The 57,671-nt window shown below is 40.3% G+C and carries 53 protein-coding genes (1 of these 53 running past the window's edge); 40 read left to right on the forward strand and 13 right to left on the reverse strand.

Annotated features, from left to right (window positions below; all coding sequences use genetic code 11):
- Positions 1-345: 345 nt before the first annotated feature.
- Complete coding sequence (locus AAEZ22_RS11995; protein WP_011329069.1) at positions 346-795, reverse strand: RrF2 family transcriptional regulator; 450 nt, start codon at positions 793-795, stop codon at positions 346-348.
- A 302-nt stretch (positions 796-1,097) separates the two neighbouring features.
- Between AAEZ22_RS11995 and AAEZ22_RS12000 the strand changes: the two genes are divergently transcribed.
- The 8 genes from AAEZ22_RS12000 (at position 1,098) to AAEZ22_RS12035 (ending at position 9,674) form a co-directional block, all read left to right on the forward strand.
- On the forward strand, positions 1,098-3,356 hold the full coding sequence (locus AAEZ22_RS12000; protein WP_192531630.1) for a nitric-oxide reductase large subunit: 2,259 nt from the start codon (positions 1,098-1,100) through the stop codon (positions 3,354-3,356).
- Positions 3,357-3,607: 251 nt separating this feature from the next.
- Complete coding sequence (locus tag AAEZ22_RS12005) at positions 3,608-4,909, forward strand: M20 family metallopeptidase (protein ID WP_011329066.1); 1,302 nt, start codon at positions 3,608-3,610, stop codon at positions 4,907-4,909.
- Positions 4,910-5,103: 194 nt separating this feature from the next.
- Positions 5,104-6,105 carry a fatty acid desaturase gene (locus AAEZ22_RS12010; RefSeq protein WP_011329065.1) on the forward strand — a complete coding sequence of 334 codons (1,002 nt, stop codon included), beginning with the start codon at positions 5,104-5,106 and terminating at the stop codon, positions 6,103-6,105.
- A gap of 32 nt (positions 6,106-6,137) precedes the next feature.
- Positions 6,138-6,932, forward strand: coding sequence for a LuxR C-terminal-related transcriptional regulator (locus tag AAEZ22_RS12015; RefSeq protein WP_011329064.1), 795 nt, complete (start codon positions 6,138-6,140; stop codon positions 6,930-6,932).
- Positions 6,933-7,112: 180 nt separating this feature from the next.
- On the forward strand, positions 7,113-8,375 hold the full coding sequence (tyrS, locus tag AAEZ22_RS12020) for a tyrosine--tRNA ligase (protein WP_011329063.1): 1,263 nt from the start codon (positions 7,113-7,115) through the stop codon (positions 8,373-8,375).
- A gap of 95 nt (positions 8,376-8,470) precedes the next feature.
- Positions 8,471-8,683: a hypothetical protein gene (locus tag AAEZ22_RS12025; RefSeq protein ID WP_011329062.1), complete on the forward strand. Its 213-nt coding sequence runs from the start codon at positions 8,471-8,473 to the stop codon at positions 8,681-8,683.
- Between the two features lie 132 nt (positions 8,684-8,815).
- Positions 8,816-9,229 (forward strand): GFA family protein, encoded by a 414-nt coding sequence (locus tag AAEZ22_RS12030; protein WP_011329061.1) that lies wholly within the window; start codon positions 8,816-8,818, stop codon positions 9,227-9,229.
- A 4-nt stretch (positions 9,230-9,233) separates the two neighbouring features.
- Entirely contained in the window at positions 9,234-9,674 is a 441-nt protein-coding gene (locus AAEZ22_RS12035) for a Rid family detoxifying hydrolase (protein WP_352297349.1), read from the forward strand.
- An 80-nt stretch (positions 9,675-9,754) separates the two neighbouring features.
- Here AAEZ22_RS12035 and AAEZ22_RS12040 read toward each other — a convergent pair whose 3' ends face one another.
- Positions 9,755-10,948, reverse strand: a complete 1,194-nt coding sequence (locus tag AAEZ22_RS12040; RefSeq protein WP_011329059.1) for an MFS transporter — start codon at positions 10,946-10,948, stop codon at positions 9,755-9,757.
- A gap of 114 nt (positions 10,949-11,062) precedes the next feature.
- Here AAEZ22_RS12040 and AAEZ22_RS12045 point away from each other — a divergent pair, with 114 nt between their 5' ends.
- A complete protein-coding gene (locus tag AAEZ22_RS12045) occupies positions 11,063-11,857 on the forward strand; it encodes an AraC family transcriptional regulator (protein WP_011329058.1) in 795 nt (264 codons plus the stop codon).
- Here the strand turns inward: AAEZ22_RS12045 and AAEZ22_RS12050 are convergent.
- Both AAEZ22_RS12050 and AAEZ22_RS12055 read right to left on the reverse strand, forming a co-directional pair.
- Entirely contained in the window at positions 11,845-13,911 is a 2,067-nt protein-coding gene (locus AAEZ22_RS12050; protein ID WP_352297352.1) for a TonB-dependent receptor, read from the reverse strand. The two genes, AAEZ22_RS12045 and AAEZ22_RS12050, sit on opposite strands and share 13 nt — an antisense overlap.
- A gap of 73 nt (positions 13,912-13,984) precedes the next feature.
- Positions 13,985-14,644 (reverse strand): YoaK family protein, encoded by a 660-nt coding sequence (locus AAEZ22_RS12055; RefSeq protein ID WP_011329056.1) that lies wholly within the window; start codon positions 14,642-14,644, stop codon positions 13,985-13,987.
- Between the two features lie 181 nt (positions 14,645-14,825).
- Here AAEZ22_RS12055 and AAEZ22_RS12060 point away from each other — a divergent pair, with 181 nt between their 5' ends.
- From AAEZ22_RS12060 to AAEZ22_RS12070, 3 genes are all read left to right on the forward strand, one after another.
- Positions 14,826-15,074, forward strand: coding sequence for a TIGR03643 family protein (locus AAEZ22_RS12060; RefSeq protein WP_011329055.1), 249 nt, complete (start codon positions 14,826-14,828; stop codon positions 15,072-15,074).
- A 79-nt stretch (positions 15,075-15,153) separates the two neighbouring features.
- Positions 15,154-15,603, forward strand: a complete 450-nt coding sequence (locus AAEZ22_RS12065; RefSeq protein ID WP_011329054.1) for a hypothetical protein — start codon at positions 15,154-15,156, stop codon at positions 15,601-15,603.
- Positions 15,604-15,622: 19 nt separating this feature from the next.
- Positions 15,623-16,699, forward strand: coding sequence for an endonuclease/exonuclease/phosphatase family protein (locus tag AAEZ22_RS12070; protein WP_011329053.1), 1,077 nt, complete (start codon positions 15,623-15,625; stop codon positions 16,697-16,699).
- 202 nt (positions 16,700-16,901) lie between these two features.
- Here AAEZ22_RS12070 and AAEZ22_RS12075 read toward each other — a convergent pair whose 3' ends face one another.
- Complete coding sequence (locus AAEZ22_RS12075) at positions 16,902-18,281, reverse strand: NAD-dependent succinate-semialdehyde dehydrogenase (RefSeq protein ID WP_011329052.1); 1,380 nt, start codon at positions 18,279-18,281, stop codon at positions 16,902-16,904.
- A 286-nt stretch (positions 18,282-18,567) separates the two neighbouring features.
- Here AAEZ22_RS12075 and AAEZ22_RS12080 point away from each other — a divergent pair, with 286 nt between their 5' ends.
- A complete protein-coding gene (locus AAEZ22_RS12080; protein ID WP_182678290.1) occupies positions 18,568-19,134 on the forward strand; it encodes a Crp/Fnr family transcriptional regulator in 567 nt (188 codons plus the stop codon).
- 48 nt (positions 19,135-19,182) lie between these two features.
- Positions 19,183-19,680, forward strand: a complete 498-nt coding sequence (locus tag AAEZ22_RS12085) for a YgjV family protein (RefSeq protein WP_011329050.1) — start codon at positions 19,183-19,185, stop codon at positions 19,678-19,680.
- Between the two features lie 34 nt (positions 19,681-19,714).
- Here AAEZ22_RS12085 and AAEZ22_RS12090 read toward each other — a convergent pair whose 3' ends face one another.
- On the reverse strand, positions 19,715-20,227 hold the full coding sequence (locus tag AAEZ22_RS12090) for an NUDIX hydrolase (protein ID WP_011329049.1): 513 nt from the start codon (positions 20,225-20,227) through the stop codon (positions 19,715-19,717).
- A 229-nt stretch (positions 20,228-20,456) separates the two neighbouring features.
- Between AAEZ22_RS12090 and AAEZ22_RS12095 the strand changes: the two genes are divergently transcribed.
- Genes AAEZ22_RS12095 through AAEZ22_RS12120 form a run of 6 tightly spaced genes read left to right on the forward strand, consistent with a single transcriptional unit; the run spans position 20,457 to position 26,610 of the window.
- On the forward strand, positions 20,457-21,797 hold the full coding sequence (locus AAEZ22_RS12095) for a sigma-54-dependent transcriptional regulator (protein ID WP_179807508.1): 1,341 nt from the start codon (positions 20,457-20,459) through the stop codon (positions 21,795-21,797).
- Between the two features lie 15 nt (positions 21,798-21,812).
- The gene (locus tag AAEZ22_RS12100; protein WP_011329047.1) at positions 21,813-22,019 is read left to right on the forward strand and encodes a hypothetical protein; all 207 of its coding nucleotides are present in this window, start codon (positions 21,813-21,815) and stop codon (positions 22,017-22,019) included.
- 26 nt (positions 22,020-22,045) lie between these two features.
- A complete protein-coding gene (locus AAEZ22_RS12105; protein ID WP_089368688.1) occupies positions 22,046-23,530 on the forward strand; it encodes a sensor histidine kinase in 1,485 nt (494 codons plus the stop codon).
- Positions 23,531-23,992, forward strand: a complete 462-nt coding sequence (locus AAEZ22_RS12110; RefSeq protein ID WP_011329045.1) for a response regulator — start codon at positions 23,531-23,533, stop codon at positions 23,990-23,992.
- A 26-nt stretch (positions 23,993-24,018) separates the two neighbouring features.
- Complete coding sequence (locus AAEZ22_RS12115; RefSeq protein ID WP_352297357.1) at positions 24,019-25,974, forward strand: response regulator; 1,956 nt, start codon at positions 24,019-24,021, stop codon at positions 25,972-25,974.
- A 21-nt stretch (positions 25,975-25,995) separates the two neighbouring features.
- Positions 25,996-26,610 carry a fumarylacetoacetate hydrolase family protein gene (locus tag AAEZ22_RS12120; protein ID WP_352297360.1) on the forward strand — a complete coding sequence of 205 codons (615 nt, stop codon included), beginning with the start codon at positions 25,996-25,998 and terminating at the stop codon, positions 26,608-26,610.
- Positions 26,611-26,702: 92 nt separating this feature from the next.
- On the opposite strand, the gene AAEZ22_RS12125 is transcribed toward AAEZ22_RS12120, so the two are convergent.
- Positions 26,703-27,755 (reverse strand): aldo/keto reductase, encoded by a 1,053-nt coding sequence (locus AAEZ22_RS12125; protein WP_179807512.1) that lies wholly within the window; start codon positions 27,753-27,755, stop codon positions 26,703-26,705.
- A gap of 21 nt (positions 27,756-27,776) precedes the next feature.
- Complete coding sequence (locus AAEZ22_RS12130) at positions 27,777-28,205, reverse strand: acyl-CoA thioesterase (RefSeq protein WP_086993205.1); 429 nt, start codon at positions 28,203-28,205, stop codon at positions 27,777-27,779.
- Between the two features lie 140 nt (positions 28,206-28,345).
- Here AAEZ22_RS12130 and AAEZ22_RS12135 point away from each other — a divergent pair, with 140 nt between their 5' ends.
- The 3 genes from AAEZ22_RS12135 to AAEZ22_RS12145 all read left to right on the forward strand — a co-directional run bounded on the left by AAEZ22_RS12135 (position 28,346) and on the right by AAEZ22_RS12145 (position 31,309).
- A complete protein-coding gene (locus AAEZ22_RS12135; protein WP_011329040.1) occupies positions 28,346-28,522 on the forward strand; it encodes a hypothetical protein in 177 nt (58 codons plus the stop codon).
- A gap of 73 nt (positions 28,523-28,595) precedes the next feature.
- A complete protein-coding gene (dinB, locus tag AAEZ22_RS12140) occupies positions 28,596-29,651 on the forward strand; it encodes a DNA polymerase IV (protein ID WP_011329039.1) in 1,056 nt (351 codons plus the stop codon).
- 122 nt (positions 29,652-29,773) lie between these two features.
- On the forward strand, positions 29,774-31,309 hold the full coding sequence (locus AAEZ22_RS12145) for a M17 family metallopeptidase (RefSeq protein WP_352297363.1): 1,536 nt from the start codon (positions 29,774-29,776) through the stop codon (positions 31,307-31,309).
- A gap of 52 nt (positions 31,310-31,361) precedes the next feature.
- Here the strand turns inward: AAEZ22_RS12145 and AAEZ22_RS12150 are convergent, their stop codons facing one another.
- Together AAEZ22_RS12150 and AAEZ22_RS12155 are read right to left on the reverse strand one after the other, a co-directional pair.
- Positions 31,362-32,999: a methyl-accepting chemotaxis protein gene (locus AAEZ22_RS12150; protein ID WP_197108722.1), complete on the reverse strand. Its 1,638-nt coding sequence runs from the start codon at positions 32,997-32,999 to the stop codon at positions 31,362-31,364.
- 136 nt (positions 33,000-33,135) lie between these two features.
- Entirely contained in the window at positions 33,136-35,361 is a 2,226-nt protein-coding gene (locus tag AAEZ22_RS12155; RefSeq protein ID WP_089368684.1) for a S9 family peptidase, read from the reverse strand.
- 111 nt (positions 35,362-35,472) lie between these two features.
- Here AAEZ22_RS12155 and AAEZ22_RS12160 point away from each other — a divergent pair, with 111 nt between their 5' ends.
- A complete protein-coding gene (locus AAEZ22_RS12160; RefSeq protein WP_041454540.1) occupies positions 35,473-35,871 on the forward strand; it encodes an HIT domain-containing protein in 399 nt (132 codons plus the stop codon).
- Positions 35,872-35,896: 25 nt separating this feature from the next.
- Positions 35,897-36,430: a protein tyrosine phosphatase family protein gene (locus AAEZ22_RS12165; protein WP_089368683.1), complete on the forward strand. Its 534-nt coding sequence runs from the start codon at positions 35,897-35,899 to the stop codon at positions 36,428-36,430.
- 141 nt (positions 36,431-36,571) lie between these two features.
- Here AAEZ22_RS12165 and AAEZ22_RS12170 read toward each other — a convergent pair whose 3' ends face one another.
- Positions 36,572-38,266: a DUF8614 domain-containing protein gene (locus AAEZ22_RS12170; protein ID WP_011329033.1), complete on the reverse strand. Its 1,695-nt coding sequence runs from the start codon at positions 38,264-38,266 to the stop codon at positions 36,572-36,574.
- A 283-nt stretch (positions 38,267-38,549) separates the two neighbouring features.
- Between AAEZ22_RS12170 and AAEZ22_RS12175 the strand changes: the two genes are divergently transcribed.
- Entirely contained in the window at positions 38,550-39,389 is an 840-nt protein-coding gene (locus AAEZ22_RS12175) for an HDOD domain-containing protein (protein ID WP_011329032.1), read from the forward strand.
- A 77-nt stretch (positions 39,390-39,466) separates the two neighbouring features.
- On the opposite strand, the gene rdgC is transcribed toward AAEZ22_RS12175, so the two are convergent.
- Entirely contained in the window at positions 39,467-40,378 is a 912-nt protein-coding gene (rdgC, locus tag AAEZ22_RS12180) for a recombination-associated protein RdgC (protein WP_352297366.1), read from the reverse strand.
- A gap of 472 nt (positions 40,379-40,850) precedes the next feature.
- Between rdgC and AAEZ22_RS12185 the strand changes: the two genes are divergently transcribed.
- The 14 genes from AAEZ22_RS12185 (at position 40,851) to AAEZ22_RS12250 (ending at position 56,793) form a co-directional block, all read left to right on the forward strand.
- Positions 40,851-41,219 carry a response regulator gene (locus tag AAEZ22_RS12185; protein WP_086993178.1) on the forward strand — a complete coding sequence of 123 codons (369 nt, stop codon included), beginning with the start codon at positions 40,851-40,853 and terminating at the stop codon, positions 41,217-41,219.
- A 229-nt stretch (positions 41,220-41,448) separates the two neighbouring features.
- Positions 41,449-43,866 carry a bifunctional aspartate kinase/homoserine dehydrogenase I gene (thrA, locus tag AAEZ22_RS12190; RefSeq protein WP_011329029.1) on the forward strand — a complete coding sequence of 806 codons (2,418 nt, stop codon included), beginning with the start codon at positions 41,449-41,451 and terminating at the stop codon, positions 43,864-43,866.
- A 9-nt stretch (positions 43,867-43,875) separates the two neighbouring features.
- The gene (gene thrB / locus AAEZ22_RS12195; protein WP_352297369.1) at positions 43,876-44,811 is read left to right on the forward strand and encodes a homoserine kinase; all 936 of its coding nucleotides are present in this window, start codon (positions 43,876-43,878) and stop codon (positions 44,809-44,811) included.
- 10 nt (positions 44,812-44,821) lie between these two features.
- Positions 44,822-46,105 carry a threonine synthase gene (gene thrC / locus AAEZ22_RS12200; RefSeq protein WP_352297372.1) on the forward strand — a complete coding sequence of 428 codons (1,284 nt, stop codon included), beginning with the start codon at positions 44,822-44,824 and terminating at the stop codon, positions 46,103-46,105.
- A gap of 270 nt (positions 46,106-46,375) precedes the next feature.
- Positions 46,376-47,632 (forward strand): serine hydroxymethyltransferase, encoded by a 1,257-nt coding sequence (glyA, locus tag AAEZ22_RS12205; RefSeq protein WP_011329026.1) that lies wholly within the window; start codon positions 46,376-46,378, stop codon positions 47,630-47,632.
- Between the two features lie 104 nt (positions 47,633-47,736).
- Positions 47,737-48,186: a transcriptional regulator NrdR gene (nrdR, locus tag AAEZ22_RS12210; protein WP_011329025.1), complete on the forward strand. Its 450-nt coding sequence runs from the start codon at positions 47,737-47,739 to the stop codon at positions 48,184-48,186.
- 2 nt (positions 48,187-48,188) lie between these two features.
- The gene (gene ribD / locus AAEZ22_RS12215; protein ID WP_352297375.1) at positions 48,189-49,337 is read left to right on the forward strand and encodes a bifunctional diaminohydroxyphosphoribosylaminopyrimidine deaminase/5-amino-6-(5-phosphoribosylamino)uracil reductase RibD; all 1,149 of its coding nucleotides are present in this window, start codon (positions 48,189-48,191) and stop codon (positions 49,335-49,337) included.
- Between the two features lie 4 nt (positions 49,338-49,341).
- The gene (locus AAEZ22_RS12220; protein WP_086993175.1) at positions 49,342-49,995 is read left to right on the forward strand and encodes a riboflavin synthase; all 654 of its coding nucleotides are present in this window, start codon (positions 49,342-49,344) and stop codon (positions 49,993-49,995) included.
- A 28-nt stretch (positions 49,996-50,023) separates the two neighbouring features.
- The gene (gene ribBA / locus AAEZ22_RS12225; protein ID WP_011329022.1) at positions 50,024-51,136 is read left to right on the forward strand and encodes a bifunctional 3,4-dihydroxy-2-butanone-4-phosphate synthase/GTP cyclohydrolase II; all 1,113 of its coding nucleotides are present in this window, start codon (positions 50,024-50,026) and stop codon (positions 51,134-51,136) included.
- A 93-nt stretch (positions 51,137-51,229) separates the two neighbouring features.
- Positions 51,230-51,694 (forward strand): 6,7-dimethyl-8-ribityllumazine synthase, encoded by a 465-nt coding sequence (ribH, locus tag AAEZ22_RS12230; protein WP_011329021.1) that lies wholly within the window; start codon positions 51,230-51,232, stop codon positions 51,692-51,694.
- Between the two features lie 15 nt (positions 51,695-51,709).
- On the forward strand, positions 51,710-52,120 hold the full coding sequence (nusB, locus tag AAEZ22_RS12235; RefSeq protein ID WP_011329020.1) for a transcription antitermination factor NusB: 411 nt from the start codon (positions 51,710-51,712) through the stop codon (positions 52,118-52,120).
- A gap of 94 nt (positions 52,121-52,214) precedes the next feature.
- Positions 52,215-53,189 (forward strand): thiamine-phosphate kinase, encoded by a 975-nt coding sequence (gene thiL / locus AAEZ22_RS12240; protein WP_041454538.1) that lies wholly within the window; start codon positions 52,215-52,217, stop codon positions 53,187-53,189.
- Positions 53,186-53,671, forward strand: coding sequence for a phosphatidylglycerophosphatase A family protein (locus tag AAEZ22_RS12245; RefSeq protein WP_011329018.1), 486 nt, complete (start codon positions 53,186-53,188; stop codon positions 53,669-53,671). Before thiL ends, AAEZ22_RS12245 begins: the two co-directional genes overlap by 4 nt.
- Before the next feature lie 35 nt (positions 53,672-53,706).
- Positions 53,707-56,793 (forward strand): ligand-binding sensor domain-containing diguanylate cyclase, encoded by a 3,087-nt coding sequence (locus tag AAEZ22_RS12250; protein ID WP_011329017.1) that lies wholly within the window; start codon positions 53,707-53,709, stop codon positions 56,791-56,793.
- Between the two features lie 70 nt (positions 56,794-56,863).
- On the opposite strand, the gene dxs is transcribed toward AAEZ22_RS12250, so the two are convergent.
- A protein-coding gene (dxs, locus tag AAEZ22_RS12255) for a 1-deoxy-D-xylulose-5-phosphate synthase (RefSeq protein ID WP_086993171.1) crosses the window boundary here: on the reverse strand, positions 56,864-57,671 show its end. The gene runs 1,055 nt beyond the window's last position; the window shows 808 of its 1,863 coding nt (coding positions 1,056-1,863); its start codon lies off the right edge, out of view; the stop codon is at positions 56,864-56,866.

Raw genomic sequence — 57,671 nt, forward strand, 5'->3', positions numbered from 1 at the left:
ATGCCTACAGAAAAGTGTAAACGGACACAACCCGCCGGACTCGAGCGGCACGCGGGAGTGCCGCTGTTATAAGTTAAGGTCCGGCCGCTGGTACCACTTTTTATAGCCCCGATCAAATTGGTCGGGGTTTTTTTATGCCTACAGAAAAGTGTAAACGGACACAACCCGCCGGACTCGAGCGGCACGCGGGAGTGCCGCTGTTATAAGTTAAAGTCCGGCCGCAGATGCCACTTTTTATAGCCCCTGTTAGATTTAGCAGGGGTTTTTTATGTCTACAGAAAATAATAAAGGCAAGCAGCACAGAAGTTGTCTTGTAATGACTACTTTATTTAAAGCATGATTACTCTAATAATCTGATGTGATCAGTATTTTACTTAATACCGCTTTATTTGGGCCGTTTATTAAATCGGCCAAGGTGTACTGATCTAAGCAATTAAAAAAGCTTTCTATTGCGTGTGAAAGTACTTTTTTGAGTTGGCATGCTGGTGTAATAATACAAAAGTTATTTTCACCAAAGCACTCTACTAATGCAGACTTCCCCTCAAAAGATCTAACTAATTGGCCTATGTTTATTTGTTCTGCAGCGTGATTTAGTTTGATCCCACCATTTTTTCCTCGGGTACTATTTATATAGCCTTGTGCACTTAATTGTTGCACCACCTTCATTAAGTGGTTTTTAGATACGCCATAGCATTCAGCTATCTCTTTTATTGTTTTAATTTCGTTAGTATTTTTATTTATAGCGAGGTAAATAAGTACGCGTAATGAGTAGTCGGTAAAACGAGAAATATTCATCTGTTGGCCTTTTGCTAATAAATTAAATTATATATTTAATTTATTAGCTCTACAGTACTTTTTTATTAATTACAGGCTGGTTATTAATTAACGTTACTTTTATTGATCTAAACATGCATTTTGTTTGCATGTTTAGGTGTATGTTAACTATGAGCCAATAATAACTGGTAATAATGCTAATTTTAGTCGTGGTTTGGTTACTTACGAAATAAAAAAGCAATTTTGTAAAAATAAACATTTATTTCAACATAATAAAGTACCTATGGAGAGTAGCGATATGCGTAATCGTCAGGGGGATAGCAATGAGAGAATATAAAAGGTTATGGTGGGCCCTTTTAGGGGTCGTCGCAGTCACCTTTTCATTATTAGGTTACTACGGCACAGAAATTTACCGTGAAGCACCGCCAATACCAGCCGCGTTTGTATCAGAAAGTGGCAAAGTGTTAACCACAGAAGAGCAAATACTTGACGGGCAAACTGCGTGGCAATCTGTTGGTGGCATGCAATTAGGTTCGGTTTGGGGGCATGGAGCTTATCAAGCGCCAGATTGGACAGCTGACTGGTTGCATCGCGAGTTAGTGAGTTGGTTAAATTTAGCTGCAGAAGATCAATTTGGCACAGCATACGATGAACTCAATGAGCAGCAACAGCATATGCTGCGCTATGATCTTAAAAAAGATTATAGAACAAATACTTATAATACAAAAACCAACACTGTGAGCTTATCGCCGCGACGTATGCAGGCAATAGCGCAAACCAGTGATTATTATAATGCGTTGTTTGGTGGTGCAGCTGAGCTGCAGCAAACCCGTGCTAACTATGCAATGAAAGAAGTTACTTTGCCCAGTGCTGAGCGCAGGGCACGTTTAAACGAGTTCTTCTTTTGGACGGCTTGGGCGGCATCTACTGAGCGTTTAGATGGGAATGCAACCTATACCAATAACTGGCCGCATGAGCCGTTAATTGATAATAAACCCACTACCGAAAACATAGTATGGTCGCTGGTCAGTATTGTGTTACTGGTTGCAGGAATTGGAGCATTAGTGTGGGCGTGGGCATTTTTACGCAGGCAGGATGACGAAGAGCCAATCGTGCCAAAAACAGATCCTATTTTATCTTTTAACTTAACGCCTTCGCAAAAATCTTTAGGTAAATACTTATTTTTAATTGTAGCTTTGTTTACCTTTCAAATATTTGTAGGGGCATTTACCGCTCATTATACCGTTGAAGGGCAGGGCTTTTATGGCGTGCAAACCTCTGAATGGTTCCCCTATAGTTTAGTGCGAACTTGGCATATTCAGTCGGCGTTATTTTGGATTGCAACAGGCTTTTTAGCGGCTGGTTTATTTTTAGCCCCAATTATTAATGGTGGCGAAGATCCTAAGTTTCAAAAGCTGGGTGTTGATGTATTGTTTTGGGCGTTAGTATTGGTAGTAGTTGGCTCGTTTATTGGTCAGTACTTAGCAATTGCGCAAATAATGCCGCCAGAACTAAACTTTTGGTTAGGCCATCAGGGCTATGAATACATTGATTTAGGACGACTATGGCAAATTGGTAAATTTGTTGGAATATTGCTGTGGTTAGTATTAATGATGCGTTGTATTACACCCACTTTAAATAAAGAGGGTGATAAAAACTTACTGGTTTTATTTATGCTGTCGGTAATTGCGATTGGCTTATTTTATGGTGCGGGTTTTTTCTACGGCGAGCGTACGCATATTTCAGTAATGGAATATTGGCGCTGGTGGATTGTGCATTTATGGGTAGAAGGTTTCTTTGAAGTATTTGCCACAACAGCACTGGCCTTTATATTTTTTAATATGGGTTTAGTGTCTAAACGTATGGCTACAGTGGCTTCGTTAGCGTCGGCTTCGTTGTTTATGTTAGGCGGTGTTCCGGGGACTTTCCATCACTTGTACTTTTCGGGTACAACTACACCCGTTATGGCTGTAGGTGCAACTTTTAGTGCGCTTGAAGTAGTGCCACTTATAGTGCTTGGTCATGAAGCATGGGAGCATTATAAATTAAAAACGCGTGCGCCTTGGATGGAAAATGTTAAATGGCCAATAATGTATTTTGTAGCCGTTGCATTTTGGAATATGTTAGGTGCAGGTGTGCTGGGCTTTATGATCAACCCACCAATTGCTTTGTATTATATTCAAGGACTTAATACCACAGCAACACATGCTCATGCAGCTTTGTTTGGCGTTTATGGCTTTTTAGCGCTGGGCTTTACACTACTCATATTAAGATACATTCGCCCGCATTTAAAATTTGATGAAGGCTTAATGAAAACCTCTTTTTGGTGGATGAATATAGGGCTAGCGTTAATGCTATTCACTAGCTTATTACCGGTTGGTATTATTCAATTTATTGCCAGCGCATCAGAGGGACTTTGGTATGCACGTAGCGAAGCATTAATGCAAAGCGATACTTTGGTAACGCTACGCTGGGTGCGCACCATTGGTGATGTAGTATTTATGGTGGGCGCATTAGCGGTTACTTGGCAAGTTGTTAAAGGTGTATTTAGCTCGCCAGAAAAAGCAGTTAAAACGCCCTAGTTATATTGTAAATATATAAAATAAAGTTAAACAAAAATGACGCTAAACAGCGTCATTTTTTATTGGTGTTTTTACTCTAGTGAGTTTTAGTTACTATGTAGTTTATTAAATGTTTTGCATAATAACTCAAAATAGCCGGGTAATTATTTGCATTGCTCAGTGCATTGCGCATTATCTACTTACTCACGTCAAAATTTTCTATAACAGCACTGCACAGTGTTGCTAAAGGCAGATAATAAAAAGGAACACAGATGAAACGCTCATTAATCTCATTAGCTATTGGCTTAGCAAGCCTAGGGGCATTTAATGCCAGTGCCAATATTAATATCGATAAACAGATAAATCAGGTTGAAGATAAGGTGATTGAATGGCGTCGCGATTTTCATCAGCACCCTGAGTTAAGTAACCGCGAAACACGTACCGCTGCGATTGTAGCACGCCATTTAAAAGCCTTAGGGATGCAGGTTGAAACTGACATTGCTTACACAGGTGTAGTGGGGATTTTAAAAGGCGGTAAGTCGGGGCCAACAGTAATGCTGCGTGCCGATATGGATGCACTGCCAGTAACCGAAAAAGCTGATGTGCCTTTTAAATCACTGGTAACTACCAAGTATAATGGGGTTGATGTTGGGGTTATGCATGCCTGTGGGCACGACACGCATGTGGCTATGCTAATGGGTGCAGCTGAAGTATTAGCCGCTGTAAAAAATGAATTACACGGCGATATTATGTTTGTGTTTCAGCCAGCAGAAGAAGGCGCGCCACAAGGCGAAGAGGGCGGAGCTGAGTTAATGTTAAAAGAGGGGATATTTAAAAAGTATCAACCCGATGTGGCGTTTGGCATTCATGTTATGGCGGGATTAAACAGCGGCCAAATTGGTTATCGTAGTGGCCCAATTATGGCCAGTGCCGATCGCTTCGAAATAACGGTAAAAGGTAAGCAAACGCATGGTTCATCGCCTTGGGGTGGGGTCGATCCTATTTCAGTTGCTGCACAAATTGTCTCAGGGGTTAATCATATTGTTAGTCGTCAAATAGATATAACTAAAGAGCCTGCCATTATCTCGTTTGGTAAAATAGCCGGCGGCGTACGTAACAATATTATTCCCGATAGTGTAGAAATGGTAGGCACTATTCGTAATTTTGATATGGATAACCGCCAACAAATTTTTGAAAAATTAACCACTACAGCTACGCATATTGCTAAAGCGTCGGGAGCCGAAGCACAGGTAAATATTTTTAAAGGTTACCCAGTAACGGTGAATAACCCAGAGCTTACCGCGCAAATGTTGCCAACACTTAAAAATATAGTAGGTAAAGATAACCTGTTTGATGTGCCAAAAGTAACCGGCGCAGAAGACTTTGCTTTTTATGCGCAGCAAGTACCGGGTTTATTTTTGTTTTTAGGCGGCACGCCAACAGGGCAAGATGTAAAAACAGCACCAACCAACCATTCGCCGTATTTTTATGTTGACGAGTCAACGCTTAAAGTGGGCACTAAAGCAATGAGCCAGCTGGCGATTGACTATTTAGCTGCACAGCAAAAAAACTAACATAAACTTAGCTCACGCTAGGATTAAATAAATTACGGGCGCTAATAGAAGAGGCGCCCGTGTTGTTTTTGCAGTAATTAGCGTGTAAAAGCATTAGCAACTAGTATCAAAGAGCATAAGAAAGTACTCTCAAAGGTGTTTTTTTTACCAGTTCGGGTATTATCCGCCCCAACATAATTGATCGGTTGTAATTTATGACTCATTTAAGTGCAAAAGAAAATATTCAAGCCATTGTTAAAGCTATTAAGGCTGAAGAGGCGAAGCTACGCGCTAAGCATCCATTATTAACGCATCAAAATACCTTGGGATTGGTTATTTTACTGTTATCTCTTGGGGCATTAGTTGGGGTTGGCTTTTTATATTATTTAGCCATTATTCCTGCGTGGTTATGTATTATTTTAGCTGCTATGGCTGCATCTATTTCGCATGAGTTAGAGCATGATTTAATTCATAAACAGTATTTTAGTAATCAGCCATTTATGCATAATTTTATGATGCTAACCGTGTGGTTAATGCGCCCTAATACTATCAGCCCTTGGTATCGTCGTAAGTTACATTTACACCATCATAAAACTTCAGGCACACAACAAGACCTAGAAGAGCGCTTAGTGGGTAACGGTATTAAAAATCCTTTGTTACGCGCGTTGGTTATTGTGGATGGCTTATTAGGCTTATTAATTAACGCCAAACGTTTTTCTAAAGAAATTAAAGGCTTTCACTTTTTTAAGATATTTAATGCCGGTTTTCCTATTACCACCGCTTACTTTATTGTTTTATACAGCGTAATTATATTTCATGGCGTTAATTTATTTACTGGGCTTGCACAAAGCTCGCCGGCTTGGTTATTAAGCACTATGTCGCTATTTGAGTTTTTAATGGTGGTGTTAATTGTACCTAATATTGTGCGCTCGAGCTCGCTAAATTTTGTTACCTCGTGCATGCATTACTATGGCGGTGTAACCAATATGCTGGAGCAAACCCATGTGTTAACCAGTCGGGTATTTATGCCGTTTCACTTGTTTTGTTTTAACTTTGGTAAAACCCATAGTATTCATCACTTTGTGCCAAATCAGCCATTTTATTTACGCCAAATGCTAAGTAAAAAAGTGCTAAATGTAATGCGCGAACATGGCGTGCGTTTTAATGATTTTGCCAGTATTAAACAGGCAAATTTTTATAATGCTAACGCCAATTAAACTTTTAATTTAACTAAAACACCGTGGCAGTAATGATTGCAAAACCCACTGAAAATGAGCTAATTGCGCAATGTGTTGAAGCAATCAATTCAACTGGTTTTGCACAAAAAATAGTTAATTACATTGCTCATTTAGTGCAATTTGACTGCGCGGTGATTTTAGGCTGTAGAGCCCATAAACACCCCATTTATTTATACGACTCGATAGATACTCGACGCGAGTTATTGTTTCAGCGCTATTTAACCAATTCGTTTATTAACGATCCCTTTTATATTGAACTGTCAAAAAGTGGCCATGAAGGTGTGTATCGGTTAGTCGATATCAGCGCAAATAAAGACTTAGCAGCTTATACCCAATACCAGCAACAGTTTTATAACGAAACCGGTTGGGTAGATGAACTAAGTATAAGTGTGCGCACAGATGAGAGCCGCTGGATTGTTATTTATTTAGGCTTTTTAGAAAGCAAACAACGCTTTAGCGCCGCACAAAAAAGCACCTTAATAGCTCATTTTAGCCTTATAAAAGCATTATGCCGCCAACATTGGGGCAATAACTTATTATTGCTTGGGCCTTTAACTACCACAGCTACAGGGCAATTAATTGAGCGTGGCTTAGCTACCTTTGCCAACGAGCAACTTACCACCCGCGAGCGACAAATAGCTATGCTATTAGTGCAAGGCTGCGACTCTAACGATATTGCTAAGCAATTAAATATCACCTTAGGTACAGTTAAAAACCACCGTAAACGTATTTACGCACAATTAAAAGTGTCTTCGTTGAGTGAGTTTTTTCAGCTGTTTTTAAACCACTTAATCACTAGTGAGTAAGATTAGTTAGCATAAATATTTGCCTTGCCTTAATACTACTTTCGCACCGTTAAACAGCGCTTCTACTTAAATTGATTAATATAAAGTACTTTCTATCCCTTTAGGGATATATGGTTGTGTAGCAGCTTTAATTAGTATTTTTACCCTAACTAATTAACACATGTGTGTGGGATAAATACAATGACAACACAATTACTGGAAGATATTACACATCGCGGCCTGGTTTCTCAGGTTAGCGATTTAGCGCAGCTTGAGCAGTTATTAGCAACTTCACAAGTTGTGTATTGTGGTTTTGATCCTACCGCGGGCAGTTTACATATTGGCCACTTAGTACCTTTGCTAATGCTAAAGCGTTTTAATGATGCCGGTCATAAAGCGGTGGCATTAATTGGTGGCGCAACCGGGTTAATTGGCGATCCAAGCTTTAAAGCCACCGAGCGCAGCTTAAACAGTAAAGAAACCGTACAAGGTTGGGTAGCAGATTTAAGCTCACAAGTAGAGAGCGTAATGAACCCGCATTTAAGCGAGCCAATTCAATTAAAAAATAATGCCGACTGGTTTAGCGGTATTGAAGTGTTGGATTTTTTTCGCGATGTAGGTAAGCACTTTTCAATTAATAATATGATCAACCGCGAGTCGGTAAAGCAACGTTTGCAACGCCCTGATCAAGGTTTATCGTTTACTGAATTTAGTTACACTTTATTGCAGTCGTACGACTTTGCTAAATTAAATAGCGAACTGGGTTGTAGTGTGCAAATTGGCGGCAACGATCAGTGGGGGAATATAGTAAGTGGGATTGATTTAACCCGCCGCTTAAATAAGCAAACTGTGTATGGATTAACTTTGCCACTTATTACTAAATCAGACGGTACTAAGTTTGGTAAAACGGAAGGCGGCGCAATTTGGCTTGATCCGAAAAAAACCTCACCGTATCGCTTTTACCAATTTTGGTTAAATTGTGACGATGCCGATGTATACAACTTTTTGCGTTTTTACACCTTTTTATCGGTAAAAGAAATTGAAGCCATTGAAGCGAATGACATTACCAGCCAACAAAAGCCTCAAGCGCAAGGTATTTTAGCCGAGCAATTAACCCGCTTTGTACATGGCGAACAAGGCTTAGCAAGCGCGCAGCGCATTACGCAATTATTGTTTAACGGCCAAGTACAAACACTCACCTTGGCAGAGCTTGAGCAATTAGAGCAAGATGGGCTCGCCGTACACGCTATTAGCGACGCGAAAATTAATATTGCTGAGTTACTGGTTAAAAGTGAACTGGCCAGCTCAAAGCGTACTGCACGTGAGTTAATAAACGCGAATGCGATTAAAATTAATGGCGAGGCCATTACAGATGAGCACGCACAGTTAGATTTTCCGCTGTTTGATCGTTTTTGGGTAATGCAGCGTGGTAAAAAGCAATTTAGGCTTATTAAGTTAGCTTAAAGTGTTACAGGCGTGTTGAATTGAACATCCTATGAAATAAAAAACGCACATAGCCTGTCTACTAATTAGGTTAATAGCCTTTTTGAGGTAGTACTATGTGTAGTTCAATGAAACGTAGCCGTGAGGTAAAAAAGTTACAGCTTAACTTTGAAGACGATCTTAGTAATGAGCAACGCTTGCGCTTTGCTGCTAAAGCAAATATAGCGCAAGCGCGCCGTGATGCGCTTAATAAAAACAGTGCTGATAAGCATATTGCTAAATCACGCTTTTTTAATTTATTTCGTTGGTTTAAACAGTATTTACCATAAATTTAGAGGCACTAAATAGTTGCTTTAGGCTGTGGTGTTTTATTGCTATGCAGGTACACTTTTAGTATAAAACTCGTGTAATACCGAAGCACCCTTAAGGGTGGAGCTCGTTAAAAATAATGGATATATAAAATGAACATAACTGGAAGCTGTTACTGCGGCGACATAAAATACCAAGCGAAAACACAAAGTAACACGCTATTAGTGTGCCACTGTAGTGATTGCCAACGCATGTCGAGTGGGCCATTTAGAGCGGTAATAATGAGTGAGCCTAACGGCGTTACTTTTACGCAAGGTAAGCCTAAAGAATATATAAAAACGGCGCAAAGTGGTAATAAACGTGCGCAAGGGTTTTGTGGTAATTGTGGCACCTCACTTTATGCTACCAACGAAGCGACAGAAAACCGTGTATATGGCCTTAGAATAGGGGCGGTTGATCAACGCGATGAGTTTACGCCAGTAGCGCAAATTTGGTGTCAGTCTAGCGTTAGTTGGTTGAACGATTTAGTGCAAGTGCCTGCATTTGCCACCACCCCAAAAAATTAGGTTTATGATGAAAAAAATAACATTAATTACCTTATTCACCAGTGTATTGAGCAGTGGTTTTGCTAATGCAAAAAACAGTGATATTGAGCACTTAAATGCGGCCTCAGCAAGTTTACCTTTTTCGCAAATTGTAAGGGTCGATAATACCTTGTATATGTCGGGTCAAATTGGGCTTACAAGCAGTGGTAAACTAGCACAAGGTGGTTTTGCAGCAGAGACTAAGCAAACGCTCGAAAATATAAAAAGCACCCTAGAGCAGCATAATTACAGTATGAAAAACATAGTAAAGTGTACGGTTATGCTAACCGACATAAATAACTTTAAAATGTTTAATAAAATATATGCTGAATACTTTACCCCGCCATATCCTGCGCGCAGTGCGTTTGCAGTAAAAGCGTTAGCACTAAATTCAGTTGTAGAGGTTGAATGTATTGGCGCTGTTTAAGCTAAATATATAAAAAGTACTAAACTATAATTAGTTATAAAAGTGGGCAAATGATTACACCGCCCACTTTTAATTAACGCTTACGCTTTGTTGCGCATAGTAATATTACGCCCGCCTAAATAACCAAACACCGCACATAGCGCGCTCGCACCTGCGCAAAACCATAAAGTAGATGCCCAGTTACCAAAATAACTATGCAGCGCACCTGCAATAATAGGTCCAGTAGCGGCAAGTAAATAACCAATACACTGCGCCATACCAGAAAGTGCCGCAGCTTGATGTGAGTCGTGAGTACGTAAACTAATAAACGACAAGCCCAATATAAAGCATGCACCCGAGCAAAACCCCATAGTGATTGACCACACAGACGCATAGTCTGGCATATACAACAGTCCAATCGACGACAGGCTTGCCAACACTCCTAAAACAAAGGTGAGTACGCGCTGATCTTTTAGTTTTGCTAATAAGGGAATTAAGATAATACCGGGTAAAGCCGAAGCTACCTGAAATGAGCCTTGCAGCGCACCCGCTTGTTGTGCGCTGTGGCCACTGTCTATTAAAATGCTTGGTAACCAGCCAATAATTATATAAGTAAATAACGAGTTACAGCCAAGTAGCAAAGTAATTTGCCACGCAAGGGCTTGGCGCCACACTTTTACGTCACCGGTGTTTTCAACCAGATCTTTAGTCGGTTTGGTGCGTAGCTTTAATTGCGGTAGCCAAATAAATAAACTTATTAAAGTAATTAACGCGTAACTGGCTAAAGCAATTTGCCAGCCCATTTGTTTATATTCGGCAAGGGGAATAATTAACGCTGAGTAACTACCGCCAAAAATACCCATAGCAAGCACATACGCCGAGGTCATTACAGCCACTTTGTGTGCAAAGTCGCGCTTAATTAAACTCGGTAACAGCACATTACCTATCGCAATGCCGACCCCAATGACGGCGGTGCCTAAATAAAGTACCGGCACAGAATCTATCATGCGCGATGCTAAGCCTAAGCCAATTAAAATAAGGGCAATAAAAAGCGACACTTCTAAGCCTTGCCTTTTAGCTAAACTAGTGGCTAATGGGCTTGCTAAAGCAAATGCAATTAACGGTAAGGTGGTAAGCATACCGGCTTGTGATGCGCTTAAATTAAAACTAAGAATTATTTGGTCCAGCACGGGGGCTAAACCAGTCACTGGCGCACGTAAGTTACTGGCAATAAGTAAAATTCCCAGTACTAATAATGCGTAAGATAAGCGAGATTGAGATTGTTGAGTTAACAAGGTAAACGTCCTAGCAGGTTGGTTATTTAGCAAGAAGCAATAGAGACTAGTATAAAGGCTAAGTCATCACTATAATTTAGTAAAAGAGACATTAAATAACTAAAAACAGACAAAATGCAGCTTCCCCAAGATTGGAATGAAATAAAAAACTTTGAAATCATGCCGCAACCGGTTATTGCTAAAATAGAATATGCCCAGCTTAGCCGTGAAATTCCGCTGCATACTCATCCAAAAGGGCAGTTAATTTTAGCCCTGCACGGTTATGTTACCTGTGAAGTGGCAACAAAAATGTGGATGGTGCCTACTCATAGCGCCATTTGGATCCCGGCAAATGTAGAGCACAGTAATAGAGCATCTGATAATGCGCATTTATGCCACTTATTTATTGATGCAAACTTACAAGGTATGCCAAGTACAGCCTGTACATTAACCATTAGCCCATTAATAAAAGAGTTAATGCTTAGTTTGGCAAGTAATCAGCAAAACTATAGCTTAACGGGTAAAACCGCACGGCTTGCACAGGTATTATTTGATCAGCTGGTGGATATGCCAATTCAACCTTTAGACTTTGTACTATCAAAAAACAGTGTTATTAAAAACATGAGCAATCAACTTATTAGCCAGCCTTATAGCCGTAAAACATTGCCACAATGGGCACAGCAATTTGCTTTAACTGAACGTACTTTAGCGCGGTTAATAAAAAAAGAAACCGGTATGACCTTTGGTAAATGGCGCACTCAATTGCATATTATAATTGCACTGCAGGCGTTATCTAATCAGCAAAGTGTGCAGCAGGTATCGGAGCTATTAGGTTATGAGTCGGTGAGTGCGTTTATTACTATGTTTAAAAAAGTAATGAAAAAATCGCCCATGCGTTACATGAGCGATCTGGATGTTTACCAGCTATAAGTTGCTGAGATCATGGCGTTACGTGGCCGCCCTGGAAAGTAGCGGTCGCCGGTAAAGCTAGTGTAATCGGCGCGCTCGGCATAAGCGGTATCGGTTAAGTTAATAATACGCGCTGCAAGCGCTAAGTTATTTGTTATTTGCCACTGTACTCGTAAACTTAAAATGTCATGCCCGTTATAACTGTGTAAGTTTTCAGGATCGGTATAGTAACGACCAACATGATGCCATTGCAGTGCCACATTGGCGTTATTAAACGCCTGCCAGGTTAAATCTAAATTGGCAATTTTACGCGGGGCGGTATCAACATCATTATCTTTAATATTGATATTATTGAGTATTTGTTCATTAGTATAACTATGCTTGGCATAACTGGCGGCAAAGTTAACTGACCAAGCTGAGGTGAGAGCATGCTCAAGTTCAAGCTCAATCCCGCGGTGGCGCGAGCTGCCATTATTCACGGTAAAAAAGTCGCTGTCGCGGTAAATAGTATGGTGCTTACTCATAGCATAAACCGATAAATTATAACGACTATTTTGATAAACGCCTTTTAAGCCAAACTCAGCATTATTAGCTATTTCGGCACTTAAATTAGTGGTGTTTTGCTGGCGTTGTAACTGATATAACTCGGCGGCTTGTGGCGCTCGGTAGCCACGCGAAAAGTTAGCATAAAGCAGGTTATTAACAGTGTACTGATAGCTAACCCCAAGTTTTGGCGATAAGTTACTAAAATTATTTTTTGTACTTGCAGGGCGGCTATATCGGCAACCACCAAATCCGCACTCTGTACCGTCTTCTTTCGTGCGCCCCGCTAACATGTTGTTAGTGTAGTCGTATTGCATGTGCTCATAACGAGCGCCAAGAGTCACTAACCAATCGTTTAGTTGCAGATCAACACTGGCAAAAGGTGCATATAAAGTGGCATTTACGTCGTAATCGTAATGCTTACCTTGGGGGACCGTAGCAACTAAAAATGCCGAGCCTTGAGTTGGCTTGTTTTGACTTTGTAAAAAGTCGGCGCGGGTGTATTCGCCATCTAGGCCAAAGTTAAGCTTAATATTATTCTCTAGCTGATGTTGATAAAGCGACTGCAGCCCCACACCGGTTTGACTGTTGTACTCTAGTGGCGTACCAGGTAAAAAATGCTTAAAAAAGTCCATACTTTGGTTACGTAAATACACCGTTGTTGAGAGCGTATCGTCATTTAGTTGCCAAGTGGCGTTACTCCATACTCGTAACGAACGTGCTTTTCTAAACGCATCCGGATCAAAGTTTTGTTGTGCTATGCTCTCGTCTTTATAGCTTTTAAGGCCAGTAATAAAGCCTGCGGTTTGTTGATCTAAATGGGTATAAGTAAGCCCAGAAGTAAGCGCTAAATCGCTATTATTATACCGGTGACGTAAGTTTACCTTTTGTTGTTTTACGCTTTCATCATCGCGATAGCCGCTGTCGTCAGTAATGCTGGCGTTAATACCTAACCCACTGCTGCCCATATCGTGGCCAGCACGTAATTTATAGCGGTTATAGCCAAACGAGCCATAATCTAGTCCGATTAAGCCGCCATCTTGCGTTGTATCTGGGGTGATCACGTTAATAACCCCATGCACCGCATTTGAGCCATACAGGGCAGAACCAGGGCCTTTAAGTACCTCTATACGCTGCGCCATTTCGCTATGTGCTTCAAACAACTCGTTTATATTACAAAACCCAGCTGCTCTTAGTGCAATACCATCCTCAAGTGTGAGTAAACCACCACAGGCACCTGCACCGGATAAAACAGGTGAGCGCAGCGCGGGTAAATATTCTTGGCCATTACCACGTTGTATATTTGCGCCAGCGACTCTTTGCATGGCTTCTTCAATATGTGTTGGAGCAATGGCATTTAATTGTGCTTCATTGAGCACGCTAATAATTACGGGTAACTGTGTACTAAGCGCCTCAACACGCGACGCAGTGGTTGTTATGCGCTCAATTGGCTGAGCATCATTTTGCTTGGCAATGGCTATAAGTGGTAGCTGAGAGAGTAATAGCAAAGGGGGTAAGTAATGGCGTTTCATATATTCCTACACATTGATTATATGGCAATAGTGCTATGGTAAGCGTTAGGCAAACGTATTGAAATAACTTGCGTTAAACGGTATTGCGTAAACGATAAAGCCGATAAGTAATTGATAAAATAAAGCACATAACAGCCGGTACTACTAAAGTTGCTACAGAAAACAATTCAAATAGCATAAACCCAATTACACCACCGCATAAAAAACCTAGGGTGATCAGTAAAAACACCATGAATTTTCGGCCATCTACAGCATCGCCTTTTAATGCGCGGCCCATCATTAAACCAAGGTCGGTAAAAATACCGGTTAAATGTGTAGTACGTACTACTGCGCCACTGTAATTGGTTGCCAGCGCATTTTGTAAACCACAAGCGGCAGATGCCAGCACTATGCCATAAACAAAGGAGCTATAAAGTAAGTAGGCACTGGCTAGTAGTAATAACCCTTCAATAAACAATAAAGTATCGTAATGTCGGCCTAACTTTAACGAACCACCGTTGAGTAAAAACCCCGACAACGCAGAGCCAAGCATAAAGCTAATTATGATACTAAACAGTAATAATGCCGCACTGCCATCACTCATTAATTTAATGCCAAATAAAGTAACAGAGCCCGACAAATGAGAAATAGCCTGATGTTCAAATCCTAATAAACCCACGGCGTTCACAATGCCGGCAATAAATGCCAGTGTAAATGCGCCATATTCAACCCAGCGTGGCAGCTTTGTAAACATAGTTAACTTCTCTATACTTGGTTATAGATATATTTAATATCATACACTTAAACTTTCTTCTTCTAAAATAATGATAAAAAATAACCGTAATTAAATATATCTCTATTTTATATGGCTTAAGTTAAATTGATCGTGCAATTTTAGTGCTTCGTATTAGTTATTTTTTAAAGAGAAAATAACTATGTTTAACGCCCAGCAGCAATCGCGCATTATAGAAATGGCATGGGAGGATAGAACCCCGTTTGAAGCAATAGAGCAACTTTATGGCTTAAACTATTCGCAGTTGGTGGTTTTTATGCGCCAAAATATTGCCAGCGGTAGCTTTAAAGTATGGCGAAAACGCCACGCTGGGCGCAAAACCAAACATTTAAAGCTGCGTGATCCCGCCATTATGCGCAGCCATTGTAAAACGCAATATAAGCAGCGTTAAGATTAATTTATACAGAGTTTCATATAATGTTCAGGCTAACTTGTTAATCTTGCGTTATTAACTAAAGCAGAGATTAACTATGTATAAAACCATTTATAGCGCATTAATTATTTTAATATTGAGCTCATTTAACGCACAAGCAAAGCACGACAAAGATGATTATTATGATAAGCACCATAATAAACATAGTAAATACGAGCATGGCTCAAACAAGCACTACAATAAAAAACACCATAATAAAAAACACTATTCAAATAAGCATGAGTGGAAAAAACACCATAAAAAATATGATCGCCACGATAACCACTTATCTAAAAAAGAAGCTAAAAAACTTATTCGTCAAGGGTGGACACCACCGGGTTGGCATAAAAGTTACCACAGAGGTGATATTTTAGAGCGTGATATTTATAAGCGTGCCAAAGTAATAGACAGATACCGAGATAAAGGTACTGTACGCATAGAGGTAGATCGTACTATTATTCATATGGTACACGACACGCGCGAAATACTGTCTATTTTGAGTCGATAAGCAACCAACAGGAATTTAAATGTTTATTACGCTGGCAATAATAACAAGTTTTTTATTATTTATAACGCTATTACCTATGGCGTATAGCCAGCATTACCTGGTGCGTGGTTGCGACTTTATTCGCTTACAAGTGTTTTATATTGCAAGCTTTATAGCATGTGTTGCTGGGTACTTTGCATTTAATAACGCCACAGACTTTTTGTATATTGTTGCAGGCGCTGTATTAATTCTGTTTTTACAGGGAAAGTGGATATACCCATATACTTGGTTGGCAAAAAAAGAAGTGCAAAGCGCCTCAAAACACATTGCGCACAGTGTAAGAATTATGTCGGCAAATGTACTTATGTCGAACCATAACAGTGAGCAATTAATTAGCTTGGTTGATCAGCATCAACCCGACCTGCTTATTACCCTTGAAAGTGACAGCTGGTGGCAAAATAAGTTATCAGTACTTAAAAAAGACTATCCATATTACATAGAGTGCCCTAAAGACAACCGTTACGGCATGCACCTATACAGTAAATTTAAAATATTTGACGCACAAATATGCCAGCTAATAGAAGACGACATACCGTCAATTCATATTTTATTTGCAAGTGCACAAGGGGTTAAAATGCAAGCGCACTTTATTCACCCAGCGCCACCAAGCCCCACCGAAGAAGACTCATCGCGGCCGCGCGACTCAGAACTAATTATGGTAGCAAAAGCACTTAAAAACCCAACACGGCCAACCATAGTTGCCGGCGACTTAAACGACGTAGCTTGGTCGCGCAGTACCCGTTTGTTTATGCAAATTAGTGGCTTACTAGACCCCCGTAAAGGCCGTGGCTTTTACAATACTTTTCATGCAAGTTACTTTTTTATGCGCTGGCCGCTGGATCATTTATTTCACAGCGAAGGGTTTAAAGTAAAGCGTATAAAACGATTAGCTAAATACGGTTCTGATCACTTCGCGCTATTAACCGAGCTAACCTTTGAAAATGCCGACCAACAATCGCTAGAAACTAAATCGGCGCAGCACAAGCAAGAAGAGATTCAACAACTCGCTATGAGCAAAGCAGATAAACGCAAAGTGCCAGTGTTTGAAAAGAGTTAAGCTTTCAGTAATTAATTTATAAAGAGCTTAGGTGCTGCGTTTTAGCACGTGATAAAAATGATGAGTAAAAGTGCGATATAAAATCGTAATAACAAAAATTGATGTTAGATAAATTGAATACAAAAACACCGCGCTGAATTAGCGCGGTGTTTTATTTTACTTTCTAGTAACGAGTGTTTAGTACTCGTACTTTATAGTAAGTTTATGAGCTGTGGATCATGATGCTTTTAACGTTCACAAATTCGCGCATGCCAAAGCCGCCGTGCTCTCGACCGTAGCCACTTTCTTTAACTCCACCAAATGGTAAGTTTGGTTGCGCTAAACCGTAGCCGTTTATGTTGATCATGCCGGTGTCGAAGTGCTTTTTAGCCAGCTCAATGGCTTTTTTCTCGTCTTTTGAGAAAATGCCGCCACCTAAACCATAGCGAGACGAGTTAGCAATTTTCATTGCATCGTTGTTGTCTTTCGCTTTTATAAGCGAGGCAACAGGGCCAAATAATTCGTCATCGTATGCTGGCATGCCTGGCGCTAAATTATCAAGTAGCGTAGGAGGGTAGTAAAAGCCGGTTTGCTCTGGTATTTCACCACCGGTGACTATGTTTGCTCCTGCTTTAACCGATTGCATTACTTGCTCGTGAATACCATCGCGTAAATCTTTACGTGCCATTGGGCCTAAATCAGTGCCGTCGGCCATTGGATCGCCCATTTTCATGGCTTCAAACTGCTGTTTTACTTGTGCTTTAAAGTCATCATACAGAGACTCAACCACTACAAAACGTTTTGCCGAAACACACGTTTCGCCGTTGTTGATCATACGTCCTGTTACACAGGTTTTTACGGCAAGCTCTAAATCGGCGTCATCAAGTACTAAAAATGCGTCGTTACTACCAAGCTCTAGTACGGTTTTTTTAACGTATTTACCCGCTTGCTCGGCCACTTTTTTACCTGTGCTATCGCTACCGGTAAAGGTAACGCCGCTAATCGCTTTATGCGCTATGAGTGCGCTGGCTGTTTTGCCATCAATAAGTAGGTTACTAAAGCAGTGCTCAGGAAATCCGGCTTGTTTAAACAAGGTTTCAATTTTTTCGGCCATACCAAATACATTACTGGCATGCTTTAACACTGTGGTGTTACCGGCCATAATATTAGCGGCGCTGTAACGAATTACCTGGTAAAGCGGAAAGTTCCAAGGCTGAATGCCAAGTAGTACACCCGTAGGCTGATAGCTAACAATTGCGCGACCGCCGTCCATGTCACGTTCTTCATCAGCAAGAATTTTAGGGCCGTGCTCGGCACTGTAACGACAAATGCCTGCGCACAGTTCAACTTCTTGCAAACCTTGGGCGTATACTTTACCCATTTCTTCGGTCATAAGCTTGGCTATGGCATCTTTTTGCTCTTCGAATAATGAAGCTAATTTGTTTAAGTGTTTTGCACGTTCGGTCACTGACACTAAGCGCCACTGTAAATAGGTTTGATGAGATTTTTCGATTACCTGCTCAGCTTGCTGTTGCGACAGCAGCGTATAGGTATTAATGATTTGCTCAGTTGTTGGATTGATCGTATTAACTGTGTTGCTCATTGTAATCTCCTCTATGTTTGTCTGTACTGAGAAGTGCAAAGGTAATGCCAGTTAAGGTTCTATTCGAGTTTGTTTATAAGTTTATGTTATTAATGAATTTAATGTTTTTTATAATATGAATTTAATATTTTTATAGTTTATTTATCTGTTATATTTTGTAAACAATGCAAGTAGCTGCAAAATTTACAAGAAAATTAAAGTAATTTACGTGTTTTTAGGCTTAGCTTTTTATTATTAGCTTGCTAGTTAGAGCCAGTAAACCCTCATCAAAAAATGGTTAATATAAATGAATGAAATTTCAATCTTGCCGCTAGGCGATAGCTATCAAGAACTTGCTGCAAATTTAAAACTGCAACTTGCAGCGCAATACCCAATTAAGCATATAGCGCGCGATACCGTATTGTTACAACAAGGGCAAAAGCAGCGTTATGGCTATTTAATTCTTGATGGGGTGTTAGGTGCAATACATGATGATGCACAGGGCGGGCAAAGGTGTAAGGAGTTTTACTTTAAAGATGAGTTTGCGCTACTTTATGGAAACTGGCTAACGAATACCGAAGCGTTTTATCAACTAAAAGTAATTAATAGGGTAAGCGTTATTAGCGTCCCATTGAATATATTTAATCAACCCGAATGGCAAATAATTAAGCAACAACTTATTGCGCAGCAGCTTATATTTAAAGAGGCCAAAGAAGCATTTTTATTGCTTAATACACCCGAGCAACGCTACCGTTATTTATTAGCCGAAAAGCCCCATTGGTTGGCGCAGCTAAGTTTAACTCAAGTGGCTATGTATATTGGTATTTCGGCAATTTCTTTATCAAGAATTCGTAAACGACTTAACTTAAGTTAAGAGTAATAACGTTAAAGCTAGTTAGACTTGCTGTTTTAAGGAGTCACTATGTTTTTAATTGCTCAGTCGTTAGTTGCTATAGCAACATTACTTGACCTTGCTTCGTTTCAGTTTAAGTCGCGTTCGTTAATTTTAACCTGCTTATTTATGTCGGTATTGCTGACTGCAGTGCACTTTTTTATGTTGGGGCACAATAGCGCAGGTTGCTTAATGTTAATTGCCGCCTTTAGGTATTTTTACTGCATTTATGCACGTAAAACGTGGGCAATGTATGCTTTTATGCTGCTGTGTTGCGTGGCTGTTTATTTTACTTGGCAAGATTGGTTTAGCGCACTGGCACTTATTGCGACGTTAATTCAAACGTTTGCATCGTTTCAAAAGCACGACTTACATATGCGTTTATGTATGGTTGTAGGTACTTTATTTTGGATAAGCCATAACGTTTTTGCAGGCTCACCGGTCGCTATTGTTATGGAAAGCTTATTTTTAAGCAGTAATTTAGTTGGCTTGTATCGTTTTTATAGCACAAAAAAAATACCTTGTTGAGCTTTACTCAGGTGTAAGTAAAGCTAATTACAGGCTATAACTGTTTAGCTATTTCTTTGAGTAAATAGGTTTCGCGAATAATCGACAGCCCCTGCTTATCGCTGGTGGCAAGTGTTCGCTCGTTATGCTCAATTGCTTCATTTATATCTACCCACTTGGCAACCATACCATTTTGTTGCTCGTAGTGTTCAAGCTGCGTTTGGCCTAACTTTTGGTCAATATTACATACATAGCAATAAGACTTTATATGAATAATGTCAAAGTCGTCTTTGTACCAAGGGCGGTACTCTTCATATAGGCCGAACTCTTTTTTTATTACTATATTTTGTGCGCCGGTTTCCTCTTGTAGCTCACGTATTAACCCTTGCTCTATACTTTCGTGCTCATCAACACCGCCACCAGGTAAACTAAAGTCATCGTATCTCTTTGTATACATTAATAAAATATGCTGTTTATGCATGGCAATAGCGCGGGCGGTAATACGTGTAAATTGGCTGCCTTGTTCAATATTAATACTTGGGTGAATGAGGGTTTTTAATGGGCGCATTGGCTCTCCTGTAATAAAGTTAAATTATATCAGTTATTTATTTTAGGTTTTTATTAAATAGTATATAAAGTGAGTGTTTTTTAAGTTTAAGTACATCAAGTATGCTTACACTGTTCACTGATGAAAATGTAACTAAATAATATAAGCTCTGTAATTTAAGCGACAAATAGCGCGCCTTTCTTTTAGTGCTAAGGCCAAGTAGAATAATAAAAAAGCATAGGGATTAATCATGTTAAATATACTATTAGTGGACGATGACGTTGAGTTTAGTGACGTGGTTTGTCATATAGTCGAATTCCTCGGCCATAACATAAGTACAGCAACCAGTTTAAAAGAAGCCCATCAGTGGCTAGAAAACAATAGTTTTGATCATATACTGCTCGACTTTATGCTCCCCGACGGTAGCGGCTTACACCTACTAGATCATTTAAAAATGATAGGCCATTCACCTAAAATAACTCTAATATCTGGGCACCCTTCGGTAAAGGGGATTTTAGCCGACATGTGCGAGCCAAATGTTGCGCATTTATTAAAGCCATTGCAGCGTGAAGATCTTGAAAGGGTGTTAAATGGCCCGAAAAAAACCATTAAAAAAACGAAATCATCAGCTATAACCCGCCACTTTGGTACGCTAATAGGCGAGTCTACAGCAATGCATAAGCTGTACACCATGATAGAGCGAGTGGCTAAAACCCACGCCAACGTAATGCTTATGGGCGAAAGTGGTGCGGGTAAAGAAGTGGTTGCTCAGGCCATTCATAATGCCAGCGAATGTGAAGGACCGCTGGTGGCAAGTAACTGTGGTGGTTTTTCAAAAGAGTTAATTAGTAGTGAGCTGTTTGGCCATGAAAAAGGCGCATTTACCGGTGCTATTGCACGTAAAGAAGGCGTGTTTGAACAAGCAAATGACGGCACGTTATTTTTAGACGAAGTAACCGAAATGCCAATTGGTATGCAACCTAACTTACTGCGCGTGCTAGAAACAAAAAAAGTAACACGTGTTGGCGGAAATCGCGAAATACCTACAAATTGCCGAGTTATTTCCGCCACTAACCGTTCACTTACCGATTTAGCGCAAAATAATATTATTCGTGAAGATATTTATTTTAGATTGGCAGTGTTTCCTATAGATATACCCGCACTGCGCGATCGTAAAGAAGACATTCCACTATTAGCAAATGCCTTTTTAGAGCAATTAAATGATGAAAATGGCACCGCATTTAATTGGAATAACGAACAGTTAAAAGAGCTACAAAGCTATGACTGGCCTGGTAACGTGCGCGAGCTACGCCATGCAATACATCGTGCCTTTATTATGAGCGAACCACAAACCAGTGATATTACCTTACCCGATAATTTAGAGTCGCCATTTTCAAAAGTGAATAGCCAAGTTAACGACAAGCAAGTATCGGCAGGACAAACCATTGAAGAAGTAGAAAAAGAACTTATTCATGCCACGCTCGATAAGGTACAAGGTAATAAAACACTGGCTGCACAAATGCTGGGTATTAGTACTAAAACACTTTATAACCGCCTTAATGCTTATGGTGGCATTGGCGAATATAAATAAAATTTGAGGAAAACAATGAGCAATCACAGTAAAAAACCTCTGAATGAGTTAGTACACGATGCGAGAGCGCCACTTAATCGAATTTCGATGAATGCGGAGCTGATAAAGCTGGTGCTAGAAAACGATATGCCCAAAGAGAAAGCACTCGATGCGCTAAATAAAATTATTGCTAACTGCCAACAGTGCAGCGAAAGCTTACAAACAATTACAGACTCGCAATAATTTATCTCTTTGAATTAGGATGCTAAATGAGTACGCAAAAAGAACCAAGTAAAGCTAATGTCATTTGGGCAACATTTATTGTTGTGGTGTTATCTATCATTATTGGTAACGCATTTTTGGCAGTAAATACCATACAAGGATTAAGCCAAACGCAAAATAGTTTAGACAATACCAGTATGCTCACTAGCGCTATCGAAAAGTTACATTTGTCAGTTGTGCAGGCCGAGTCGGGTCAGCGAGGTTATTTACTTACAGAAAAAAGTGATTATTTAGTTCCTTATTATGATGCACTTGAGCAGCTTGAGTCACAAACTGAGCATGTAAAATCATTAAGTTCAGAAATTAATGGCCAGGCAGAGCGTATTGCACTGTTATTGTCGTTAGTGGATCAAAAGGAAATTGAATTAAAAAAGACCGTTAACTTAGCGCAAAATAATAAAGAGCGCAGTGCGCTGTATTTAGTAAACACAGATAAAGGACGAGAGCTGTATAAAAAAATTCGCTTAGCGGTAAATGAAATTCAAGATCGAGAAATGCTGTTTAAAGTTAGCCATTTTTCTAAGTTAGCAAAAATAAAAAATGAAGCTAAAATTACCTTTGTTATTACCGCAGTCACTAGCGGTTTGCTAATTATAGGCATGTTTGTACTTACACGGTTAAATTTAAGAAATGCTGCGCAGTATCGTGCAGAGCTTGAAAAACAAAACGAAACGCTAGCTAACAAAGTGACAGAGCGAACTCAAGAGCTAACGCTTTATTCAGATGAGTTGAGTCGCAGTAACCGCGAGCTAGAAGAGTTTGCCTTTGTAGCAAGCCATGACTTGCAAGAGCCACTGCGTAAAATTCAAGCATTTAGTGATCGTCTCGAAACTATGTTTAAAGATGAGCTAGGTGAAAAAGGCATGGACTATATAGCGCGCATGAAAAATGCAGCGCAACGCATGTCTAATTTAATTAATGATTTATTAGAGTTTTCGCGTATTACCACCCGTGGAAAAAACTTTGTTGATACCGATTTAAATAATGTATTAAATGATATTTTAAGTGATTTAGAAATTGCTATTAAAGAGTCTAATGCACAGGTTAATGTGGGCGATATGCCAATAATTCAGGCCGACCCAAGCCAGATGCAACAGTTATTTTTAAACTTAATTTCAAACGCGGTTAAATTTAGACATCCAAAACAAGAACCGGTTATTAATATTGAACACATAAAAACGAGTGAGTTTAGTGAAGGGCATAATACCGAAGTTTGTTGGCAAATAATTACCGTTAAAGACAACGGTATTGGTTTTTCGCCAGATTATGCAGATAAAATATTTGTTCCATTTCAGCGTTTACATGGTCGCTCGCAATATAAAGGCACCGGCATAGGTTTATCTGTTTGTCGGCGTATAGTAGAGCGTCATGGCGGTACTATAACAGCACAAAGTAACATGGGTGAGGGTGCAAGCTTCATAATAAAACTACCTGTGGAAAGCGAGCTTTTCACATTGCAAGGAGAGGCTTAAATGCCACTTACGAAAGTAAAACCAATCACTATTTTAATGGCTGATGATGATGAAGATGATCGTTTATTAACTCAAGATGCCCTCACCGAAAGCCGTGTACTTAACGAGTTGCATTTTGTTGAAGATGGTGTGGAGCTATTAGAGTACTTGGAGCGAAAAGGTAAATTTGAGCAAAAAGATACATCACCCAGACCAGGTTTAATTTTATTAGACTTAAATATGCCACGTATGGATGGCCGCGAGGCATTGCAAGCTATTAAAGCAAACCCATGCTTAAAGGGTATACCTGTTGTTATTTTAACTACCTCAAAGCAAGAAGAAGATATGGTTAAAGGCTACGACTTAGGTGCTGCGTCGTATATAACTAAGCCAGTTACCTTTGATGGTTTAGTTGAACTAATGAAAGCACTCGGTAAGTACTGGGTTGAGTTTGTAGAGTTACCAAATACTTATAATGATTAAAAACAGCCACTAAAACGGGAGATTGCATGTCTATTAAGGCAACCAAGCTGCTACTTGTTGAAGATGATGAAGATGATTATATTCTTACTAGCGATTATCTTGAGCAGCTCAGTTCCCATACATTTGAGATTGAGTGGGTTAGCGACCCTAAACAAGCAGTTAAAGTACTTAGTGAGAATAAGCATGACATTTGTCTGCTAGATTATCGCTTAGGTGCCTCAGATGGCTTAAGTGTATTAAAACAAGCAATAAAAAACGGCTTTAGTGGCCCAATAATTATGTTAACAGGGCAATCTAATGAAGCGTTAGATTCGGCTGCACTTGATGCCGGCGCTGTAGACTATTTAGTTAAAAGTGAAATGACCACTAGCCGCTTTGCGCGCGCAATACGTTATGCTTTAGCCCGTCGCGATGTTGAAGATGAGCGACTCGAACGATTAAAAGCCGAAGCCGAAAACCGCTCGAAAGATCGCTTTTTAGCGCACTTAAGCCACGAACTACGTACCCCGCTGTCGTCGGTTTTAGGTTACACCGAATTATTAATGCAAAGCGACTTTAGTAAACAAGCCGAAAACGAGCTAGGTGTAATTTATCGCAATGGTAAACACTTATTAAGCTTACTTAATGACGTCCTCGATTTATCAAAAATAGCGGCCGATAAGCTTGAACTTAATTGCAGTGATGTAAATCTTGATAGCTTAATGGCTGACGTATTTACTTTAATGCGAGTGTCGGCGCTTGATAAGGGCTTGTCATTACGCTTTGAATCGCTGCAACCCTTGCCTTTAATCGTTAATATTGACGCAACTCGCCTTCGACAAATACTTATAAACATTATCAACAATGCAATTAAATTTACCGAGCAAGGCGAAATAACTCTTTGTGCTTGGACTGAGTTTGTTAGCGCCCGTGAAATGCTATTTTTTAGTATTGAAGACTCGGGCATGGGCATTGCCCCCGAAAAACAAGCGCTTATATTTAAACCGTTTGAACAAATAGCCGATGTTGAGTCGCGTGCAGTGGGCGGTGCAGGTTTAGGACTTGCTATTTGTACTGAGCTACTTAACAGAATGCAGGGCTCAATAGCCTTAGATTCAGCAATAGGCAAAGGCTCTAAATTTATTATTTCGCTCTATCCGGGCAATATTAAAAATGTAGAGCGTAGCATATTAAGGCTCGACTTAACCCCTAATATGCAGCAAAAAAATGCACCATGTAAAGTTAATGGTAGGGTATTAGTGGTTGATGATTTACGTGATTTACGCGTTTTAGTTGGCCACATGATCACTTCTGCAGGAGCAAAAGTAGATTACGCTGAGCACGGTAAGCAAGCGCTTGAAAAAGTACGTAATGCCCAGCAACAAGGAATAGACTACGACGCTATTTTTATGGATATACATATGCCAATTATGGGCGGAAAAGAAGCCACCATAGAGCTTAGAAAAATTGGCTTTGAAGGCGCAATTATTGCCTTAACGGCAGCAACTATGAAAGGCATTCATAATGAGTTATCGGCATTAGGGTTTAATAATGTGATAGCAAAACCAGTCGATTCCAACTTACTGTATCAGTGCTTACAAGATACGCTTAGTAAAAATAATAAAACAGCAGATGTATTAATTCCCCCCGAAGTTACCCATAGTAATACCCGCTTTTTATTAGTAGAAGACGACGCCGATGCGGCGCAAATAACGCAACTTTTACTAGAAAGCTTAGGGGTTGAAACACAAATAGCAAGCAGTTATGAGCATTGTTTAGCCATACTTAAAGCAGACGCTAACTACGATAAAGTACTGCTAGATATGAACCTGCCTGACGGCAGTGGTTTAGATTTAGCAAACCATATAAAACAACATTATCCAAAATTAAAGCGCGTTATTGTTAGTGGTATGGAACCTGATCCAGTAAAAATTAAACAGCTTGAAATTGAGCAAGTGCTGCTTAAACCAATTAATTTAGCTTTGCTCGAAACACTTATTTAACCAACAATATAGAGTTGATTTATGCAGTTAGTAACATTGGGTTGTGACAACGTATTGCCCTCAAAAGTGGTGTGTGTAGGGCGTAATTACACCGCACACATTGCAGAGTTAAATAATGAACTGCCAGAGCAAATGGTGTTATTTAATAAGCCTAATAGTGCAATTGGTACTAAGTTGCTAGCAAAGCATAATAAGGATGTTTTACATTACGAAACCGAGCTTTGCTTTGTGGTAAAAAATAGTCGTTTAGTTGGCGTTGGCTTGGGGCTTGATTTAACCAAACGCGAAGTGCAGGCTAAGTTAAAAAACAAAGGCTTGCCGTGGGAGCGAGCAAAAGCGTTTGACGGCTCTGTGCTATTAACGCCGTTTGTTGAGCTTAACGAGGAGATGCAACATTTTAGCTTTGAGCTCAAAATAAACGATCAACCAATACAACAAGGCAATAGCGATTTTATGTTACATAAACCAGCGCAAATTTTAGCTGAAATTAGTGACTTTATGTACTTAGAAGATGGCGACGTGATAATGACCGGCACACCTGCAGGGGTTGGTGAAGTAACGGCGGGCAGTATATTTAGTGTCACGCTGTACGCCAATGAGCAACGTATATTAGCGCATAAATGGCAGGCCGAGTAATAATGCAAAGTTAAAAGTGCACCTATGGAGTAGGTGCACTTAGCTTGCGGTTTTTACTTTTAACTTGGTCTTTTTAATTAATGCGCATTAGCTTAATAAGGCATAGGGTATTGTCTAAAAATACGATTAATAGCGCCGAGAATTTCATCGCTTAAAGTAAGGTTAAACGCGCCTATATTTTCTTTTAATTGCGCCATAGACGTGGCACCAATAATAGTAGAAGTTACGCCATCTACTTTATTACACCAAGCTAGGGCAAGTTCTGCTGGGGTTAAATTATGGGCGTGAGCAAGTTCTACGTATTGCTTTATTGCTTGTTGTGCGTTTGGCGTATCGCGGAAAATACCGTTACGTTGCATAAAGGTCCAACGCGTTCCTTCAGGGCGTGCGCCGTTTAAATATTTACCGGTTAATGAACCCGCAGCTAATGGTGACCAAGGTAAATAAGCAATATCTTCGTGTACACATTGTTCTATTAAGTAAGGCCAATCTTTGGCGTGTACTAGGCTAAATTCGTTTTGAATCGACACCATGCGCGGTAAATTATGCTCTTTAGCTAAGTTTAAAAACTGGTTAACACCCCAAGGTGTATCGTCTGAAAGGCCACAGTGTTTTATTTTTCCGGCTTTTACGCAGTCGTTTAAACCTTCTAATATATCGAGCATATCGGCAGTTTGTTGCTGCGTATCTACCTCGGTAAATTTAAGCATACCTGGCCATTGTTTGGCAAAATGTGGCGTGGCGCGGTTGGGCCAGTGTAGTTGGTATAAATCAATGTAATCGGTTTGCAAGCGTTTAAGCGAATCATCAACCGCGGCAATGACTGTTTGGCGGGTAATATTGCTACCTTCACGTATCCACTCTAAACCGTTTCCGGCAATTTTAGTGGCAAGTACTATGTCGCTACGTTTATCTTGATTGCGCGCTAACCAGTTGCCAATAATTTGCTCTGTTTTGCCGTAGGTGTCGGGAGATGGCGGCACAGCGTACATTTCGGCGGTATCAATAAAGTTAACACCTTGCTCAAGCGCATAAGCTATTTGCTGATCTGCATCGCTTTGCGTGTTTTGTAACCCCCACGTCATACTACCTAAGCAGACCCTTGAGACGTTTACACCACTGCTACCTAGTGGGTTGTATTGCATATAAGCTCCTTATTTACTGGCTTAGTTTTGGGTATATTGCTGTATAGCAGATAAAAGCGGCTCAGTGATTGGCGACTTTTTACCAGTTTGAAAGTCAAACATTACGACTTGCGAAGTGCCCGTAGTGGTAATGGCATTTTGCGCGTGGCTAAACACGTTGTAGTTCATCATAAAGCGATCTGTTTTAATATCGCTAATGGTGACACCTACAGTGAGAGTATCGGGAAAAGTAACCGGGCGTTTATAGCGAATGGTGTTTTCGCTGATCACAGGGCCAATACCTTTGCTGCTAATGGTTTCAAAAAGATTTATTTTATTTAAAAAATCGATGCGAGCTATTTCAAAATAGCGTAAATAAACGACATTATTTACGTGTTGCAGGGCATCCATATCTCCCCATGCCACAGTAATATCAGTATGAATAGGATGTTGATCTTTAAACGTTTGCATACATTTACGCCCTTTAATTTTAAAGTGTTTAGATTATCAATATGGGGTTATTACCTCAAGGTAATTAACCTAGGGTATTTTATGTTTGGTTTAATTAAATAAAAGGTTTATTGTTATATAACACAGCTAGGGAGATATGTATGAAAAGTGTCGTTAATTGGCTTTTAGTCTGTTTAGTTTTTATAGCTGCATTTATTTGCTACGCGATGGGTAATGCATCGGGTGTAATTGCTTTAACAGTTGTGGGCTTTGCGTTGGAAACAGGGTTTTGGCTGTACTCTTTTAAAAAGCGTAAAAATAATAAACGCTGTTTTTAATAGGGTGCAAGCTTGCTAATTATAGGTGATTCTATAATAATGGCTGTATAAATAAACAGTTGTTATAGTGGTAATGAAAAAGTTTATTCATATAGATATGGACTGCTTTTATGCGGCGGTCGAAATGCGCGACAACCCTAAACTTGCCAATGTACCACTAGCAATTGGTGGTAATAGTCGCCGTGGCGTACTCTCTACTGCAAATTACATTGCTCGGGAATATGGCGTGCGCTCGGCTATGTCTAACTATCATGCTAAGCAGTTATGCCCCGACTTAGTTATAGTGCCTGGGCGTATGGCTGTTTATAAAGACGTGTCGACGCAAATACGTGCCGTGTTTAGTCGCTATACAGATTTAATTGAACCCCTCTCTCTTGACGAAGCCTATTTAGATGTAACCCATAGTGAGCAGTGTAAAGGCAGCGCTACACTTATTGCGCAGCAAATTCGTGCTGATATTTATAATGCCACAGGGCTTACTGCCTCGGCTGGTATTGCGCCAATTAAATTTATTGCCAAAATAGCCAGTGACGAAAACAAACCCAATGGTCAGTTTGTAGTATTGCCCGATCAGGTTGATGCCTTTTTAGCACAGCTACCGCTGGGTAAAATTCCGGGGGTAGGTAAGGTCACGCTCGAAAAGCTTAACTTAAAAGGTTTGTATACAGGCCAAGATGTACGCAAAAAAGGCGTAAATTGGATGCAGCAACATGTAGGTAATTTTGGCGTGTCGTTATATCAAAAGTGCGCTGGTGAACACATAGGCCGGGTGTCTACTGAGCGCGTACGTAAATCGCTAAGCGTTGAGCATACTTATGAGTACAATAAAAATAGTTTACAAGAATGCCTAGAACAACTTCCTTCACTGCTTGAGGAGTTAACCACTCGACTAAACAAGCAGCAGCTGCAAAATCAGGTAAATAAACTTAGTGTTAAAGTGAAATTTGCTAATTTTGTAGTGACCTCAGCCGATCAGGCGCATCAGCAATTAAATAGCGATATTTTTAGCGAACTATTAGCTAAAGCGTATCAACGCGGCTTACAGCAACCAGTGCGTTTGTTAGGTATTGGGGTAGGAATAAAGAATCAGCCGCAACACAATTTGCAGCTGAGCATACTCGATATGTAAACCCTGTAGTGACAAGTTGCCAGCGCATCTTAACTTAAGCGGGGAGCTTATCGCAGCTTGCTGGTCTTCAATATTCAAATCAACGATAATAGAGGCTTATGTTTTTAACAGGACCTTTATTTATGGCATACCCTAAAGCAGTAGTGGCTCAGCCAATGAGCGCTAGCCTTGAATGCAACGCGCATGACGCACTCATTATAATTAGTGATGACTTTTCTCAATTAGCTAACAATCCATTACGCGACGCTATTGCAGCGCAAGCAAAAGTAGATTCACGTATCGGTAAGCAAGTAACTTTATTAGTTATTAATAATAAACGTGTAGTACTGGCGCCTACTGGGCCATTAAATAGAGACTACGACGATGTACGCCGTTATTTTGATGCTGCAAAACTAGCAATAAATGAAGCTAAAGCATCGGGCAGTGTTAACCCTGCTATTTACTTGCCTAATATAAATGCCGACAGCCGTTATCAGCATGCGCTAGAAGTTGCTTACTTAGGAACTTGCCAAGCATTGTGGCAGCCATTAGAAGCGCGCGAATATCATGGCGAGGCTATTGAGCCAATTACGCAAATTGGTTTGGTTGATGCCACAGAGCAAACAATTAAAGCAGTGAATGCACTTGCAGCTGGACAATACGCAGCGCGTGATTTATGTGGCACTGAGCCTGAGCGCATGGCGCCGCCACGTTTTGCAGATTACTGTGTTGATCTATTTAAAGGCAGTAATGTTGTAGTTGATGTTATTGATGACCTTGCAGTTATAGATAAAAACTACCCTATGCTTAGCACAGTAGCTCGTGCATCGTACGCTGTTGAGCATCATCACCCGCGTGTAGTTAAATTAGAATATGTACCAGAGGGCGAGGTAACTCGTACACTCATGTTTGTAGGTAAAGGCTTAGTATACGATACCGGCGGCGCTGATTTAAAAGTGGGCGGCCATATGGCGGGCATGAGCCGCGATAAGGGCGGTGCAGCTTCTGTGGCCGGCTTTATGAAAGCAGTGGCCGACTACCGACCTAAGGGCGTTAAAGTAATTGCTTACTTAGCGGTAGTACGTAACTCAATTGGCTCTGATTGTTTTGTACCAGATGAAATTATTACTAGCCGTGAAGGTGTGCGAGTACGCATAGGTAATACAGATGCAGAAGGGCGCTTAGCTATGGGCGACCTGTTAAGTGAAATGAAAGATTTAGCTAAAAACCAAATTAACCCAACGCTATTTACAGTGGCCACTTTAACCGGCCATGCAGCCCGCGCTATGGGTCCTTATGGTGCTTACGTTGAAAATGGACCAGCACGTAGTGCTAATATTTCACGAAAGCTCGCTGATAACGGCGACTTATGGGCCGATGGCGCAGAAGTATCGCGTTCTCGTCGTGAGGATTATGACTTTATCAAGCCGCGTACTTTAGCAGACGATGTACTTTCTAGTAATAACGCAGCATCGGCTGTAACGGCACGAGGACATCAGTTCCCTATGGCGTTTTTAGCAATTGTTGGCGGCTTAGACAAGCATGGTAACGACTCAGCTCAGCCACTACCTTATGTACATATGGACATAGCGGGTAGCGCAGTAGAGGGCGGCGATTGGCAGCATGGCAAGCCAACGGCAGCCTCGGTAAGTAGTTTATTTGCTAGTTACTGTTTGTAATTACCATAAAGTAGTAATTAACAACGCCCTGTAAATACAGGGCTTTTAATTTTTAATCTAATTTAAAACGAGTTACTACACTTGAGAGTTGTGAGCTACTTTGTTTTAACTGCTCGCTGGCACCGGTTAATTGCTTGGTATTATCGAGTGACTCTTTAGTTGAATTAGCTAGATCGTTAATACGCAAGTTCACTTCATCTGCAGCTAAAGTTTGCTGCTCAGTAGCACGCGCTATTTGACTGTTCATTTCGGTGATCACACTAACTAAGCGTTCAATTTCATTTAATGATGTGTTTGCTGATGATGCCTGCTCAACCGTTGATGCTGAAAGAGCTTGGCTCGACTTCACCGCCTCTACCGCTGCTTTTGCACCGTTTTGCAGCTTAGTGATCATAGCTTGAATTTCGTCGGTGCTTTTACCAGTACGGCTTGCTAAAGTACGCACCTCGTCTGCCACAACGGCAAACCCACGGCCGTGTTCACCTGCACGGGCAGCCTCAATCGCAGCATTAAGGGCAAGTAAATTAGTTTGCTCTGAAATACTTCTAATTACTTCAAGTACCGATCCTATATTATTACTTTCGCTGGCTAAATCGGCGGTAACTCGGCTCACAGTTTCTATATTACTGGAGAGTGTTTCAATCGCTGTTATTGTATTGGCAACAACATTTTTACCTGATGATGCATTACTAGCTGCATCGTTTGCAGCTTGCTCGGCGGCTTCAGCATTGCGACTCACATCATGAATTTGATGGGTCATTTGCTCCATTGCTGCAGCTACCTGAGTGCTACTGTCGTTTTGTAATTCAATAAATGATTGGCTTGTTTTACTTGCTTCGTCAACGGTATGCGCATGTTGATTAACATCGTGTGCGCTTTGCGATACATGCGTCAACGATTCACGCATTTTCAATATAAATAAGTTAAACGAATGCGCTAGTTCAGAAATTTCATCATTTCCGGTTTCATCTAAGCTGCGGGTTAAATCGCCTTCGCCTTGGGAAATATCTTTCATCATGTCGGCAGCTAAGCGTGTTGGAGTAATAATACTTTTACCAATAAAGTAGCTTAATATAATCAGTGCAATAATCATTACCACGGCATTTATAATTATTAAATTACGTTGCTCAGCAAATGCACCATCAATACTGTCGAGGTACACGCCCGAACCTATAACCCATTGCCATTGGTTAAAGCCCTTCACAAACGCTATTTTATCAACTGGTTTGTCTTTACCTGGTTTAGGCCATTTATAAGGTACAAACCCTGAACCTGCTTGTTGAGTCACTTTTACCATTTCTACAAATAATGCTGTGCCATCGGGGTCTTTGTTATTAGTTAAATCTGTACCATTTAAGTCTGGCTTAAATGGATGCATTATCATTTTTGGGTGGTAGTCATTTATCCAAAAATAGTTGGTATTATCGTACCTAAGGGCACTAATTGTAGCTAAAGCTTGCGACTGCGCTTGTTGTTGGGTGAGGGTATTACTTTGCTCAAGATTATAAAAGTGATCAATAACGCTATAGGCGGTTTCTACTAGGTTTTGAGTTTTAAGATATTGCTCATTTTTAAGCGCTTGATACTGATTACTTAAGCTCGAAATACTTAATATAACCAGTCCCAATACAACGATACCAACTAACAGTGCAAAACGCTGAAAAATAGTAAAACGACGAAGGTTGAGCATATGTTTATTCCTTAATGGGTACAGCACTGCTGTGCTTTTATTAAGTTTATTTATATAACTAAACTTAGCACTTATTAAGGCAAAAAAAAGGCTGATTTATAATCAGCCTTTAGTCTATTTATTCAACATTTAGTTGTTATTTAACATCAAAATGACGATTAAAGAAGTTAGTAATGGTTTGGTGTAGGTGCGTTTGCACTGTTTTACCGCGTAGGCTGTGTTTAGAACCTGGGTAGGTCATCATTTCAAACGGTTTATTGGTATCTTGTAATTGTTTAAATAGTTTAGTGGCGTGAGTAAACAACACATTGTCGTCGGCCATGCCGTGGTAAATCATTAATGGACCTTTTAAGCCGTCAATATACGGAAATACCGCACTGTTTTCATAGCCTTTAGCATTAGTGGCCGGGTGGCCTAAATAACGCTCAGTATAATGAGTGTCGTAAAGTGCCCAGTCGGTTACTGGCGCGCCAGAAACACCGGCGTTAAAGTAATCGCCAGCTTTAAACATGGTCATTAGTGCCATGTAACCGCCATAACTGTGGCCGTAAATACCAATACGTTGTGGGTCAACATAATCAAGCGTACGTAAAAATTCCACGCCTTTAATTTGATCAGCAACTTCTACTTCACCTAAATTTTTATAAATAGCATCTTCAAACTTTTTGCCACGGTTGTATGAGCCGCGGTTATCAAGTTGAAAAATCACATAGCCTTGTTGCGCCATATATTGAAAATATAGGTTTTTACTACGCCAGCTATTAGTTACTCGCTGTGCATGTGGGCCACCGTATACGTTTACAATAACAGGGTGTTTTTTAGCGTCACTTATATTGCTTGGTTTAAATAACCTATAATGCATTACTTGGCCGTCTTCGGCTTTAAGTGTGCCGTATTCAGGCGTCGCTAAATCACTTAAGTAAGGCGTAAGCGGGTGCGTGTTATCTAGCTTGTTTTCTTCAAGCCAAGTAATAAACTCGCCATTTATTTTACGCAGAGCTGCAGCGTTTGGCTGATTAACCGCCGAGCTATTATCAATAAAGGTTTTGTTGTCTTTGGCAAGTACTACATCGTGATATTGGCCTTGCTCGGTAATGCGTTTAATATCGCCTTTTTTAAATAACGAGGCACTGTATAAGTGGCTTTCGAGTGGGGTGTCTTTTCTGCCTGAAAAGTAAACGAGGCCTTTTTTCTCATCTATGCCTTTTAAGCTATCGACCGCCCATTCGCCGTTAGTAATTTGACGTACTAATTGGCCATTGGTGCGATAAAGGTATAAATGTTTAAAACCATCACGCTCAGACGCCCATACAAAATGCTTTTTGTCTTTTAAAAACTCAAGGTCAAAGTGTAAGTTTATCCAGGTATCGCTACTTTCGGTGAGCGCTACTTTTTGGCTTTTAGTTTTGCTGTTATAAAAGCGCAGCTCTAACGTTTGCTGTGAGCGGTTTTGCCATTGATACGAGAGCGTATTACTATCTTTTAACCATTTTGCTCGGGCAAGGTAAATATCTTCATCTTTGCCTAAATCAACCCAATCCACTTGCTGATTGTTTAAGGTAACTACGCCAAGCTGTATTTTAACGTTATTAGTGCCAGTAAATGGGTAACGTTGATTGAATAGTTTTACTTCGTCGGCGTAAATTTCGTTGCGTAGCGCTTCTTTTACTGGGCTTTCATCAACGCGAGTAAAGGCAATTTTAGACTCGTCGTCGGCCCACCAATAACCGGTCATACGGCTCATTTCTTCTTGTGCAACAAATTCGGCCATACCATTTTTAATGATGCCGCCGCCATCGTTACTTAGTTGAATTTCTTTACCAGAATCGAGCGCTAAAGCGTACAGGTTTTGCTCGCGAATAAAAGATACAAAATTACCTTTTGGCGAAAAGCGAGCATCGGTTTCAAATGCCTCGGTATTGGTGAGTTTTTTACTTTTATTTGCTGCTAGTTCGTAGTAATACAAATCGCCGTTAAGTGGGAACAATAACGCTTTACCATCTTTAGACCACTTATATTCAAGAATACCTTGGCCAAAAATACGCTGGCGCTCGCGGCGTGCTTTCTCTTCGTCAGAGAGGTTCTCTGGGCCCGAGAATAACTTAGCCGAATCGACCAGCATACGGTTGGTGTTATCTTTTAAGTTATATTCCCATAAGTCGTAGCGGTTATAGTCGTCACTTTTGCCTTGTAAATAAGTAACGCGATTGCCATCGGGCGAAAACTTTAATTGCACAGGAGATTTACCCGATAAACTCGGGTCGTCAAAAATACGCTCTAGCGAGAGTGGTTTTGCTTGTACGCTAACAGCACTTGCTAGCAGAGGGATGGCCAGTGAAAGATGTTTTATTTTTTTTAGCACAGGGTTGCCTTCGCTTTAATAAATATTGCTTAGAATGGTAAAGCCAAGCGTGTGCAACTGCAACTAAATGCTATAAAGTGGTAATTATTAAAGACAAAGTAGGACACTATGATGACCCACCCCACATTTGAACTAGCCCCAGAGCTTAAGCGCGATTGTATAGAGCTTGCCGATTGGCCGCTGTGTAAAGTATTACTATTGAACGATAGCCAGTACCCCTGGTTTATTTTGGTGCCAAAAAAAGCCGGTTTAAAAGAGATAATTGACTTAAGCGAGGATGAGCAAGTTACTTATTTGCGCGAGTCGGCAAAATTGAGTCATTTATTAATGCGGGTATTTAATCCCGATAAATTAAACGTGGCGGCGCTTGGTAATATGGTGCCGCAATTACATATTCATCATATTGCGCGTTTTACTAGCGATGCCGCTTGGCCTGCGCCAGTATGGGGTAAACACCCGGCAGTGCCATATGAAGACGAGAAAATAGCAAAAATAAAAGCCCACTTTTAATTCTAAAACCTTATAGAGAGCCAAGATGAGACATATTAAGTTGTTTGCCAATGCATTATTTATCACTGCGCTATTAACTACAGGCGCAGCGTTTGCAAAAGAGCAGTCTATTAATATTACAGCAGTTAAAACTAGCGATGTGCGTAATTTAGTTATTCACGAAAATCAAACGTTGTCTGCGGCACAACCAACGAGCGAGCAGCTTAAACAACTCGCTAATGCTGGAGTAAAGCACGTAATTAATTTACGTGGCGAAAACGAGCAAGACTGGGATGAAGCCCAGTTGGTGGCTTCGTTAGGGATGCAGTATCACGCATTGCCAATTGCTGGCGCGCAAGATGTTAGCGTTGAAAACGCACAAAAGCTGGCTAAAATAATGGCAGAACTAAACGGCGAACCTGTGCTGTTACATTGTGCTAGTAGCAATAGAGTAGGGGCTTTAATGGCTATTTCTGCTCATGCAGAAGGGCTTGATATTGAATCGGCCCTAGCAAAGGGAAAGCATTGGGGAATGAGTAGTTTAGAGCCTGTAGTGCGCAGCGTTATTACTGCTAAGTAATTATTACTAAATAATTAGCGTTTAGCTTAAATAACGACACCGAGCACTTTTAACTCAATAAAAAAGCGTTACAGTTTTGAGCTGTAACGCTTTTTTAGTTTTTATTTACTAGGCTATTTTAGGTAGTAAACAGGCTATAAACTATTTAAGGCCCAACACTGCTTTGCCTTGTTTAAAAGTAACATCAACCGGAATATTAGCTTGGCTTAGCTTTTCTAAATCCTCTGCTAGCTCTGCTTTAATATTACCGTGCGTAGCAATAAGCTGATCTACTTTTTGATAGTCGCCATCACCTTGAATGGTTAAAATTAAGCGCGATAATTTAGCCATAGCATGGCTCATTTTTTCCATATTTACACGGTATAAACCGGCTTCATTTTTAGAAAAAGCACCTTCTTGAGCAAAAAAGTTAAAGCGGATCATATTCGCTTTACCATGAGCGCTAGATGCACCAAAACGTACTGAGCGGAATATACCAGCCATAAAGGTGGTGTAGTAATCCTCTAGTGTACCTTCAGTAATTTCGCCTTTTTTAAGTAGTTGCTCAATCATGTATAAACCTAAAATATCGGCTTTACCTTCCTCTAGCGCACTGGCGTGTTCTTGTAATGATTGGCGCACAGTTCCCTTACCAGTAAGGGTATTTTTAATGCCTAAGCCATGAGCTACTTCATGGAACATAGTATTAGCAAAAAAAGCATCAAAGGTAATATGCTTACGTTGCTCAGGCACAATAAGTTGTTCTGCAATTGGTACTAAAATTTTGTCAAACTTAGCGCGCATGGCATTTTTAAGTTGTAAACGGCGCGTGCCTTTTTCAAGCTGTACTTGCTCGTCGTTTGGTAAGTTTATTGCAATGGTTTTACTGCCCGCATTTGAGTGCCCTGCATAGTAAACAACGTCGTAGGCATTTAGGTCGGCGTCTGATCCCGGAACTTCTTGTTTGTATTTATCATCAACCGGTAAGCCTTTTTGTAGCTCAGGTAAAAAGGCAGCAAATTTAGCCAGGCGTTCGCTCCATGCTAAATCTTTAATTAATACATAAGACTCATAAGCAGCACGGTAACCAAACAATTGGTCTTCATAAGTTTCAATTGGACCAATAACCACATCTACTGGGTTATTTTTCATATCCATCCACGCAAAATCAGACGCTTGAAAGTCATCGTTTAGTAGCGCGTCTGCACGAAGGTTTAAGTAGTTAGCAAACTCTTTATCGTCTGCTAGTTTACTTGCTTCACGTAGCAAGTTAGCAGCCTCTAAAAGCTCGGTTGCGTACTCTTTAGAGTATGGCACGCTGTAAAGGTTACCTTGCTCATCACGTTTAATAATAGAGTAAAGCCCATTTTTATCTGCAAGATCAGCTTTATTTAACTCTTCTTTAGTTATATCTGCAGGGTAAAACTGTGCACCAGTTGCTTTTTCTTTATAGCTTGATAAAAACACTTTATCGCCGTTTAAACGATCCCATGGACCGTAGTTTATGTCGGCAAATTTACGCACTTTGTCATCAGCTAGTTTAGCTAAAAATGACTCTTTATTTTCACCAAACGCTTGCTGCCAAAATAAATCATCCATAATTATTGAAGCATCTATAAGCTTTGCCACCATAGCTTTTTGGTTATCACTTAAATGTGATAAATCAGTTTGTAAGCTAAAGTCAGTGTAAATGTCTAAACGTTGTTTATCGGTATTTATAAGTGTTGGACCTACTGGCTTTACTTGCTCTGTTTTAACAGCCGTTTTATTACTAGAAGAAGGGGCTTGCTCTGAACAAGCACTAAGAAAAACGATGCCGGAGAGCATAATTGCTTGGCTAATTTTATTTAAATTCATTATTTTGCCTATTTAAAAGTAAGATTTATTATTTGTATGCAGTTCGCTAAGGCGCTTACTATCTTAAAAATACTGCCTTATAGTGACTGCATTAAAGCAAAACACCGTGGTAAATAGCAAGTTTTAGGCGTTAGAGGTGTAATTAACTGATGTTAAATAGTAAATAAAAAATAAATTTATGTAGTTTTGTTAGCTTTAACTATAAGTTAAGTAATACTAAAGCATATAATAACAACAATATAAGGCTTGTTTTAGCTTATAAATAACTAATCATAGGGATGTTATGTCTACTGAAAATGCATTGTTAACAATTTTGATTGATAGAATAAATAACGACACTTTGGTGCTGCCTACTTTACCTGAAGTAGCAATTAAAGTGCGCCAAGCTGCTGATAATAATGACGTAAACTTGATGCAAATGGCCGATGTGATTGCACATGATCCAGCACTAACAGCCCGTATGATTAAAGTAGCTAACAGTGCAATTATGGGGCGCTCAGTTAAGGTATCTAACTTACATCAAGCAGTTACTCGCATAGGCTTACGACAAATTAAAAATATTGCAACGGCTATGGCAATGGAGCAATTGTTTGTATCTAACAACGAGCTAATTAAAGGTTACATGGGCAAAGCGTGGCAAAAAACGTTAATAGTAGCGAGTCACTCAATTGCATTAATGGAATTTTACTTAAAGAATAATAAGCAAAACTCTTTAAATAGAGATTCGATTACCTTGGCATCATTAATTTATAATATTGGTGTATTACCCATTTTAACCGAAGCCGAACGCCATCCTGAGGTATTTGCTAATCCTAGCTTTTTAGCCCATGCAATTCAAAAGCTCAGTGGTAAAATTGGTGGCTCTATAATGAAAGCGTGGGAGTTTCCTGATGAATTTGTTGATGTGGCGCAAAACTGGGCTGATGCCAGTCATCGCCCTGAGCAGGTAAGCTATATTGATTTTATTAGGATTGGTGCAATTTTAGAGGGCACGCTACAAGTGTCAGATAAGTCGGCCGCGCTACAGGTTTATATTAACAAAGGAATTATTCCTTCTATGCAGCTTTTCACCAGCGATGAGTATCACGCTATGGTTGACGATATAAAAGAGATGTTTTGCTAATAGTAATTAAGTAGTAAGTGTAAAAAAAGCACGATTAAATCGTGCTTTTTTTGGCTTAACTTAGCAAGGGTTAGCGCTTAAGCTAAGTCGTCTATATTGCCTAAGCCTTGAGTTAGCTCTTCAAGTAGCTGTTTAATTTCTTCTGAAGCTAAAATAAAGTCAGCATCGAGTTTTACTGCCATGTCTTCTTTTGGAATATCAGCATTTTCTTCTTTTAAGGTATCGCTGTAGCTTAAACGCTTAATAGAACCGTCGTTTTGCAGCATAAACTTAACACGTTCTTGCCAATCAAGTGCAAGCTTAGTAACACGTTTACCGGTTTCAAGGTGCGATTTAACTTCGTCGCACGATAGGTCGTGGCCTTTAAGCTTAACTTGCGCACCACTGTCATCTGCTTCTTCTAACTCTGCATCTGAGCCTATTGCAAAACCTTCAGGCGTGCTGAAGTTAGTTAACCAGTCGGTTAAAAATACATCTAGGTCGTAATTGGCAAATGCAGGTACTACAGGCAGTGTGCCTAACGATTTACGCAAAAGTGCGAGTAACTCTTCGGCTTTGTTAAAACTGCCGCTATTAACCACAACCCAGCCGTTTTCTTGGTCAATAAATGCAAACTGTAAGCTCGACTTTTTAAATGCTTGTGGTAGCAGTGTATGTAAAATGTTTTCTTTTAATTCGTCTTTTTCTTTCTTTTTAACTGGGCGATTTTCTTCAGCTTCAATTAAATCGACTTTTTCTGCAACTAGCTCATTTATAACCGATGCAGGTAATACTTTTTCTTCGCGCTTAGCGCAAACTAAAATACTTTTTTGTGAAAAATGCGATAAAGTTTCGCCGTGTTTCCCAAACGCTTTTGTCCAGCCAAATGTAGCCAGCTCTTGGCCCGTACATGGACGAAATAAGTCTTGCTCTAATGCTTTGTCAAAATCTTCTTGTGTATACGAAACATCTTGTTTAAAGCGATAACATATAAGGTTACTAAACCACATAGGAATACAGATCCATTTGAAAAATTTGCACAATCATAGCAATAAAATCAGTATCTCGAAATGGCTGATTTTATTGTGGCATATTTAAAAAATAGCAAGTTGTTTTAAGGAGCGCAGTCATAATTGAGTATGTGTAATCTTGCTTGCTGTCGCTGCGCACTTGTTGCGCAATAAGTTGCTACACTTTTATACAGGCCGTTTAAAACTAAGGCGCATATGTATTTAGCGCTTAGCTTTTTGCATTACACTATAGTTTAATGGTGGGTTTGATAATGCGCAGGCTAGGCCAAATATAAATAACTCTTGGTTGAATAAATTTCAATTTTGAAAAATTAATACGCCCTAGTGTATTTTACATTAATTCAGTTATAGTGAAGCTCGATATTTTTGAAGTTTTTCGGCTTTTAAGTTTGGCTGAACGAGAGGTTGTTTTTATGCTGGCTTTAATGCATCGCCTTAGTAACTGGTTTTCATGATGAACTTTTCTATTTTAGTTTGTGACGATTCAGCAGTAGCCCGCAAACAAGTGATACGTTGCTTAAATGACTGTATAACCGCCGATATACGCCAAGCGATAAATGGAGTAGATGCGTTAGCGTTATTGAAAGAACAACATTTTGATTTAGTTTGCCTCGATTTAACTATGCCGATACTCGATGGTGTGCAGGTGTTGGAGCATATTAAAGCAGAAAAAATGGAGTGTTTTGTATTAGTCATTTCGGCAGATATTCAACAGCAAATGCAGCAGCGCGTAGCACAATTAGGTGTTATAGGGTTTATCGAAAAGCCAGTTGGCAAAATAATACTTAATAATATTTTGCATAAATTTGGCATTTACTAGAAGTTAAGATGAAAAAAAAGACTGTTTTATCTTCTTAATGAGGGTTGACAGTATAGCCTGTGTTAAGGCAGTCTTAAGCTATGAAAACATTTAGTCTTGCAGCGACCATTATTATTACAACCATCATCCTAACTGGATAGTGGCATAGGTCGGTGCAACAAATTTAAAGGCCTGTGTTCACTTAGAACCCAGGCCTTTTTTCGTTTTATGGAATGAGGAAACATAAAAAATGCGCGTTTTAAAATTTGGCGGATCATCGCTTGCCGACTTTGCTTGTTTAGAGATGGTTGCCGTGCTGGCAAAAGCACAATTAAAAGATGAAATGTTATTAGTGCTTTCAGCCCCCGGTGGCATGACAGATTCATTAGTTGCATTAGCCTCAGCGGCTGAGCAGGGTGAAGACTTTAGTCACTTGTGGCAAGCACTGGTAAATCGATGTGACGAGTTAAAAAAAGCAGTAGAGCAAGGCTATGGTGAAATTGAAAACTGGCCAAATTTTACCGAGCTTAAAAATAAACTTGATGGTGTATCACTGATTAAATGCTGCCCTGAGCAAGTACGTGCTTTTATTATTAGCTTTGGTGAGCGCGTTAGTGTGTCGTTAATGCAATGCTTACTCGGTGATTTAAACGCGCAGTACCTTGAAGCGACCAATTGCATAGTATCAACCGGTGGTTACATAGATGCAGAGGCAGACTTAGTTGCCAGTAAAGTGCGCTTTCAAGCCGTATTAAAAGAACAACCAGCAACTATTTATATTATGCCCGGTTTTACTGCCAGTAATGAGCAAGGCGAACTAACCACTTTGGGCCGAAATGGCTCAGATTATTCTGCGGCAATTGCGGCAGCTTGTTTAGAAGCCGATGTTTGCCAAATTTGGACTGATGTAGATGGTGTTTACAGTGCTGATCCGCGTTATATAAAAACCGCCACTAAAGTTGATTTTTTATCTTATAAAGAAGCGATGGAGCTTTCTTACTTTGGTGCAAAAGTATTACACCCTAAAACAATTTTACCCTGCGCTAAAGCGGGTGTACCGTGCGAAATTAAAAACACGCGTAACCCCAATGCACAAGGCTCACTTATTAGTAACGAGAGCGTTTCATCTGAGCCAGTAAAAGCACTATCAAGTTTACAAGATTTAGCAATGCTTACCGTGTCGGGCCCGGGCATGAAAGGTAAAGTAGGGATGGCATCTAAAGTATTTAATGCCCTTGCCCTTGATAATGTGTCGATTGTTTTAATTACCCAGTCATCGTGTGAGTTCAGTATTAGTTTTTGTGTTCATGAGGTCGATTTAGCGCTGGCACTTGAAGCGCTGCAAACCGCATTTAAATTAGAGTCTCAAGCAGGTTTAATTGAACCAATACAAGTAAAGCGTAACTTAGCTATTGTTACTTTGGTGGGCGATAATATGCGTGCGCACAAAGGTTTAGCGGCTAAGTTTTTTGCATCACTTGCTCAAGCACAAGTAAATATTGTAGCTATAGCCCAAGACTCTACCGAAAGTTCTATTTCGGCCGTGATCGATGGTGAACGTTGTAATGGCGCTGTAAAGGTTTGTCATGAGAATTTCTTTACCCATATTCCATCAATTGACGTGTTTTTATTAGGGTGTGGTTTAGTAGGTCAAGAGCTTATTGAGCAATTAGAGCGTCAACAAGCTTGGCTTGAAAAACGCAATATTAAACTTAAGCTTTATGGGGTTGCTAACTCTCGCCAGCTACACTTAGACAGTGAAGGTATTGCCTTTGATGACTGGCAGCAAAAGCTTGGCGCATCAGAGCAGGCTTTTGATTTAAAACTAGTTGAACAATTTGTACAGCAAAATCATTTAATAAACCCAGTATTAGTTGATTGTACTTCGTCAGATGCGTTATCGGCGCAATACGTAGACTTTTTAAATGCCGGTTTCCATGTCGTAGCCGCAAATAAAAAGGCCAATACAAGCTCGTATGCTTACTATCAAGACTTAATTGCAGCAACGCAAAAAAATGGCCGTAAGTTTTTATACGAAACCAATGTAGGAGCCGGTTTACCGGTACTTGATAACTTAAAATCGTTATTTGGTGCAGGGGACGAGTTACTAGAATTTAGCGGTATTTTATCAGGCTCGCTATCGTACATGTTTGGTGCGCTGCAAGATGGCTTGTCACTGTCTGAGGCAACAATTAAAGCTAAAGAAAGTGGCTTTACTGAACCTGATCCGCGTGATGACTTATCGGGGACAGACGTAGCACGAAAACTATTAATTATTGCCCGCGAATCTGGCATGCCACTAGAGCTAAGCGACATTGAAGTAGAGTCGGTATTACCGCACGGTTTTGCACAAGGCGATGATGTAAATACGTTTATGGAAAAGCTCCCTAGCCTAAACGCAGGTTTTAACGACCGAATAGCAAGTGCTGCCGCAGAGGGTAAAGTACTGCGTTACGTAGGCACAATTAAGCAAGGTCACTGTAAGGTAGGTATAGAAGCCGTTGATGCAAAGCATGCACTTTACGATATTCGTGATGGCGAAAACGCATTAGCAATTTTAAGTCAGTATTATCAGCCACGCCCATTTGTTATACGAGGCTATGGCGCAGGCTCGGCAGTAACAGCCGCTGGTGTATTTGCTGATATTTTAAAAACGTTATCGCGCTAGGAGCAAACAATGATTGAAGTATATGCTCCCGCATCTATTGGTAATTTTGCCGTTGGTTTTGACGCATTAGGCGCAGCTCTTGCACCTATTGACGGCAGTTTATTAGGCGATGTAGCCGTTGTTAGTGCCGCATCGAGCGATGAGTTTATTTGCTCTGGCGAATACGCGCATAAGCTACCAAGTGATGCCAGTGAAAACTTAGCGTATCAATGTTTAGTGCATTTTAGAGCGCATGTAGCGCCTAATATGCCAAGTGTAAAGTTGGAGCTGAAAAAGAACTTGCCCATAGGTTCAGGGTTAGGATCAAGTGCGTGTTCGGTGGTAGCAACCTTTACTGCCCTAGATAAATTTGCCGGAACCAAGCTTAGCCAAGTTGAACTTATTGAGTTAATGGCCGACTTTGAGGCAGTTGTTAGTGGTGGTCGTCATTACGATAACATCACGCCATGTTATTTAGGTGGCCTGCAGCTAACTGGCGATTTAATTCCTAATAAATCAATTGCTTTACCAGTTGATGAAAACTGGTATTACGTTGCTGCGTTTCCTGGTTTTTCACTTAATACAGCAAAAGCACGCTCAGTTTTACCAAAAGAGTTGAGCATGCACGCAGGTGTAGAATTTGCGCAGCGTTTATCTGCCTTTAGTAGTTTATTGTTAATGCATCGCTTTGATGATGCATTAAGTATTATGCAAGACCATATAGCCGAGCCATACCGTGCGCCACTTATAACAGGTTTTAGTGAAGCAAAAGCGAGTTTGCCAGCGCTAGGCGCCGAAATTGTTAGTATTTCTGGTGCAGGGCCAACATTATTTACTGTGTGTAAAACATTAAAAGCTGCACAGCAGTGCGCGCAGTGGCTTGAAAGTAACTACATAAACGAGCAAGGTTTTTGCCATATTTGTAAATTAGATAACGACGGCACACGTCAATTAACAGTTTTATAGGATAGTAGTTATGCAATTACATAATTTAAAAGATAGTTCGCAACAAGTGTCGTTTGTTGAGGCAGTAAAAACGGGTTTAGGGCGTAATCAAGGGGTATTTTTTCCCGAGTCATTAACACCACTAACGGATGTTGATGCACTACTTGATATGGATTTTGTAACCCGTAGTAGTAAAATACTCTCGCATTTAATTGGCGATGAATTACCAGCAGATACCGTTGCACATATGGTTAAAAATGCATTTAACTTTCCGGTTAAGCTGGTGGAAGTGGCAGAGAACACTTATTGCTTAGAATTGTTTCATGGGCCTACCTTAGCGTTTAAAGATTTTGGTGCTCGCTTTATGGCAGAGTGTTTAGCGCAGTTTAATCAAGGCGATAAAGTGACTATTTTAACTGCAACGTCGGGCGATACTGGCGCGGCGGTTGCACATGCGTTTTATAATAAGCCTAATATCGACGTGGTCATTTTATACCCTAAAGGCAAAATTTCACTGGCGCAGCAAAAGCTCTTTACCACATTGGGTGGCAACATTCATTGTTATGCGGTTGAAGGCAGCTTTGATGATTGCCAAGAGTTAGTTAAAAATGCCTTTTTAGATGAAGAAGTTAAATCTACACTGGGGCTTAACTCTGCTAACTCTATTAATATTAGTCGCTTAGTGGCACAAGTTTGTTATTACTTTGAGGCAATTGCACAATTACCAAAAGCAAAACGGGCTACTGCGCATATTTCGGTTCCAAGTGGTAACTTTGGTAATGTGTGCGCGGCAATGATAGGTGCTGTTATTGGTTTGCCTGTTGGCAAACTTAGTGCAACTACTAATCAAAACGATACAGTACCGCGCTTTATGCTGGATAAAAACTGGACGCCAAACGCGACACTTGAATCACTTTCAAATGCAATGGATGTAAGCAAGCCAAATAACTGGCCACGAGTGCAATCTATGCTCGACAACAATTGGTTTAGCTACGATAATTTTTATTCAACTAGCGTAAACGAGCAAGATACGCAAACAGTGATGAAAAATATTCAACAAACAGATTATGTTGCTGAGCCGCATACCGCTATTGCATACCAAGGACTTGTTGAAAATCGCGCTCCTGGCGCTGCCGGAATCTTTTTAGCAACGGCTCATCCAGCTAAATTTAAAGACAGTGTTGAAGGTATTTTAAACATTGAACTAGCTATGCCAAAACCACTTGCAGATGCATTAGCCAAGCCATGTTTAGCTAATGATATAAATGCTGATTATGATGCCTTACGTACTGAAATACTTAGGAAATTAAGTTAAAAGTAAGATCTAATTAAAGCGGCCTTGGTCGCTTTTTTATAGGTATATTTTAGTGTGGGTGTTAATACTTTCATTAGCTATGTAAATATAATAATTAATATATATTTTAATTTATTATGTAATGATTAAAAAATATCATCTTAAAAAGCCTGTGAAATAAATTCAATCCCTGTTTAAATATCCTCAACTTAAGAGCGTAGGCAAATAGTCGTTTTAAGCGTACAATAAAGCCTCTAAAAAATACCATACACCTTGCCCCAGGAGACCCCAATGTTAGAACGTAGCATGAATATTTCAGATTTTGACCCAGAGTTATTTGACGCAATTGCAAAAGAAACTGCGCGCCAAGAAGATCACATTGAATTAATCGCTTCTGAAAACTACTGTAGCCCACGCGTACTAGAAGCACAGGGTTCACAGTTAACTAATAAATACGCAGAAGGTTATCCGGGCAAACGTTACTATGGCGGTTGTGAGCATGTAGACGTTGTTGAGCAATTAGCGATTGACCGTGCTAACGAACTATTTGGTTCTGACTATGCAAACGTACAACCACATGCTGGTTCGCAAGCAAATGCGGCCGTTTTTTTAGCATTGTTAAACGCCGGTGATACCGTACTAGGTATGAGCTTAGCTCATGGCGGCCATTTAACGCATGGTTCACACGTAAACTTTTCAGGTAAGCTTTATAATGCAATTCAGTATGGCCTAGATGAAACTACAGGCGAAATTGATTACGCACAGGTTGAAGCGCTAGCGCTTGAGCACAAACCAAAAATGATTATTGGTGGCTTCTCAGCATACTCAGGTATTGTTGATTGGGCTAAATTACGTGAAATTGCTGATAAAATTGGCGCTTACTTTTTTGTAGATATGGCGCACGTTGCTGGTTTAATTGCGGCGGGTATTTACCCAAGCCCAGTTCCTCACGCACATGTTGTTACTACAACTACACATAAAACCTTAGCAGGCCCTCGTGGTGGTTTAATTATTTCGGCATGTGGCGACGAAGCTATTTACAAAAAGCTTAACAGTGCTGTTTTCCCTGGTGGCCAAGGCGGTCCTTTATGTCATGTTATTGCTGCTAAAGCTGTGGCATTTAAAGAAGCCCTACAACCAGAATTTAAAGTATACCAAACACAAGTTGTTAAAAATGCACAAGCTATGGTTGCTGTTATGCAGGAACGTGGCTACAAAATTGTATCTGACAAAACTGAAAACCACTTATTCTTACTTGATTTAATCAATAAAGATATTACCGGTAAAGATGCTGATGCTGCTTTGGGTAACGCTCATATTACAGTTAACAAAAACTCAGTGCCTAACGATCCACGTTCACCGTTTGTAACATCTGGCCTACGTATTGGTTCACCTGCAATCACTCGTCGTGGTTTTAAAGAAGCAGAATCTAAAGAGCTTGCTGGCTGGATCTGTGACGTACTAGATAACATCAATGATGAATCAGTACAGGCGCAAGTAAGAGAAAAAGTAAAAGCAATTTGTGCAAAACTACCTGTTTACGCTTAATAAAAGTAAAACAGTAATTTAGATCACAATCGCTTAGTTTTTTGCTAAGATAAAGGCCGCTTTAAAGCGGCCTTTTTTGTTTTTTAAAACGGAAGTACCTAGCTATGCATTGCCCATTTTGTACCGCAAAAGATACCAAAGTTATTGACTCTCGCCTGGTTGGCGGTGGTCACCAAGTGCGTCGTCGTCGTGAATGCAATGACTGCCATGAGCGTTTTACTACGTTTGAGGGCGCAGAACTGGTTATGCCACGGGTAATAAAACAAGATGGCAGCCGCGAACCCTTTAACGAAGATAAATTGTTAAATGGTTTAAACCGCGCACTGGAAAAACGCCCCGTAAGTACCGAACAAGTAGAAGAAGTAGTTAATATAATAAAGTCGCAATTACGCGCAACCGGTGAGCGAGAGGTTTCGAGCCATTTAGTGGGAGAGTGCATTATGGAAGCGCTTAAAAAGCTCGATAAAGTAGCTTATGTGCGCTTTGCCTCGGTGTATCGCTCGTTTGAAGATATTCGCGAATTTGGCGAAGAAATTGCCCGTTTAGGGGAGTAAGTATGCAAAGCGACTGTGTTTTTAACCAAGATGACGAAATGTATATGGCACGTGCTATAGAACTGGCTAAAAAAGGCCGGTTTACTACCACGCCTAATCCAAACGTAGGTTGTGTATTAGTTAAAAACAATGAAATAGTAGGCGAGGGATTTCATCAGCTTGCCGGACAAGGGCATGCAGAAGTAAATGCACTTGCTATGGCTGGCAGTAAAGCAAAAGGCGCAACTGCTTATGTTACGCTTGAGCCATGTAGCCATTATGGTCGTACACCACCGTGCGCAGAAGGTTTAAAAGCCGCCGGTGTAGTAAAAGTAATTGCCGCTATGGTCGATAGCAATCCACAAGTGGCTGGTAAGGGGCTGAAAATACTTAGCGACGCTGGTATTGAGGTTGCGTATGGGTTACTTGAAGCACAGGCTAGGGCGCTTAATTTAGGCTTTTTTAAACGCATGGAGCATGGCCTGCCCTATGTAACGTGTAAAATGGCCGCCAGTATTGATGGTAAAACAGCGCTTAATAATGGCCAAAGTAAGTGGATAACAGGCGCAGCAGCACGCCAAGACGTACAGTTATATCGTGCACAAAGTTGCGCTATTTTAACCGGTGCCGACACAGTGTTAGTAGATGACGCTAAATTAAATGTGCGTAAAAATGAATTACCGCAGGCATTACCTACACAGTTACCGCTTCGCCAACCTGTGCGTGTTATTATTGACTCGCAAAATCGTTTAACCCCAAATCTTGCTTTATTTGCTATTGAAAGTGAAATAATAATTTTTACTACCAAGGTTGATAAATCGCAACATTGGCCGCATTTTGTAAAGCATATAGTAGTAACTGCTAGTAATTCGAAAGTTGATTTAACCGCGGTTTTAAAAAAGCTCGCAAAGCTGCAATTTAATACTGTGTGGCTAGAGGTTGGAGCAACCCTTGCGGGTAAAATGGTTGAACTGGATTTAATAGATGAATTTATTTTTTATCTAGCGCCTAAATTAATTGGGAGTGATGGCAAGAGTTTAGTTAATTTTCCTGAGTTGATCAGTATGCAAAATACGATTGATTTAACTTTTAATGAGTGTACGCGTATAGGTGATGATTTACGTATTAGCGCAGTAAAAAGCTCATTAAAACCACTTGAAACAAAAGAGTAATGCTATGTTTACTGGGATAATAGAAGCCACAGGCAAAATTGCTTTATTACAAAAAAAACAAGGCGATTTAGCTATTCGTGTACAAAGCCCTGACCTTGATATGAGTGATGTTAAGTTAGGAGATAGTATTGCCACTAATGGTGTGTGTTTAACTGTTGTTGATAAACATGCCGATGGTTTTAGTGCCGACTTATCGAATGAAACGATAGATTTAACTGGTTTTGCTCATTACACATTAGGGCAAACAGTTAATCTTGAAAAAGCCATGCAACCGGTTTCGCGTTTAGGTGGGCATTTAGTGTCTGGCCATGTTGATGGCATTGCTACAATTACCGCCATTACGCCAAATGCACGTGCTACAGAATATTGGCTAACCACAGATGAAAACCTAATGAAATACATACCGTATAAAGGTTCTGTATGTATTGATGGTATTAGCCTAACAGTGAACGCAGTAGAAGGTAATAAATTTAAATTAACGATTGTGCCCCATACTAGCGAGCAAACTACGATAGCTAATTTTAAAGTGGGCACCCAAGTTAATTTGGAAGTCGACCAAATTGCGCGTTATTTAGAGCGGCTTATAAAAGGCGCAGAGCAGCCTACGGGCGCTGATATTTCAATGAGCTTACTCGCAAAAGCGGGCTTTATTAAGTAACGCAACTAACAACTAATAAGAGTGAATTATGAACTTACACAGCGCAGAAGAAATTATCGCAGACATTAAAGCCGGTAAAATGGTTATTTTAATGGACGATGAAGACAGGGAAAATGAAGGCGATTTAATTATTGCCGCCGAGCATATTAGTGCAGAAGCTATTAATTTTATGGCCACGCATGGCCGTGGTTTAATTTGTTTAACTATGACGCAACAGCGATGCGAGCAACTTGATTTACCGCTTATGGTAAAAAATAACGGTGCTGCGTTTTCAACTAATTTTACAATGTCGATAGAAGCTTCAAAAGGCGTTACTACAGGTATTTCGGCAGCAGATAGAGCACGTACAGTACAGGCCGCTATAGCTAAAGGCGCAGTGCCTAGCGATATAGTACAGCCTGGGCATATTTTTCCTATAATGGCACAACCTGGCGGTGTTTTAACGCGTGCAGGGCACACTGAAGCAGGCTGCGACTTAGCCCGTTTAGCAGGGCTTGAGCCTTCATCGGTTATTGTTGAAATACTCAATGCAGATGGCACTATGGCGCGCCGTCCTGACTTAGAAGTGTTTTCTAAACAGCACGATATTAAAATTGGCACCATAGCTGATTTAATTGAATACCGTAACTTAAACGAAACCACGATAGAGCAAGTGGCAAAGTGTAAGTTACCTACCGAGCACGGTGAGTTTGATTTAGTAACCTACAAAGACACCATTGACGGACAGCTACATTACGCATTAGTAAAAGGCGAAATAAAACAACAAGCGCCAACCGTAGTGCGAGTGCATTTACAAAGCACCTTTAACGATATTTTACTCTCAGATAGAAACTCTGAGCGTAGCTGGGGCGTGTCTGACGCAATGGCTTATATAGCTAAGCACAATGGTGTATTAGTTATTTTAGGCAAACAAGAAAGTACCGCAGAGCTTGAGGCAACCGTAAAGGCGTTTGCAGCCGAAGATTCGGGTGAAGATGTAACACCGAATAAATTTACAGGTACGTCTCGTACTGTAGGCGTGGGTTCACAAATTTTAGCCGATTTAGGCATTAAACAAATGCGCTTAATGAGTCGCCCTAAAAAGTATCATGCACTTTCAGGGTTTCATTTAGAAGTTGTTGACTACATAGAGCCGCAGTAATTAGACGCTAGGCTATTATTTTATTTTTATGGTATGATGCGCTGCAATTTTTGCGCAATCGAAATCGCTCAAACTTATTTTTAAGGTTATCAAATGAAAATTATTGAAGGTAGTAAGTACGCTCCGGGCAAAAAATTTGCCATTGTCATTTCTCGCTTTAATGACTTTATTGGTAGTAGCTTATTAGCAGGCGCTATTGATGAATTAAAACGCACAGGTGGTGTATCGGATGACGATATTACCGTAGTTTATGTACCTGGCGCGGTTGAATTACCTTTAGCAGCGAAACGTATTGCGGCAAAAAAACAGTATGATGCAATCATCGCATTAGGCGTAGTGATCAGAGGTGGTACTCCACACTTTGACCTAGTTGCTGGCGAATCAAACAAAGGTCTTGCGCAAGTATCACTTGAGTATGATATACCGGTTGCATTTGGCGTATTAACCACAGAAAGCATTGAACAAGCAATTGAGCGTGCTGGCACCAAAATGGGCAATAAAGGCGGCGAAGCTGCTTTAGGCGCGCTTGAAATGGTTAATGTGTTAGATAAAATTTAAGTTTAAGGAATTTTTGTGAAACCAGCAGCAAGACGTAAAGCACGTATATTAGCACTTCAGGCCATTTATTCTTGGCAATTAAGTGGCAATGCAATTGCCGATATCGAACAACAAATGTTGATCGAAAACGACGTGACTAAAATTGATGTTGAATATTTTAAAGATTTAGCCAGTGGCGTTGCGGTAAATTATAAGCAACTAGACGAGGCTGTATCACCGCATTTAACCCGTCCATTCGATGAGTTAGATATGGTTGAACGCGCAATATTACGTTTAAGCAGCTATGAGCTAAAATTTCGTGAAGATGTTCCATACAAAGTGGCTATCAACGAAAGCATTGAATTAGCTAAAATGTTTGGCGCTGAAGATAGCCATAAATTTGTAAACGGTGTACTTGATAAAGCAGTTAAGCATTTACGTAAGTAATATTTAGTCAGGTTTTTGATAATTATTTTATCAAAACTGGCTGGTATAAATTACCGTTAAAAAGGAGAGCCGGCATAGGTCGGCTTTTTTGTGTATGAAGGAATTTGAATTAATTAATCGTTATTTTAAAGGCCGTGGTATTACTCGCCGCGATGTTAATTTAGGGATTGGAGATGACTGCGCATTAGTTACTGTGCCGCAAAATTGTCAGCTTGCTATAACAACCGATACGCTCGTTGCTGGTGTACATTTTTTTGATGACATTGAACCTCGCGCACTCGGGCACAGAGCATTGGCTGTAAATTTAAGTGATTTAGCGGCAATGGGGGCAGAGCCTACATGGGTTTCTATCGCTTTAACACTTCCGAGTATTGATCAGCAATGGATTGAAGAATTGACTGACGGCATGCATGAAATTGCCGAATATTTTAATGTACAAATAATTGGTGGCGACACGACTCAAGGACCTTTGAGTATTACTATTTGTGCAAAAGGTACAGTACCCGAAGGCACTGCATTATGCCGAAATGGCGCAAAAGTAGGTGACTGGATTTTTGTAACTGGGCCGTTAGGAGATGCGGGGCTTGCAATAGAGTCTCGCAAGCAAGGCTTAACGATTGAACCTGAGCATCTAAAACATATTAAAAAGCGCCTTAACTTCCCTACACCTAGAGTGGCTGCAGGGCAGGTATTACGTGGGCTTGCGTCTTCTGCTATTGATATTTCAGATGGTTTACTAGCCGATTTAGGCCATATACTAAATATGTCGCAGGTTAGCGCAACGGTTAATATTGAAAGCATACCCACCTCGGATGCAATGAAAGCTAGCCTTGATTTTGAACAACAATTACCGTTTATACTAAATTACGGCGACGACTATGAACTGCTTTATACCGTGCCTGATAGCAATAAAAGTATGCTTGATGTAAAACTGCGTCAATATGGCGTAGAGGCAATTTGTATTGGCCAAATAAAAAGTGGCGAAGGGCAAATTGACCTGTTACATAAAGGCGAAAAATTTACTTTTAAGCACCAAGGTTTTGAGCACTTTTCTAAGGATTTAAGTTGAACAACAAGCGTTTATTTAACCTAAAGCGTCCACATCAGTTTTTTGGTTTAGGTTTTGGTACTGGGCTTGCACCTATAGCCCCAGGCACATTTGGTACTTTGGCTGCTTTACCTTTTATTTTTATAACCATGCACTACCCGTTGTGGTTACAAATAGTATTTGCTGTAGTGATCAGTGTTTTTGGTATTTGGGCTTGTGGCAAAACCGCTGATGATTTAGGGGTACACGATCACCCCGCGATTGTATGGGATGAAGTGGCAGGCTATTACATCACTATGATTGGTGCCGCACTGAGCTGGCAAACATTATTGGTTGGTTTTTTACTGTTTCGTTTTTTTGATATAGTCAAACCAGGCCCTATCCGTGTGCTCGACAAGCGTGCCCATGGTGGATTTGGAATTATGATTGATGACGTACTTGCAGGTATATTTTCACTTATTTGTTTGCAAGCGCTGATAAAAGTAGGTTTACTACCCTTTTAGTTTATTATTTGATTGTTTAGCTAGGTGGCAGCAATATGATGCGATTTTTACTAGTTTTTGTACTACTAACCTGTGCTATGCCAAGTTGGGCCTCAATTACTGATTACGTAGTTAAACAATGGAATATTAAAGATGGACTCCCCTCGCAATCACTCAAAAGTGTTGTGCAAGACCAGCAAGGTTATATGTGGCTGGGAACTCAATTTGGTTTAAGTCGTTTTGACGGCAATACTTTTACCAACTACAACACGCAAAATAGTCTTTTTTTACCAAGTAATGGTATTAATAAATTACTAATAGATGGCCAAGGCTTTTTGTGGATCGGCACCAAAAATGGGTTAGTGGTTATTGACCCTGCAACACTTAGTGCACAAGAGTTTAATATTAAAGGCCCGGTTAGAGATATTTTAGAGGACTCTAAAGGCGGTATTTGGATAGCCGCTAATGGCCTGTATTATGTTGATCGTAGTTTGGTTGATTTACGCGATCAAACTAATGAGCCATCACCCATAGTTAATCCCACTGTTATTACTCAAATAGTTGGCTCTGTGAGCAAAATGGCGCTCGCACCTGAAGGTATTTGGTTAGTAAACGACAGACATTTACTGCGCCTGACAAAAAGCGCTGCCGACTTTTCTAAATTACGCTTAGAGCTTACTGCCAAAGTGTCATTACCCGACAGCTTAGCGCAAACCATAGTGCACGATCTCTCTTTTTTAAATGGTAATTTATATTTAGCCTCTGAGTTGGGTGCTTATTTTTTAGATTTAGATGACGAACTACGTTCTTTCCCACTGCCTAATGTGAATAACTCTGCAGTTTATAAATTTATGAGCGATACCAATGGTGGCTTATGGGTATCTACTTATGGGCGTTTATTATTTCGTGGCAAGTCAGGTGATTGGCAATGGGTTGAGCCAAGTCAGTTAGATCAAAGTATTTGGTTTGCTGACATGTTTCGCGATGATCAAAATAATGTTTGGCTAGCCAGTTTTAGTGAAGGTTTATGGCTGGCACACGAAGGTCGCATTGAGCGTCACTCGGCAATTTCTAAAATGACTGAAACGGTAATGGCGATTAGTAAATCACCCGATGACAAACTGTGGATAGCTAACAGAAGCGGTGTTGGTTACTTTGATACCAATAAAAACTTTATTAATATAATAAACAGTAGCAAGTATGGGCATGCCTCGGTGCATGATTTACAGTTTGATGGCGATCGGCTTTATATTGCTACTGGGCGGGGGTTATTCTTTTATGAAGACGACACACTTTACAGCTTTCCTGGGCGCGCATTAAACGACAACCCGGTATTTGCGATTAGCTCAGCTACCCGAGGCGGATTTTGGATTGGTACTGGCCGAGGTTTGTATCGACTCAATTATAGTGGTTTAAGGCCCTTTGCTTATAATGCATTTTTAGGCAGTAAGTTTATTACTTTTGTATTAGATGCACCAAACTTTGGCATTATCGGTACTAGTAAAGGCGCGTATTACTTTACTGACCGAGGAATAGAAAAAATAGGCGACCAAACTACCTTAGAAAGTGCTTATGTAACCAGTATTTTGCATATAGATGGAGTTGGAATATTAGTTGGCTCGTTAAACGATGGTTTGTTTTATCGTAGTGGACAAGGACAATGGCAGCAATTAGATGCGGCAAATGGCTTACCCTATGGTTCTATTTTTAGCTTAAAGTACGATGAAAAATTAAAAAGAATATGGGTAAGCACCATGAAAGGTGTTTATCGGATGCCGGTAGATCAATTTAAAACGCAGATCCAAAGCTTAAAAGTTGAAGAGGTTATTTCCTCGTTCGATCGCCAACTCGATGGTAAAGCCAGCCAATGTTGTAATGGCTTAGGGCATGACGCGGTTGTTGATATGGATAACTCCATTTGGTATCCCAGTTTACAAGGTGTAGTTGAAATACCTAAAAGCGTTGAGCTGTTTGGTTTACGTGGTTTAAAACCTAAAATAGAAACATTAACTACACCATTACGTAGTTTAACCACAGCTGCATTAGGTAATAAACCGCGATTAAAAATAGACGAGCGCGATGTTACTTTAAAATACACAGCTATAGATTATTACGCGCCAAATAGTATTGAGTTTAGATATAAATTAAATGGTTTAGATACTGACTGGCGATACGCTAATACTCGCCGCGAAGCTATTTATACCAACCTTCCAGCCGGTGCATTTTTGTTTCAGTTAGAAACAAAACGCCAAGGCGAGGATTGGAACATAGCCCAATCTGTTGATTACGCTTTTGTAGTACCTGAGCGTTTTGATGAAACAATTTACTTTAGATTACTGATCACCAGTGGTTTCGTTTTATTGTTTTATTTAGTGTTTTGGGTATTTAGAGCGCAAGAGCGCCGTAAACAAGAAGTGTTAGAAGGGTTGATCACTGATCGTACCTTAGAGCTTCGCCAAGCAAACGATAAGCTTAATAAGGTTAACTCACAGCTTAAGCTGGTGAGCCATTCAGATGAGCTTACAGGGTTACGTAGCCGCCGCTTTTTGTTCGACCAACTACCTAAAGATATTGAACATTTTCAGCGTAACTCACAGTCACTGCAAGCGCAGGGCAAGTCGCTAGTATTATTAATTATAAACTTAGATAATTTTAGCCGTATTAACGATGCGTATGGGCCAATTGCCGGAGATAGTTGTTTGCAGCAAATGGCGGTATTACTTAATTCGCGTACTCAGGGCTCAGATTATGTGGCACGTTGGAGCGGCGATGAATTTTTACTTTTATTACGTGACTTTAAATGTAACTTAATTGACAGCTATGTGTCGGATCTTTGCCAAGGAATTGCCGAACATGGATTTCAATTGCCAAATGGTAAAAGCACTCATATTTCGGCCTCAATTGGTTGGTCGTTTTATCCGCTACCATTATTAGGTGGCCAAGTTATTAGCTGGGAAACCTCGATTAATTTAGCTGATATTGCACTGCATCAAGTTAAAAAACGCGGTGGCGATGGGGTCGCTAATATTACCTTTGATGAGCAGTTAGATGCGTTTGAGTTTGAGCAAAACCCTAATGTTGAACAGCAAATAGGCTTGCTACAAGCCAATGGTTTAGCTGATATTAAAGTATGGATGCGATAAGTAACTAATATTTAGATATTAAAAAAGGAGCCTAGGCTCCTTTTTTAATATGCTTTAAATGAGTAGGAGGTTAATTAATAAACGCTTTGATAGCAGTTAATATTCCTTGCTCGCCTAAGCCCATTTCGTCGTGCATTTCGTCTTGTGTACCGTGCTTAATAAATTCATCAGGGATACCCAAGTTAAGAATGCTAACCTGTGCTTTTTGCGTTGCTAAATACTCATTAACCGCAGAGCCAGCACCGCCAGAAATTGCATTGTCTTCAAGCGTTACTATTACATCGTGGCTGTTTATTAACTCATTGAGTAACGCAGTATCAAGCGGTTTAATAAAGCGCATATTAACTAAAGTCGCATTGAGTTCATCAGCTGCTAGTTGCGCGTTTTCAAGTAATGTACCAAATGACAATATAGCCACTTTAGCACCTTGCTTAACAACATCGGCTTTACCAATTTCAAGTAATTGCATATTAGTTGCAATTTCTGCCGTACCAGCACTACCACGCGGATAACGCACAGCAACAGGGCAATTTGCTTGATAACCAGTATATAACATGTGGCGACACTCATTTGTATCGCTTGGCGCCATAATGACCATATTTGGAATGCAGCGCATAAAGCTTAAATCGTACGCACCTTGATGTGTTTCGCCGTCTGCGCCAACAATACCAGCACGGTCAATAGCGAATAACACAGGTAAGTTTTGCAGCGCTACATCGTGAATTAGCTGATCGTACGCACGTTGTAAAAAGCTTGAGTAAATTGCGACAACGGGTTTTAAGCCTTCACAAGCAAAACCAGCAGCGAGGGTTACAGCGTGCTGCTCGGCAATCGCAACATCAAAATACTGATCAGGATGCTCTTTTGAAAAACGCACC

The sequence above is a fragment of the Pseudoalteromonas sp. 20-MNA-CIBAN-0454 genome (assembly GCF_040308685.1).
GTDB lineage: Bacteria > Pseudomonadota > Gammaproteobacteria > Enterobacterales > Alteromonadaceae > Pseudoalteromonas > Pseudoalteromonas nigrifaciens.

Excerpts from the sequence above, each read along its gene's own strand:
- AAEZ22_RS11995 (WP_011329069.1), bottom strand. The coding sequence starts at position 795 with ATGAATATTTCTCGTTTTACCGACTACTCATTACGCGTACTTATTTAC.
- AAEZ22_RS12000 (WP_192531630.1), top strand. The coding sequence starts at position 1,098 with ATGAGAGAATATAAAAGGTTATGGTGGGCCCTTTTAGGGGTCGTCGCA.
- AAEZ22_RS12005 (WP_011329066.1), top strand. The coding sequence starts at position 3,608 with ATGAAACGCTCATTAATCTCATTAGCTATTGGCTTAGCAAGCCTAGGG.
- AAEZ22_RS12010 (WP_011329065.1), top strand. The coding sequence starts at position 5,104 with ATGACTCATTTAAGTGCAAAAGAAAATATTCAAGCCATTGTTAAAGCT.
- AAEZ22_RS12015 (WP_011329064.1), top strand. The coding sequence starts at position 6,138 with ATGATTGCAAAACCCACTGAAAATGAGCTAATTGCGCAATGTGTTGAA.
- tyrS (WP_011329063.1), top strand. The coding sequence starts at position 7,113 with ATGACAACACAATTACTGGAAGATATTACACATCGCGGCCTGGTTTCT.
- AAEZ22_RS12025 (WP_011329062.1), top strand. The coding sequence starts at position 8,471 with ATGTGTAGTTCAATGAAACGTAGCCGTGAGGTAAAAAAGTTACAGCTT.
- AAEZ22_RS12030 (WP_011329061.1), top strand. The coding sequence starts at position 8,816 with ATGAACATAACTGGAAGCTGTTACTGCGGCGACATAAAATACCAAGCG.
- AAEZ22_RS12035 (WP_352297349.1), top strand. The coding sequence starts at position 9,234 with ATGATGAAAAAAATAACATTAATTACCTTATTCACCAGTGTATTGAGC.
- AAEZ22_RS12045 (WP_011329058.1), top strand. The coding sequence starts at position 11,063 with ATGCAGCTTCCCCAAGATTGGAATGAAATAAAAAACTTTGAAATCATG.
- AAEZ22_RS12050 (WP_352297352.1), bottom strand. The coding sequence starts at position 13,911 with ATGAAACGCCATTACTTACCCCCTTTGCTATTACTCTCTCAGCTACCA.
- AAEZ22_RS12055 (WP_011329056.1), bottom strand. The coding sequence starts at position 14,644 with ATGTTTACAAAGCTGCCACGCTGGGTTGAATATGGCGCATTTACACTG.
- AAEZ22_RS12060 (WP_011329055.1), top strand. The coding sequence starts at position 14,826 with ATGTTTAACGCCCAGCAGCAATCGCGCATTATAGAAATGGCATGGGAG.
- AAEZ22_RS12065 (WP_011329054.1), top strand. The coding sequence starts at position 15,154 with ATGTATAAAACCATTTATAGCGCATTAATTATTTTAATATTGAGCTCA.
- AAEZ22_RS12070 (WP_011329053.1), top strand. The coding sequence starts at position 15,623 with ATGTTTATTACGCTGGCAATAATAACAAGTTTTTTATTATTTATAACG.
- AAEZ22_RS12075 (WP_011329052.1), bottom strand. The coding sequence starts at position 18,281 with ATGAGCAACACAGTTAATACGATCAATCCAACAACTGAGCAAATCATT.
- AAEZ22_RS12080 (WP_182678290.1), top strand. The coding sequence starts at position 18,568 with ATGAATGAAATTTCAATCTTGCCGCTAGGCGATAGCTATCAAGAACTT.
- AAEZ22_RS12085 (WP_011329050.1), top strand. The coding sequence starts at position 19,183 with ATGTTTTTAATTGCTCAGTCGTTAGTTGCTATAGCAACATTACTTGAC.
- AAEZ22_RS12090 (WP_011329049.1), bottom strand. The coding sequence starts at position 20,227 with ATGCGCCCATTAAAAACCCTCATTCACCCAAGTATTAATATTGAACAA.
- AAEZ22_RS12095 (WP_179807508.1), top strand. The coding sequence starts at position 20,457 with ATGTTAAATATACTATTAGTGGACGATGACGTTGAGTTTAGTGACGTG.
- AAEZ22_RS12100 (WP_011329047.1), top strand. The coding sequence starts at position 21,813 with ATGAGCAATCACAGTAAAAAACCTCTGAATGAGTTAGTACACGATGCG.
- AAEZ22_RS12105 (WP_089368688.1), top strand. The coding sequence starts at position 22,046 with ATGAGTACGCAAAAAGAACCAAGTAAAGCTAATGTCATTTGGGCAACA.
- AAEZ22_RS12110 (WP_011329045.1), top strand. The coding sequence starts at position 23,531 with ATGCCACTTACGAAAGTAAAACCAATCACTATTTTAATGGCTGATGAT.
- AAEZ22_RS12115 (WP_352297357.1), top strand. The coding sequence starts at position 24,019 with ATGTCTATTAAGGCAACCAAGCTGCTACTTGTTGAAGATGATGAAGAT.
- AAEZ22_RS12120 (WP_352297360.1), top strand. The coding sequence starts at position 25,996 with ATGCAGTTAGTAACATTGGGTTGTGACAACGTATTGCCCTCAAAAGTG.
- AAEZ22_RS12125 (WP_179807512.1), bottom strand. The coding sequence starts at position 27,755 with ATGCAATACAACCCACTAGGTAGCAGTGGTGTAAACGTCTCAAGGGTC.
- AAEZ22_RS12130 (WP_086993205.1), bottom strand. The coding sequence starts at position 28,205 with ATGCAAACGTTTAAAGATCAACATCCTATTCATACTGATATTACTGTG.
- AAEZ22_RS12135 (WP_011329040.1), top strand. The coding sequence starts at position 28,346 with ATGAAAAGTGTCGTTAATTGGCTTTTAGTCTGTTTAGTTTTTATAGCT.
- dinB (WP_011329039.1), top strand. The coding sequence starts at position 28,596 with ATGAAAAAGTTTATTCATATAGATATGGACTGCTTTTATGCGGCGGTC.
- AAEZ22_RS12145 (WP_352297363.1), top strand. The coding sequence starts at position 29,774 with ATGGCATACCCTAAAGCAGTAGTGGCTCAGCCAATGAGCGCTAGCCTT.
- AAEZ22_RS12150 (WP_197108722.1), bottom strand. The coding sequence starts at position 32,999 with ATGCTCAACCTTCGTCGTTTTACTATTTTTCAGCGTTTTGCACTGTTA.
- AAEZ22_RS12160 (WP_041454540.1), top strand. The coding sequence starts at position 35,473 with ATGACCCACCCCACATTTGAACTAGCCCCAGAGCTTAAGCGCGATTGT.
- AAEZ22_RS12165 (WP_089368683.1), top strand. The coding sequence starts at position 35,897 with ATGAGACATATTAAGTTGTTTGCCAATGCATTATTTATCACTGCGCTA.
- AAEZ22_RS12170 (WP_011329033.1), bottom strand. The coding sequence starts at position 38,266 with ATGAATTTAAATAAAATTAGCCAAGCAATTATGCTCTCCGGCATCGTT.
- AAEZ22_RS12175 (WP_011329032.1), top strand. The coding sequence starts at position 38,550 with ATGTCTACTGAAAATGCATTGTTAACAATTTTGATTGATAGAATAAAT.
- rdgC (WP_352297366.1), bottom strand. The coding sequence starts at position 40,378 with ATGTGGTTTAGTAACCTTATATGTTATCGCTTTAAACAAGATGTTTCG.
- AAEZ22_RS12185 (WP_086993178.1), top strand. The coding sequence starts at position 40,851 with ATGATGAACTTTTCTATTTTAGTTTGTGACGATTCAGCAGTAGCCCGC.
- thrA (WP_011329029.1), top strand. The coding sequence starts at position 41,449 with ATGCGCGTTTTAAAATTTGGCGGATCATCGCTTGCCGACTTTGCTTGT.
- thrB (WP_352297369.1), top strand. The coding sequence starts at position 43,876 with ATGATTGAAGTATATGCTCCCGCATCTATTGGTAATTTTGCCGTTGGT.
- thrC (WP_352297372.1), top strand. The coding sequence starts at position 44,822 with ATGCAATTACATAATTTAAAAGATAGTTCGCAACAAGTGTCGTTTGTT.
- glyA (WP_011329026.1), top strand. The coding sequence starts at position 46,376 with ATGTTAGAACGTAGCATGAATATTTCAGATTTTGACCCAGAGTTATTT.
- nrdR (WP_011329025.1), top strand. The coding sequence starts at position 47,737 with ATGCATTGCCCATTTTGTACCGCAAAAGATACCAAAGTTATTGACTCT.
- ribD (WP_352297375.1), top strand. The coding sequence starts at position 48,189 with ATGCAAAGCGACTGTGTTTTTAACCAAGATGACGAAATGTATATGGCA.
- AAEZ22_RS12220 (WP_086993175.1), top strand. The coding sequence starts at position 49,342 with ATGTTTACTGGGATAATAGAAGCCACAGGCAAAATTGCTTTATTACAA.
- ribBA (WP_011329022.1), top strand. The coding sequence starts at position 50,024 with ATGAACTTACACAGCGCAGAAGAAATTATCGCAGACATTAAAGCCGGT.
- ribH (WP_011329021.1), top strand. The coding sequence starts at position 51,230 with ATGAAAATTATTGAAGGTAGTAAGTACGCTCCGGGCAAAAAATTTGCC.
- thiL (WP_041454538.1), top strand. The coding sequence starts at position 52,215 with ATGAAGGAATTTGAATTAATTAATCGTTATTTTAAAGGCCGTGGTATT.
- AAEZ22_RS12250 (WP_011329017.1), top strand. The coding sequence starts at position 53,707 with ATGATGCGATTTTTACTAGTTTTTGTACTACTAACCTGTGCTATGCCA.